Below are 55,958 nucleotides of genomic sequence, written 5' to 3'. Positions count from 1 at the left end.
TCGACCCGTTCCCAGAACGCGCCCGGCAGGGCCTGTCGGCTGACCGACAGGAAATCCTGCAATGTCATGTCCGCGAAGGACGCGTCGGGATCGACCCCGAGCATTTTCCGGCAGGCCAGGTTGCACAGGGTCACGATGTTGTCCGGGCCAAAGACCACCTTGGCCTGATCGCTGGCGTCCAGCACGGCCTCTCGCAGGGCGATCTGGCTGTGAAAGTGCCGCGCCAACGACACGTTGTCGGTGATATCCTCGAACAGGAATGCGATGGCGCCGTCCGGGTGCGGCCGCCCGGTGACGCGGTACGTCACGCTGTTGGGCAGGTGCCAGTCCTCGAGGTAGAGGCCCCCGGCGGCGGTGCTGATCATATCCTCGATCTGTTTTCGCCACGTGTCATAGTTTTTGGGTTTCGGAAGCACGCGGTTGTCGCGCAGGCTGTCGAAGAATTGCATCAGCGGGGGCTGCGACGACAGGAAAGGGGCTGGCAGCCCGGTCAGGTCCAGCAGCGCGGGGTTGAAAAGCGCCAGCTGGCGGTTCCGGTCAAAGACGGCAAGGCCGGTTGTCAGGTTCGCGAAGATCTTGGTCAGGGTCTGGATAAACTCGCGGCGCACGGTTTCGGCATTGGTGACCCGGGTGATGTCGGTGGCGAACACGGCGCGGATATCGCACGCCGTCACATGCTCGACCTCAAAGACACGGTCCTGCGCGTCAAGGTGGACCCGCGTCGGGCCACTTGCCCCGGTGGCAGCCGCGACGAGCTGCTCTGCCGCCGCGTCGGGATAATCGGCGAAAGCGGCATTCTGCCAGATCGTTTTGCCGTCGCCGCCCAGCATGCGCACGGCACAGGGTGCATGATCGAACACCGTCTGCACCTTGTCGAAGGCGGCGCCCGGTGGCGGGAGCGTGGCGGGCTCGTTTACCTCGACCCGCTCGGCACCGTCATGCCGCGAGAGGGTCAATGACGCATGATCGCCGCGCGTCGTCGCTTGCAGGTCGCGGATTTCGCCGTTTTCCAGCTCGCTCAGGGAGCCGGGAAGCGGGCCAAAGCGGTTGTCCAGCCAGTGCCGCAGGTCCGACCAGTGATCAATCTCGCCCCAGCCCGGGCCCGGCAGCGTAACGGGTCCGGTATCCTGCGATGTCAGGGTGTCGTCATGAAAAAGAAAGCTGATGGACCGCACGTCTTTGTCGGCATCACGGGACGTGGCCGGCTGCCACGACCGGCCCAGCACCCACAAGACCAGCAGCGAGACCACCGCGGACACTGCGAGTGCCAGTGCAAGCGAGAAAGGCGAGAGGCCGGCCATGCAACGTATCCTGATCCAGTTAGCGCCAGCATGAGCCCCCAAGGTTAATGTGTCGTTAACGAAGCCGCGCGTCAGGTCTCGATCAGCTGGTTGTCACCCAATGATTGCCGTCCCTGGCGGGTGTCTTCCTCCAGCCTTGCGCGTGGCCAGGACACCTCGACAAAGGCGCCGGTGCGGTCGGAAAAGCCTTCGCGCTTGCGAAACGAGTCGCTGCCATTGGCAAAGACCAGATCGGCGCCGGAGCGCTCCAGCAGCGTCTTGGCGATAAACAGCCCCAGCCCCATCCCCTCGTATCCCGGGCGCAGTGGATCGGGGCGCGTGAAACGGCGACGCATGAATGGCTCCCCGATGCGGCCAAGGAATTGCTGCGGATAGCCGCGGCCGTCATCCATGATCCGCACGGTGATGGCTGAATCGTTCCACTCACTGTCGATCCAGACACTGTTCCTGCTAAAATCGACCGCATTCTGGATGAGATTGCGCAAGCCGTGGATGACCTCGGGCCGGCGCAGGATGGTGGGCTGCGGCCCGGCATGGGCGATGTCGGCGACGATCTCGAAGCGGATGTCCTTGCCCCGGTCGAGATGCGGCTCGGCGGCCTCTTCCAGCACGGCCGAAAGCGGCGCGCGGCGCAGGTGCAGGTCGTCCTTGCCCGCGCGCCCCATGGACCGCAGGATGTCGCGGCAGCGGTCGGCCTGTTCACGGATCAGGAGCGCGTCGTCGCGCAGGTCGGGATGGTCGTCCAGTTCCTCGGCCAGTTCCGCGCTGGTCAGCTTGATCGTCGCCAGGGGCGTGCCCAACTCATGCGCCGCCGCAGCCACCACGCCGCCCAGGTCGGTCAGCTTCTGTTCGCGGGCCAGCGCCATTTGTGTCGCCTGCAACGCCTCGGACATCGCGTACATTTCCGAGACGATCCGGCGGGAATAGACACCCAGGAACACCACCGCGATCAGGATCGCGATCCAGTTCCCGAAAAGGAACAGGTCGGGAATGAACAGCCGTTCGCCCGTTTGCGTGGTCAAGGGCATGTAGAACCGCGTCAGCAGCGACGTGATGAGGATCGCCGCGCCGCCGAGGAAGATCGTCGACCCGGCCGTCAGCGCCGAGGCCGACACGGTCACCGGCCCCACGATCAGGATAGAGAACGGATTGTGCAGCCCGCCCGTCAGGTAGAGCAGCGCGCTGAGTTGCAGCATGTCGAACAGGACCACCAGCAGCGTCTCGCGCTGGCTGAGGCGCTTGTTTTCGGGAAAGATGAAATAGGCCGTGACGTTGGAGATGATCGACAGGCCGACGACGAAATAACACAGGCCGAAGGCGAGGCTGAGCCCCAGCACGTATTGCGCCACCAGGAGCGCGGCCAATTGCCCGGTCACCGCCCACCAGCGCAGCATCACCAATGTGCGCAGCGGAACCGATTGCCGGCCCGAGCTGAACTCCTGCGGGGTCACGTGGGTGTTTGCCATGCGTGATCTTGTCTCTCTTTCCTTCGGCGAAGGGTGGCTTTAGATGTGCCACAGGCAAGCGGATAATCCTAGCGAGGTGACAGGCATCATGACACGAGTTTACGCGATTCTTGCAGGTGTGGCCGTTATCGTGCTGCTGGGTGTGACCTATTTCGTCACGCAACGGGGCGGCGAAGGCGATGACCAGTTCGCCCAATGTCGCGGCGGTGCGGTAGCCGGTGGAGCCGGCGCCATCGGCGGGCCCTTCACGCTGGTCAGTGAAACCGGTGAGACGGTGACCGAAGAGGACGTGATCGACAAGCCGGCACTGATCTATTTCGGCTATACCTTCTGCCCCGATGTCTGCCCCATCGACAACGCACGCAACGTGGCCGCCGTGGAAATGCTGGAAGAGCGCGGCGAGGACGTGAAGCCGGTTTTCATCACCGTCGACCCCGAGCGTGACACGGTCGACGTGATGCGCGAGTTCACCGACGCCTTTCACCCCGATCTGCTTGGCCTGACGGGAAGCGAGGAGCAGGTGAAGACGGCGACCACTGCCTACCGCGCGTTTTCGTCCAAACAGGATAGCGACGACCCGGATTACTACCTCGTGGATCACTCGACCTTTACTTATCTCACCCTGCCCGAGCACGGATTTGTCGAGTTTTTTCGGCGGGATGACACCGCCGAGGCTATGGCGGACCGTGTCCAGTGCTACTTAGATGCCAGTTGACCCTGCGATAGTTTGACGCATGATCAGGGGCGCGCTACATCTGAAGTCGCGAGCGGGAGGAGACTTGCACAATGGCGGAACACGCGGAGCTCGGAGCCGACAGGACATTGCTGCTTGTCGATGACGACGAACCCTTTCTGAGACGCCTTGCAAAGGCGATGGAGAAGCGAGGCTTCGAAGTCGAGATGGCGGGCTCCGTTGCAGCGGGACAGGCGATTGCCACGGCGCGCCCACCGGCCTACGCGGTGTGCGATCTGCGGCTGGAGGATGGCAATGGCCTCGACGTGGTGGAAACCATTCGCGAAAAGCGTCCCGACAGCCGGGTCGTGGTGCTGACCGGCTATGGCGCGATTGCCACCGCCGTCGCGGCAGTCAAGATCGGGGCGACGGATTACCTGTCGAAACCGGCGGATGCGACGGACATCACCAACGCCTTGTTGGCCAGTGACGACGAAATGCCGCCGCCACCGGACAACCCGATGAGCGCGGATCGCGTGCGCTGGGAGCATATTCAGCGGGTCTATGAGCTGTGCGACCGGAATGTCAGCGAGACGGCGCGGCGGCTGAACATGCACCGCCGGACCTTGCAGCGGATCCTGGCGAAACGCTCACCGCGATAAGTCATACCGCTTGCAAATGCGGTCGACGGTCGTGCCGTCGGCCAGCACTGTGTCGGGCAGGCGCCTGCAATCCTCGAACCCCTTGCTTTGATAATAGGTCAGGCCACTGTCGTTGTCGGCGCGGATCGTGGCGTTGATCCATTTGTATCCGATGCGTCTGGCGCGCCGCTTGGTGGCCTCGAACAGTTTCGAGCCGATGCCGAGGCCGGTCTGGCCCAGCCGGACGAAGGTGGCGATATCGGCGGCCTCGGGCGGCAGGTCGGGATGCGGGCCGATATGCTGAAAGCCCAGCACCTGCGCCGCGTCGTCCTCGGCCAGGATCCATGCGTTCAGGCCGGGATAGAGCAGCATTTCGGCCTGCATCTCTTTTGGAGTGATGGACGTCGTCCGGGCCGTGGTGCCGCCCTTGGCGATGATCCGGTTCAGCAGTTCCGCCATCTGGCGGGCGTCGAGCGGATTGGCCTGACGAACTTGGATCATTCGGTCAGGCGCATCAGCTCTGCATGGCGGGCGGTGTAATCGGCGCGGGCCTCCATCGGCGGGCGCAGCACGATGTGCAGACCGTCGATGATATCAGCCGGGGGCGTGCCGAAGAAACGGGTCGCCTCGGCCTCTGAAAAGCCGGCGATTGTCGTGGCCTCCATCCAGGCGCTGATCTTGTCGGCCTTCTTGATCGTCTTCTTGACCTGCATCGGGATCGCCGCGGGCAGGCCAAACCGCAGATGCACCGCCGCCGCCAGTCGCTTGTCGAGTTCGTCATAGGCCGGCCCAACGGCATTTTTCACGGGCGAGATCATGTCACCGATCACGTATTCCGGTGCGTCATGCAGCAGCGCGGCCAGTTGCCATTTTGGGTCCGGACGCGGGTTCAGGCGGGAATAGAGCCTTTCCACCAGCAACGAATGCTCGGCCACCGAATAGGCAAAATCGCCGTTTGTCTGCCCGTTCCAACGCGCGACGAAGCTGAGCCCATGGGCGATATCCTCGATCTCGATATCGACGGGCGTCGGGTCCAGAAGGTCGAGACGACGACCGGACAGCATCTTTTGCCAGGCACGGGGAGGTGGCACGGGGGGGCTCCGTTACTACAGGGTTTGTTCATGGTTTATGCATCGGATGGCCGAATTGCAAAGCATTGCTGGCACGTCCGATGTGCCACATTCCTGCCACATTTCCGCCGCACACTGGCCGCATCGCATCACTGCTGCCAACGATGTCGGGCTTATGAGGCAAAAAACAATCGAGAACTGCCCCGCATCGACGTGATCGCGACCATAGACAGGGTATGTCCGAACTGCTGCGGCGTGCCCCTGATAGACCTGTAAAAGGAGCTTGAGATGATCAGGCAACTCTCAGCGGTCGGGGCAGCATTGGGCGCATTTGCCATCGGCACGCCCGCCATCGCCGCGCAATGTGCAGAGCGCGAGACGGTCGTGGAGCGGCTCGCCGTCCATTACGACGAACAGCCCACCGCCGCCGGCCTGCAGACCACGGATGACAGCCAGGCGCTGGTCGAGGTGTGGTCCTCGCGCGAAACCGGAACCTTCACCGTGATGATGACCAGGCCCGACGGCATGACATGCATCGTGGCCACCGGCACCGACTGGCACCAGCAGGGGCCAGACGCGCATATCCTGGGATCGGCCAGCTAAATCCGGTTCCGGTCGAACCGTTCCGAGCCTTGTGCAAAGGCTTCGTCTTCTCGTGGGTACGAAAGCCCTGCAACCGGCACATCTCGCTGGAAAGACTCCGTTTTCGGCAAAAAAGCGCCGCCCTGCGCCCCGCCGGGCGGCATTTTCGATTCCGCCGGGAACTATCCTGATGCGGGCTTGGTTGAGGCGGCATAACGCAAAGGAGGAAGATCCAATGTATAAGACACTGACAACTTCTGTTGCCGCCATCGCCCTGATGACCGGCGCAACGTTCGCCCAATCCGAAGCGGATGCCGAAGGCACGCTGACGACCGAGCAATCGGCCGAAGTCGAGAGCCAGGACACCTCGGAAGAGCTTGAACAGAGCGCCGAGCAGACCGGCGATGCTGTTGAAGACGCGGCGGAAGACACAGCACAAGCTGTTGAAAACACCGCAGAAGACGCAGCCGAGGGTGCCGAGGACATGGCCGAAGGCGCAGCCGACGCGACCGAAGAAGCAGCCGATGATGTTGCGGAATCGACCGATGAGGCCGCTGACGACATGACGGACAGCGACGTTGCTGCTGACACCGAGACCGATGCAGCTACCGAGTCGTCGGACAACATGGCTGCCGACACCGAGATGAATGCTGAAGAAGGCAACGACGTCACCAGCACCGAGGGTGGCATGGACAGCAGCTTCAGCGGCATGCTGGTCGGCGACATCCTTGGCCAGAACGTGACCACGCAAGCCGGCGAAGATGTGGGCGAGATCGACTACATCGTGCGCCAGGGTGAAGACCTTGCTGCCGTGATCGGCATCGGTGGCTTCCTTGGGCTGGGCGAATACACCGTCGCCATCCCGCTGGAAGAATTCTCGATGGCCCCCGAAGGCGAAGGCATGATGCTGAGCTCGTGGACCGAAGAAGAGCTGAAAGCACAGCCTGAATTCGACGAGACCGGCGTGGAAGGTCTGGAAGACGACGTGCCGCTCGACAGCGCGATGTAAATCGTACCCTGCAGCGTTACGCAGGACGCCGGGCGCCCCTTGACGGGGGCGCCCGTTGTCGTTTCCGGCATCGCCCCGGCGCATTCGTGCGCTCCGTGGAAAAGCCGCGAGAATTCCCTTTGTCGAGCAACGGTATGTGGCTATCCTGCGCGAGGCTTTTGCGCCGGAACTGAAAACACACCCCGGTGGAATGCCGGGACAGGTGGGAGAAGACTTTATGGGACGCCGTGATGAATTGATTGCAAAATACGCAGACGATTTGAAAACCAAATGCGGGATGACCCCGGACATGGACCTTTTGACCAAGGTCACGATCGGCTGCGGGCCGGCGATTTACGATGCCGATGCCGCGACCGTGGCCGCGGGGCAAGAGCACGAGTTGGAGACGGTGAAGGACAACTTCCTGATCAAGAAGCTGGGTCTGTCCGACGGGCCGCAACTGATGGATGCGATCAACCAGTGCATCGAGACCTACGGCAAGTCCGAGCGCAACAAGTACCGAGCGGTGATCTACTACATGCTGACCAAGCACTTCGGCAAAGAAGCGGTCTATCGCTGAGACCGGCAAGACCCGAATGAAACGCCCGCCCCCAGTGGTGGGCGTCTTGCGTTCAGGGCGACTTTTTGAAGAGGTCGGCCAAGGTTTTCAGCTGTCAGATCGCCCGCGTTGCGTGCCCGAAATGCTTTATCCGAGCGCGGATCTTCACCGCATCAAAGCCCCGGCGTTCTATTCGGGAACCGTCGGTTGAATCAGGACCGACAGGGGACCGCCGCGCGGGCGTTCCTTGTTGAAGTCGATCTCGGATTCGATGTGGCGCAGGTGCATGTCGACCATGGACTGCGCTGTCGCCTCGTCGCGGTTGACGATGCTTTCGACGATCCTGGAATGCTCGTCATCGTCACACAGGCTGGCGCGATTGGATCCGTATAGCCCGATGATCAGTGAGGTTCGCATGGTCAGTTCGGACAGATATTTTTCCAGCACGCCGTTGCGGCCGATCCGGCCCAGCAACATGTGAAAGGCGCGTGAGGCGCGAATCGCCCGGGACCTGTCGTTGGCGCTGCGCACGCGGTCTTCTTCCTCCAGATGGGCGCGCAGCGCGGTCAGGTCGGTGGCGTTGGCATTGCGCACGACGTTGCGGATGATCGTGGCCTCGATCGCGCGCCGGGCCTGGAATACGTCGCGCGCCTCGGCTTCGGACGGGGTGGCGACGAAAGCGCCGCGATTGGGGATCAGATCGACCACCTGATGCGCGGCAAGGGTCGCCAGCGCACGGCGTACATGCGCGCGATTGCAGGAAAAAAGATCGCAGAGCGCCTGTTCCCCCAGCTTGGTCCCCGCCTGAAGGCGCTGATCCGCGACCGCGTCCAAAACATGTTCGACGATCATCAATTCTGGATTTTCGGACATCGGATCACCGCAATTCAGCCTGTGTCGAAAGGTGCCATTATTCCCGACAAAATTCGACCGCAAAAATTATCTATTTAGATTGTTAACAATTTATGTTATCTAAAGTGCAGATCAAGTGGAGGAGCACATGAAAATCGCCGTCATCAACCCGAACGCCACGGTCAGCATGACAGACAAGATCGCAGCGACGGCGCGGTCGGTCTGCGCGCCGGGCGTGGAAATCGAGGCGCGCACCGGAATCGGCGCGCCGGTCAGTATCGAAGGCCATTACGACGAGGCGATGGCAATGCCCAAGCTTCTGGATCAGGTCCGCGACGCCGAAGCCGGACATGCCGATGCCATCGTCGTGGCCTGTTTCGACGACCCGGGCCTGGGGGCGTGCCGCGAGATCGCGACCGGCCCGGTGGTGGGGCTGTGCGAGGCGGCGGTGAAGGCCGCCAGCATGATCGCCACGTCTTTCAGCGTGATCACCACGCTGCCCCGTTCCGCCCCGATCATCGAGGAGTTGGTGCGGCGCTATGGGCTGGATCACCAGTGCCGCAAGGTGCGCTCGGCGGCGATTCCCGTGCTGGCACTGGAAGAGCCCGGATCGAATGCCCGCCTTCTGGTGCGCGACGAGATCCTGCGCGCGATCGAGGAGGATCGCTGCGAGGCCGTGGTGCTGGGCTGTGCCGGTATGTCCGATCTGGTGGAATGGCTGTCGGAGGAGACAGGCATTCCGGTGATCGACGGTGTCTCGGTGGCGACGAAATTCGCCGAGGCGCTGGTCGGCGCGGGGCTGAAAACAAGCAAGATCGGAGCCTACGCCACACCCAACCCGAAATAACAGACAACTGGGAGGAGACAGATGACAATTTCGGATACAAACGAGGGCGTTATGCCCCAGGAAGACCACGTACCCCATGCAATCGACAAGAAGGGCCTGGGCGAGGAATCGCTGGCCCCGCAGGAGACCCGGATCATGGATCCCTGGTCGTACCTGTTCGCGTGGCTGGGCGGCTGCGTGTCGATTGGCACCTTTACCATCGGGTCGGGCCTGGTGGGCACGCTGAACCTGCTTCAGGTTTTTCTGGCCATCGCCATCGGCTGCACCGTCATCGGCGTTGCGCTGATGATCAACGGGGCGGCAGGCCACAAGTACGGCATTCCGATGATGGTGCAGGTGCGCTCCGCCTTCGGGTTCACCGGCTCGCGCATTCCCGCGCTGGTGCGGTCGGTTCCGGCCATCGTCTGGTTCGGCTTTCAAAGCTGGATCGGTGCCGGGGCGCTGAACCTGGTGAGTGAAACGCTGTTTGGCTATTCCAACATCGTCGTGTTCTTCATCGGCTTCCAGTTCCTGCAGATATTCCTGTCGGTCCTCGGGTTCCATGGCATCAAGTGGCTGGAAAACATCGGCTCGGTCTTCATCATCGGATCGCTGATCTACATGTTCGTGTCGGTGATCGGCAAATACGGCGAGGAGATCAGCACGAACCTCGTGAATGTCGAAGGCACCTGGGGCGCGCCGTTCTGGGGGGCGACAATGCTGTTCCTCGGGATCTACGCGACGATGATGCTGAACGTGTCGGACTACTCGCGCGAATTGCGCCGTTCCGTCGGGCGCACGCGGCAGGTGGTGATCTATGCCAACTCGATCCTGCCCGCGACACTGTTCATGGGTCTGATCGGGCTGATGGTGTCGGGTGCGACCGGCGAGGTGGACCCGATCCGCGTGTTCTCGAACGCGGTGGACAACAAGCTGTTGCTGGTCATCACGTTGCTGTTCATCGCCTTTGCGCAGGTGACGACCAACATTCTCAACAACGTGGTGCCGCCGGCCTATGCGCTGATGGATGTGTTCAAGCTGAACTACAAGACGTCGGCTGTGCTGGTCGGGTTGCTGGCCTTCGCCACCTTCCCGTGGGAACTGGTCAAGGACGAGTCCGCCGCCGGTCTGAACCTGTTCATCCAGACCTACAGCGCCTTCCTCGGCCCGATCTTTGCGATCCTGGTGGTGGATTATTACGTGCTGCGCCGGCAGGTGCTGGACCTGGACAAGCTTTACGACGAGACCGGTGACTACAAGGGATTCAACCCGGCGGCGCTGATCGCGATGGCCGTGGGGATTGCCGCGGCTCTGACCTTTTCGTCGGTTTCGTGGTATGCAAGCCTCATCCCGGCGGGGCTGACCTATTACCTGCTGATGCGGCACATGCCCGCCGCGCGCCGGTTCCTCGACGGCTGAGGCACGCATATTGCCCGGAAGGGGCCGCGCGCCGGCCCCTTCCGCCCGTCCGCCGCTGACGCGTGCCCGGACAGATTTCAACAAAGGAGCAGACATGACCCGCTATCCCCGTGACATGCGCGGCTACGGCGCGACGCCGCCGGACCCGCGCTGGCCCGATGGTGCGAAGATCGCCGTTCAATTCGTGCTGAACTATGAGGAGGGCGGCGAGAACTGCGTTCTGCATGGCGACGCGGCCTCGGAGGCGTTCCTGTCGGATATTCCCGGCGCGGTGCCGTGGCCGGGCCAGCGTCACTGGAACATGGAGTCGATCTATGAATACGGCGCGCGGGCCGGGTTCTGGCGCTTGCACGACCTGTTCACAGGGGCGGGTATTCCGCTGACGATCTATGGCGTCGCGACCGCGCTGGCGCGCAGCCCCGAACAGGTGGCGGCGATGACCGGCGCCGGCTGGGAGATTGCCAGCCACGGCCTGAAGTGGATCGACCACAAGGACATGCCCGAACACGAGGAGCGCGCGGCAATCGCCGAAGCGGTGCGCTTGCATACCGAGGTGGTCGGCGAACGGCCGCGCGGCTGGTACACGGGCCGGTGCAGCGTCAACACCGTGCGCCTTGTCGCCGAGGAAGGCGGGTTCGACTATATCTCGGACTGCTATGACGACGATCTGCCCCACTGGCGCGAATTCTCCCGGCGCGATCAACTCATGATCCCCTATTCGCTGGAAACCAACGACATGCGCTTTGCCGCCACGCCTGGCTGGGTGACGGGCGGCGATTTCGAGACCTACCTGAAGGACACGTTCGACACGCTTTATGCCGAGGGCGCGGCGGGCGCGCCGAAGATGATGACGGTGGGGCTGCATTGCCGCCTGATCGGCCGCCCCGGCAAGATCGCCGGGTTGCGCCGTTTCATCGAGCATGTGCAGCGTCACGATGCCGTCTGGTGCCCGCGCCGCAGCGACATCGCGCGGCATTGGGCCGCCACCCACCCCCACCATCGCCAGGAACGCCCCAGCGCGATGAAAGAGGGACGTTTCATCCAGGTGTTCGGACCGACGCTTGGCGCGGGCAAGTGGCTGGCCCCGCGGGCCTGGGCACTGGAACTTGGGCCGGGCCATGACAGCGCCATCGGGTTGCACAATGCCTTTTGCCGCGCCTTGCGCAGCGCCTCTGACGCGGAGCGTGCGGCGTTGGCGCAAGAGCTTGCCGGGACGGCGCAGTCCGCGACGGTCGGCGCGGGCGGGGATGATCCCGGAGCGGCGACAGACGCGCGCGCCGTCGACCGTGCCTGCACGGCGTATGAAACCGCGCTTCTGCGGCGCCTGCGAGAGTTGCTGCCATGAGCGGCCCGCGCATTCAGGCCGCTCCATTGACGGCAGAGGCCTTTGCCCCGTTCGGCGACGTGATCGAGGCTCGGGGCGCGCCCGATATCATGATAAACCAGGGTCGCTGTGGCCGGTTCCACGACCGCGCGCGGCTCGATTTCGGAGACGAGGGCCGCGCCGGGCTGAGCCTGTTCGACGCCGAGGCGGAAACCCTGCCCGCCAGCCTCGGGATGATGGAGCGTCACCCGCTGGGAAGCCAGGCCTTCGTGCCGATGGATCCCGTGGCGATGCTGATCTGCGTGGCCCCGGATGCGTCGGGCCGCCCCGGCGAACCGCGCGCCTTTCTCAGCCAGCCCGGACAGGCGGTGAACCTGCTGCGCGGCGTCTGGCACGGCGTCCTGAACCCGATCGGCGGGCCGGGCCGGTTTTTGGTGATCGACCGGATCGGACCGGGCGACAACCTTGAAGAACACTGGTTCGAGCAACCTTTCACAGTCCAGGGAGACCTGTCATGAGCGACCGCACCTATGCCTATCCCGAGGGCGGGTTGCCGCCCCAGAGTCAGCTGCTGACCGGCCGCGCGGTGTTTACCGAGGCCTATGCGGTGATCCCGCACGGCACGATGAGCGATATCGTGACCAGCAAGCTGCCGTTCTGGGACAAGGCCCGGTTCTGGGTATTGGCGCGGCCCCTGTCGGGCTTTGCCGAGACATTCTCGCAATATATCGCCGAGGTGCAGCCCGGCGGCGGCAGCGACCGGCCCGAAACCGAAGCAGGGGTCGAGGCGGTGCTGTTCGTCGTCGACGGGACGCTGCGGCTGACGCTGGATGGCGTGGCGCACGAAATGGCTCCCGGCGGATACGCCTACATCCCGCCCGATACGGACTGGCAGCTGAGGGTACCGGGCGCGGCGCCGGCCCGGTTTCACTGGATACGCAAGGCGTATCAGGCGGTTGACGGGATCGACGCGCCCCCGGCGCTGGTTACCAACGAGGCAGATGTCGCACCGACCGCGATGCCCGACACCGACGGCCGGTGGGCCACCACCCGGTTCGTCGATCCCGACGACCTGCGCCACGACATGCATGTGACCATCGTCACCCTGCAGCCGGGCGCAGTGATCCCGTTTGCCGAAACCCATGTCATGGAACACGGGCTTTACGTGTTGCAGGGCAAGGGGGTCTATCGGCTGAACCAGGACTGGGTCGAGGTGGAGGCCGGCGATTTCATGTGGTTGCGCGCGTTCTGCCCGCAGGCCTGCTATGCCGGGGGGCCGGAGCCGTTCCGCTATCTTCTTTACAAGGACGTGAACCGGCACATGCCGCTCGCGCCCGGGGCCTTGGGTCACTTGCCGCGCTGAGCGGCGCATCCCGGCAGCGGTAGTCGACACGCCGCCGGGCCAATTCAAAAAACAATAATGATGTCGATGGACAGAGAGGACACCATGACTGCAATCGATAACAACCACGGCCATGCCGGGTCCACGCTGGACCCGGAAGGCAACACGCTTCAGCCGGTCAAGCCCGGGGAAAAGACCTGGGGATGGTTCGCGATCTTCAACGTCTGGGCCAACGACGTTCAGTCGTTGTTCGGCTATTCGCTGGTGGCGTCGCTGTTCATCTCCTACGGGGTCAGCGGCTGGACCGCCTTTGCCGCGCTGATCGCCGCGGGGCTGTTCACCATGTGGATGGTCAACCTGTCCGGTGCGCCGGGCGAGAAATACGGCATCCCCTATCCCGTGTTGGCCCGCGCCAGCCTTGGCACCGGCGGCGCGCGCCTGCCCGCGGTCCTGCGGGCGACGGTCGCGGTGTTCTGGTACGGTGTGCAGGTCTACTTTGCCTCGACCGCGGTTGCGTTGCTGATCCGGTCCCTGACCGGGATCGAGGCCGGGGGCGCGGAGGTTCTGGGCCTGACCGGAATCGACTGGCTGTCGTTTTTCATCGTCTGGGCGTTTCACATCGTGATTTTCTGGCGTGGCATGAACTGGGTCGAGACCTTCCTGAACATCGCCGGGCCCTTCGTCTATCTGGTGATGATCGGCCTGCTGATCGTGCTTTGGCAACGCGCCGACGGCAAGCTGCTGGACGCGACCGCCACGATCTTTGCCAATCCGGATGCGACCTTCTTGACCGAGTTCAACGGCTTCGTCGCGATCGTCGGCACGATGGTGGCCTATTTCGCCGCGGTGATGATCAACTTCAGCGATTTCTCGCGCTATTCGCGCGACAAGCGTTCGATGGTGCTGGGCAACCTGGTGGGGCTGCCGTTCAACATGATCCTGTTCTCGGCGCTGGCCCTGCTGACCACCGCGGGGGCGGCTGTCGTCTTTGGCGAGGAGATCACCAACCCCAGCGTTATCGTCGAGCGCACGGATAGCGTGCTGCTGGGGGTCATCGCCGCGCTGACCTTCTTTGCGGCCACGGTCGGGATCAACCTTGTCGCCAATTTCATCCCGGCGGTGAATGGCATCGCCAACCTTGCACCGGAAAAGATCAGCTTTCGCAAGGCGGGGCTGATCACCTCGTTCCTGGCGCTGATCATCGGCGGCTTCTGGACCAGCTTCATCAGCGAGGTCGGCATCAGCGGGTTCGTCAACACGCTGGGTGCGACGCTGGCCCCGGTGTTCGGGATCATGATCGTGGACTACTACCTGCATCGCGGGCAAATCCTGGACGTGGATGATCTCTATGACATGTCGGGGGGGCGCTATCATTACAGCAACGGTTGGAACCTCACGGCGGTCAAGGTCTTTGCCATCGCGGCGATCTTCTCGGTCGCGACGGTCTGGGTGCCGTGGTTCGGGTTCCTGTCGGGGTATAACTGGGTGATCGGGGCCTGCCTTGGCGGCGCGTTGTACTATGCGCTGGCCAAGACGTCCGCTACGACCTGACCCTGGCAAAAATGGCGGCCGGCGGCAGAGTGATGCTGCCGGCCTACCGCGGACCGGATCAGCCTTGTGGCGCGCGTCCGGGGCGACGACCTGAGGGTTTCAGGTTCGCCCGCTATCACAACATGACGATATGGTTGTCCCAGGCGACGTCGTGCCGGGCCAGCGCTTGCGGTCCGGCCTTGTCGATGGCGAACAGCCCGCCGAGCCCGTCGCTGGCCAGGTATCCCGACCCGAGTGGCGCCAGACCGCAGATATCCGCGCGGGTTACGCGGCCCAGGAACGTGCCGTCATCCGTGAACCGATGCAATCGCCCGCCTCGGGGCGAGGTGATGGCCAGGTCGGGGCCGTCCCCGTCCCCGCTGAAAGCGATGCTTCCGGCATAACCATCCATCGCAAGTTCATCGGCCAGGGGCGCGGAGGCAAGAACCGGCGCTTCGCCCATCCGGTGCAGACCCAGCAGCGGGGTCGCGGCCCCGGCCTCGCCCTGCCATTGCATCGCGAAACCGACCAGCCCGTCTGCCCGGACCGCAAGGTGCCGGATTGAATTCTGGTGCAGCTCTGGGGCCAATTCCACGCGATCCCGCTCGACGCCCTCCAATGACAGGTAGACGAGGCTGGGTCGCATGCTTTCCAGGTTCAACTTTCTGCGGTCCGTGGGATCGGTTGCAATGCCGCCATTGGCGACGACCAGGGTCGCGCGGTCGGGCATGAGCCGAATATCATGCGGGCCTATGCCGCCGGTGGGAAAGGCTCCGATCCGGGTGTAGCCCTGCGCTGCATCCCAGACACCGATCATGCCCATGCTGGTGTCGGCCCGCTGCTCGCTCGTCAGCAGCAGCGCGCCGTCGGAGGTAAAAACGCCGTGCCCATTCAGATGCTGCCCCTCGGGCGGGGTCAGCCGGTGGCGCACCGCACCCGTCGCGCAGTCGTTCACCAGCGCGAAACGGCCCGGTCGCCTTGCAAAGGCCACGGCTTCGGCGCGCCGCGGATGTCCCGCCCCGGCGTGACCCCGTGCCGGAAGCGGCACCCGAAAGGTCGTCGTGCCGTCCCGGGACACGCCATAGAGCGCAAAGACCCCGTCGGGGTCTTTCGCCGCGGCCAGGTAGTGTGGGTCGCCCACCGCCGCCCAGCCAAGGCGCGGGGCAGCGCCAGCCGCCATGAGCGATGCGAGAAAACTGCGCCGCGTGGCCATCGTTCAATCTCCATCCTGTGAATTGAAGCCCGGCGTGATCCCGTAGCGGGCGCCGATCTCTTGCTCAATGGCCTCGCGAAGGCTGTTGACGGCCTGTTGCAGGACCTCTGCGCGCAGCCGCGCCTGTGGATCAGTCACGTCCTGAAACGCGGGCGCCTCGATTCGCGCCGCTGCGGTTTGCACGGTCTCCAGAGCGGCGTCGGTTGTAGGCGTCGGCCAATCCGCCAGAGCCGTGGCCAGCCCATGCGCGGCTTCGGCTGCCAGTACAACGTTGCGGACGGACCGCCCTGATCGCCTCGCCTCGGCCAGCGCGGGACGCGGGCGGTCGAAGGTGCCCAAGGGCAAGCCCAGCCGCTTTTGCGCGGTGAAATCCAGCGATGACAGGATCTGCGTGTAGAGCGCGCGAAGGGCTTCGTCTTCGGTCAGGAAGGTGGCATTGCCCTCAGCGCCGGCGCTGCGCAGGTTGGCGGCGAACTCCCCCTCCCAACTTGCCTCCAGCGCCTTGGCCTGGTTGTGCAGGTCCGCGGCGATCGCGGTGACAAGATCGCAGGTATAGCTTCCGGGGGCATACTCCGCGAAGGCCGGGTCATGGATCAGCATTTCCAGCGCAAAGAAACCGCGCGCGGCGATCGAGACATCGGCATAGCCTTCCGGGTCACGGGCGATCGGGTCTTCCTCGGCGATGAAACGGGTCAGCGAGCGCTGGGTAAAGCCGCGCGGGTCGGGCCAGAAACCGATCGAAAGGGCCCCGGTCTCGGAGGGGCCAAGGCGCAGGTCCGCCACCGGCATCCAGGCGTCGAACGCGGCCTGATAGGCCGGCCCCACGGCTTTCGGACGGCAGTCCGCGGCCGCGGTTTCCGCCAGCACCGCGGCCCTTTCGGCGAAAGCGTCAAAGCCCGGCAGGATGTGCCGGTCCAAAGCGCTGTCCACGTCGGCCAGGGCTGGGGCGGCAAGGCAAAGCGTCGTGGCGAGGATGGGCAGTCTCATAGGCTCTCCAGGTAACGGATCAGGGCGTCGCGGTTGGCGGGGGGCATATCGACAACCCGGTCGCGGGCCGCCTGCGCCTCGCCACCATGCCACAGAATCGCCTCCAGCAGCGACCGGGCGCGGCCGTCATGTAGGAAATATGTGTGGCCGGACACGGTTTCGGTCATGCCGATCCCCCAGAGCGGGGCAGTGCGCCATTCCTGACCACTTGCGCGGCCTTCGGGGCGGTTGTCTGCCAGACCCGGCCCCATGTCATGCAGCAGCATGTCGGTGAATGGCCAGATCAACTGGAAACTGGCCGGGTTGTCACCTTTCAGCCGATGGGTCACGTAATTCGGACGATGACAATCGGCACAGCCGGTCTGAAAGAAGACTTCGCGCCCTAGCAGAACCCGGGCGTCCTCCACGTCGCGGCGCGCGGGAACGGCAAGCGTCCGACTGTAGAAGGTCACCAGATCGAGACCGACCTGATCGATCTCATGGCCGCCTTGTTCGGCGTCGCCACCATGCAGGGCCGCCGTGCAATCGGTCTGCGCATCGGTGCATTCGCCCGAGCCTGCCGGGTGGACCGGATTGGAGATACCGATATCGCCCGCAAAGGCGCTGGCGCTTTGTTCGAGCACGGTCGGGTTGCCGGCTTTCAGACCAAAACGGCCCAGCATCGGCTGCTCGTGCACGTCGGACCAGACGACCTGGGGCCGGCCCGAGATGCCATCGCCATCCATATCTTCGGGGTCAGCCCAAGCCAGGATATCCTGCGTGGGGATCGCTTCGAGCAGCCCCATGCCGATCATCTGGGGCGCGACGCGAGGGCTGATCATGGCAGCTTCGTGCAGCGGGCCATAGCCCAGATCGGCAGCTGTGTAGGCCGGATCGCGCAGGGTGACGACCTCGCCTCCCGAAAGCACGACCTCGATCTCCTCGTAGTCGATCTGAAGCCGATATTCAGGCGCATGGCCCGGCAGGCTGAAGTCCTGCAACTGGCTGCCATAGGTCGGTTCAGGCGCCACGGGATAGGTCCCCTCGATAAAGGAATGGATCGCCTCGGCCTCTGCCGCCGCGGCCGGAACCGATACGCGCAGAAACATCGACACGGCGCTGTCGTCGGGCCCTTCGGGCGGATGGCCCCGCCCGTCCTTGAGGTGACAGCGCTGACAGGAGCGCGCGTTATAGAGCGGCCCAAGCCCGTCCGACGCCAGCGCCGACGCGGGTGCCGAAACCCAGACACGTTCGAACATGCCATTGCCAAGCTTGAACTCCATTTCCTGTTCGAAGGTCAGGTTGGCGGCGGGTTGGGAAAAGGCGTCGGGCGTGTTGCGCGCCCGCACGGTCTGGCCGCCTGCGGGGTTCTGTTCGAATGCCCAGGCCGCAGAGAAATCGGTTGGACGCGCGGTCACCGCCGCAATGCGTGCACGCTCCGCCTCGGTGCGCGGGATGATGTCGAGATGTACATCCGCCAAGCCCGACCATGGCGCAGTCTCGGACAGGTGTGCGGCAACTGGAATGAACAAAGCCGCCGCAAGCGGCAGCAGGAAAATCAGCGGCTTTCGCATGGGTCTCACGTCGTGCGACAGGCCGGGGGCGCGAACACGCCGCACCCCCGCTTGAGTGTGGTTACTGGAAGACGGCGGAGGGATTGTCCAGGCTGTCGGAGCCCTCGATCTCGATCCCGCCCAGTTCTAGCTCGGCAACGACGCGTTCTATCGACCGGGTCTGGCCGACCAGTCCGTCAACGCCTCCCATGATCAGCGCCTCGCCACCTTCGTTGCCGCGGGCCAGCATCTCGTCATAGGCGAAACCCGCTTCGGCAGCGGTCTTGATCCGGCCCAGTGCCAGCACCGCGTCGGCGAGACGGCTGCGCATTTCCGTGTCCAGCTCGGGATTGCGGGCAGCGACAAGATCGGACAAGGACGGCCCGCTTACCGTGGTGCCATCCGTGCGCACGTAGCGTCCAAGATAGATGTTCCGGATGCCGACACCGTTGTAATAGTGATCATTATGGGTGTTGTCGGCAAAGCAGGAATGCTCTTCCTCGGGGTCATTCAGCATCAGGCCCAGCCGCATCCGCTCACCCGCGGTTTCACCGTAGGACAGGCTGCCCATACCGGTCAGGATGGCCGAGAGCCCGGCCTGTTCGTCGGCCATCAGGGTATCGCGGGCCTCGCCGCCTTCTGCCCATTGGGCGGTGATCCATTCCAGATCCGAAACCAGGAGATCGGTCGCCGCGGACAGGTAATCGGCCCGGCGGTCGCAATTGTCATTGGTACATGCATCGCCCTGCGCATAGTCGGTCCAGGGCCGGTTGCCCGCGCCGTCGTCATGGCCGTTGAGATCCTGACCCCACAGCAGGAACTCGACAGCGTGATAGCCGGTGGCGACGTTGGCCTCGATGCCATCCACCTCGTGCAAGGTGTTTTCCAGAAGGTCAGGTGTGATCTCGGTCGCGTCGATCTCCTGGCCCGACAGGGTGAAGGTCGGATTGGCGATGACGTTCAGCGCCGCCAGTTGGTTGGCATCGGTCGGACCACCATAGGCACCGTCGACATAGTCGATCAGCCCCTCATCCAAGGGCCATGCGTTCACCTTGCCCTCCCAGTCATCCACGATGGGGTTGCCGAAGCGGAAGACCTCGGTCTGTTGGTAGGGAACACGCGCCTCCAGCCAGGCTTCGCGGGCGGCGGCCATGGTGTCCGCCGACGGAGTCTCGATCAGGGCGCTCACAGCCTCTTGCAGCACACGCGCGGCCTCAAGGCTGTCGCCGTAGTTCGCCTCGGCGATATCGGCATAGGTGTCGAGCACTTCTGTGGCGGACTGCGCCAGGGCGGGTCCCGACATCGCGGTCGCGATGGCAGTGGTGGTCAATACGGTGCGGAGCATCTCTTTGTCCTCTATTGGGTTCCAAGGCGGCGCGGCGTGGCTTCATCGTCCGGGCGATCCGGGCTTGCCATGCGATCCAGAAGCCGCTCGACCGACAGACCCTGTCCGGCAATGCCATAGACTGCCAGCTGAAGCAGCGCGTTTCGGCAGATCTCACCGGGTTGCGAATCAACGTTGGTCATCCTGCATCTTTCGCTGGACCGATTGCGCTCTGCCAAATTCCTGACGGAATAAGTCGGACGATGCAATAGTCGAGTTTTTCAGTAGGGATTCAAAAAGGCGCATGATCCTCGTCCGGACATGACGCCGGATCACCCTTGCGCCGGGTCAGGTGCCAGGCAAGGCCACGACCAGCTTTGGTAATTCACCAATAAATTCAATGATTTCTGTGAATTCTGGGACGGCCGGATGCAAGGGTGACCCGGTCGTCCACAATGCGTCTCAGGTTAGAAAAGCCTGCCCATGGCCGGCGCCCTGGGCAGGCGCGGTATCATTCTACCTTGATCTTGACTTCGCCCAGACCGTCGGCAGCCATCAGCATTTCGTCGCCGCGATTGATCGGCCCCACGCCGGCGGGCGTGCCGGAGAGGATCACGTCGCCGGCAGCGAGCGTGAAGTAGTCGGACAGGTAGGAAATCATCTCGGGCACCTTCCAGATCATCTGGTTCAGGTCGCCCTCCTGATGAACCTCTCCGTTGACCGACAGCGTGATGCGACCTTCGTTCAGCAGGCCCGTCTCGCTAACCGGATGAATCGGACCGCAGGGCGCGGAACGCTCGAACGCCTTGCCGATTTCCCACGGCCGGCCCATTTTCTTCTGCTCTCCCTGCAGGTCACGACGAGTCATGTCGAGCGACAGTGCATAACCGAAGATATGGCTCTCCGCGTCCTTGATCGAGATTTTATCGCCGCCCGATTTGAGCATCACCGCCATCTCGACCTCGAAATGAACATCCGATGAGTGGTCCGGATACGGAAAAATGCCGGACGGGTCCAGGTTGTCAGGGTTCTTCTGGAAGAAGAAAGGCGGTTCGCGATCCGGGTCATGGCCCATCTCGATGGCGTGAGCGGCATAGTTCCGGCCGATGCAATAAACGCGTCGCACCGGAAACTTCGCCGCACTGCCCGCGACGGGCAGCGCAACGACGGGTGGCGTGGGGATCACATAGTCTGACATTCGATTCCTCCCGGAAAATTTGGATTGTGTCTTGTAATAGCGATATGGATTGGTAAGATCAATCGCAACCAATCTGGTTTTTTCGAAAGAAAGCAGTATAGGTTGCGGATAAAACTGGGAATCGATCAGGCATGAGATCAATTGGTGCACCAATTTCGCAAGACGACTTGCTCAGCAAGCCGGAACCGTCGGACCAGAATGATGCCGTGGCACGACTGCGGGCCTTCATCGCCGATGGTGGCTATGAGCCGGGTGACCGACTGCCCCCTGAACGGGAATTGACAGGCGCGCTGGCGATGGGCCGTTCGATGCTGCGGCGTGCGCTCGACCATCTGGAACGGGATGGGGTGATCTGGCGACATGTCGGCAAGGGCACCTTTGTGGCCAATGGCGCTGCTGCCTCGGGCGGCGCAGGTGGGCTTGTGCAGCTTGGCCGGCAGTTGACGCCGTTCCGCATGATGCGCGCGCGGCTTTGCATCGAGCCCGCCATCGCCCGAGAGGCCGCGATGAATGCATCGAGCGAGTCGATGACGCGGATGCGCCTTGCCATGAACCGCGCGGAGTCGGCGCCCAACTGGGACGATTACGAGGCGCAGGACGACCATTTCCACCGCACGATCGCGATGGCGGCCGATAACCTGCTGTTGTTGTCGCTGTTCGACCAGCTCAATCAGGTCCGCCGGGCGGTGGCCTGGGGCAGCGTCACGCGCGACACGGTTCGTCCGAACCGAGACCACCAAAGTTTCAGGGAGCATGAGGCGATTGCCGTCGCGATCGAGGCGCGTAATCCGGAGGGTGCGTACGACGCGATGCGCGTCCATCTCGGGTCGGTCTCGCGACGGCTCTTTGACGAAGGATAAGAGCAGATCAAGTCGCAGAGCCCGCCAACCGGGCATTCAACATCGAATTTGGGAGGAGACGATGAATATGCAAAGACGATCCATTCTGAAATCCGTGGCGGGCCTCGCCGCGGGGACGATAATGGCGATGGCCGGCCCGGTTTTCGCGCAGGACAAAGATCCGCTGCGCGTGGCCTTCGGTGACATCGCAAGTGTCGAAAGCCTGAACCTGCTGATCGCCATGGAGCGCACCAAGGAACGTGGTGTGCCAATGGAGATGACCTTCTTCAACTCCGAGGATGTCGCTTCTCAGGCGGTTCTGGGCGGTGAGGCGGATATCGGGGTGGGCGCGCCCTATGCCTTTATCCAGAACGCAAAGGCACCGATCCGGATGTTCTACCGGATGTCGAGCCTGCTTTTCTTCCCGGTGGTCAACAGCGAAGTCTATTCCGGATGGGAGGACCTGGACGGCGAAGAAGTTACGGTCCATTCGCGCGGTTCCGGCACCGAGGCACTGATGCGCCTGATGGAAAGCAAGCACGGCATCGAGTATTCCCGAATTTCCTATGTTCCGGGCTCGGAAGTGCGGGCGGGCGCCATGCTTCAGGGTACGATCAACGCCACGATCGTGGACGCGGCCAATTTCCGGCTGTTGCAGGAACAGGGCGGCGACAAGTTCGCGCGTCTTCCGCTGGAAGGCGTCGATGCGACGGACGAAGCGCTCTATGCCAATGCCGAGACCTTCGAGGAACGCGGCGACGACCTGGCGATCTTCGTCGAGGAGTTGCTGCGGACCTGGAAGGACATCGACGCCGACCCAAGCATCGTGGCGGACCTGCGCGAGGAATACGGCCTTCTGCCGGACCTGCCGGATGATGCCGTGGCCGACGCGGTGCCCTACTACACCGAGGCTGTCGAGGGCGGTGTCTATCCGCTCGACGGGGGTGAGCCGCAGAATGCGAAGGACGACATCGCGTTTCTCGCAGCGGCGGGCCAGGTCGAAGGCAACCCGGAAGAGATCGACCCTGCCGACTACTGGAACTTCGGCCCGCTCGAAGCGGCCAAGGCTGCCCAGTAAGACGTCACTGGTGCTCATCCCGGCACGTCCGGGGTGAGCCCTGACCCTGATGGATCTATAAATGACAACACAATCTCCAACCGCTGTTGCTGGCCCCATGACCGGTGCCCTTGGCGTGCTGGCGGACAACACGCCGGTTCTGTGGCGCCTTCTGTCGCTTGCTCTGTTCTTCGCGGCGTGGGAAATCGCCGGGCGGACCAATTTCAACTACGCCTTCCCGACCTTCTTCGAGACCATGACGGCGCTCTGGGAGATGACCGCCGATGGCTCGCTCTTTTCCGCCTACCTGCGGACACTCCAGCCCCTGGTGATCGGCCTGGTTTTCTCCCTTGCCGTGGGGGTAAGCGCAGGGGTTCTGATGGGCCTTCGGCGGGATGCGGAATGGATCACTCTGCCGGTCTTCATCACGATGCAAGCAGCACCGATGGCCGCATTGATCCCCCTGATCACCTTTGTCTACGGGATCGGGATGACATCAAAGGTATTGGCCGTGGTCATGCTGGCCATGCCGGTCATCGCGATCAACAGCTACAAGTCGGTCCGCAACGTATCACCTTCGTTGGTCGACATGTGCAAGTCGTTCCAGGGCTCGAGGCGACAGCAGGTTTTCCGGATCATACTGCCGGCGGCCAGCCCAATGATGTTCGCCGGGATACGGCTTGGCGTCGCGGAAGGCTTCTCCGGTGCGGTTCTGGCCGAACTTCTGATCACACCGACAGGTATCGGCGACCTGATCACCTACAGCAGGTCGGTCGCGCAATTCGACCACATGTACGCGGTCATCCTGTCAATCGTGGCGTTCGCGGTAATAACCGTTTCGCTCCTTCAATTGCTGGAAACCAAGCTGTTCCGGCCCGAGAAAAGAGGCACCTGATGCACATGACGCAACCAATCGTCGCGGAAACCGAGGCGGACCAGATCATCGAGGTCGCCGGAATTCACAAAGTCTACAACGAAACCGTGACCGCGCTGAAGGACATCAACCTTGGCTTCGGCCGCGGCGAACTGACCAGCCTGCTTGGCCCGTCGGGCTGTGGCAAGACCACGCTTCTGAAGATCATTTCAGGGCTCTTGAAACCCACCTCGGGCGAGATCCGCGTAAACGGCGAGACCGTGACCGGCCCCGGCCCCGAACGCGCCTTCGTCTTCCAGGACTTCGCGCTGATGCCCTGGGCCACCGTGCTCAAGAACGCGGCGTTCGGGTTGGAACTGAAAGGCGTTGGTCAGAAAGCACGGGAAGACAAGGCGCGCCATTACATCAACGAGGTCGGCCTTGCCGGTTTCGAGGACAAGTATCCGCATGAGCTGTCCGGTGGGATGCGCCAGCGCGTCGGGCTTGCACGTGCGCTGGCGGTCGAGGCAGAGGTCCTGCTGATGGACGAGCCGTTCTCGGCCGTGGACGAACAGACCCGCCGCAAGTTCCAGGAGGACCTGATCCGCCTGCGCGAGACCGAGAACAAGACATTCATTCTCGTGACCCACTCAATCGAGGAGGCGGTCTACCTGTCCGACCGGATCGTTCTTCTGTCACCGCGTCCCGGCCGTCTGAAACAGGTTGTGACGCCCGAGATCGACCGCTCCGGCAATCCCGAAGCCATCCGGCGCAACCCGGAGTATCTCGACTTGATCGACGATATCTGGGCCGGTCTGCGCGACTACGTGGAGTAACGCACATGGAACTCTACGGATACAAGGTCCCCAAGATGGCAGCTTTGCTGGTCTGGGTCGTCATCTGGGAAATCATCGGCCAGTTCGAACTCGTCATGTTGTTCCCGCCATTCAGCGACGTCCTGTTGGCGATCCCGGACGTCATCACGACGCCCAGCTTCCTTGAGGCAGCGCGCATCACCGTGCTGAGCTATCTCGGCGGCCTGGCGCTGGCGCTCGTCGTCGGCGTCTCGCTGGGTCTTCTCATGGGGTTGGTCAAGCCCGCGGACAGACTTCTGAACATGTGGGTGAACGTATTCCTGTCGGCGCCGCTTTCGGCGCTCGTGCCGGTCATCATGATCCTTTTCGGAATGGGCATGCCAACGGTAATCGTAACCGTCTTCATGTTCGCCGTCTGGATCATCGCCCTGGATACACGGGCGGGAGTCCTGCATGTGTCGCCATCCCTGATGGAGATGTCCTCGTCCTTCGGGGCCTCGCGCTGGCACCGGATGAAAATCATCCTGCTTTCGGCTCTGCCGGAGATCCTTGCCGGCTTCAGGCTGGGCGTGATCCGGGGCGTCAAGGGCGTCGTCATCGGCCAGCTGCTTGTCTCGATCATCGGAGTCGGAGCGCTCTTTGCACTCTACTCGCAGAACTTTCTCATGGCCCATTTCTGGGCTCTGATCCTGATCCTTTTCGCCTTTGCTCTCGGCCTCGCCGAGATGATCGGGCGGCTGGAACAGCGTGTTGAATATTATGCTGGTGCACGAAGCTAAGGGCGACCTGAAGTTCCGGCACCCTTAAGGCCACGACACTCCCCTCCAAGCCGGACTACCATCCGTAGACCGGCTTGGAGCATCTCGCTACGGCTCCGGCACTCGGTTTCACCTCGACGGCGCCGAGTTGGGGCCGGAAAAATCTGGCGCAGGCCGATGCGACAAATGTTTCCTGCGGGCCCTGATTTTACTGGTCGGATTGAGAAGATTTCGAACCTCCGGCCCCTGCCTCCCGTAGACAGTTCAGGAATTCGTACGCAAACAAATCTAGGGTTTGCATTCAATAAAACCGCCAAAAACCCCCGAAACCGCGAAAATACCTGGGACGGCACCAGAAACGTAATTTCGACACGATCATCAATGTCGACATTGCCGGCCGGACTTTAGACTTGCGATTGCCACGCGTGGTCGTGATACTATCCAAGCCGTTCCAAAGCTTGTTCACCTCGTTACATCAGTGATTGTTTTCCTTGCAACACGCCAAGACAGGGGGGCAACGGTATGTATCAGACAGGTCTCGACACCAATGTGCTTACGCACGGTGTGGCGGAGAAGAATACGACTTCCGGTGATATTGAAAGATGTATCGAAGAGTTGCGGATCAATGGATATGCGCTTGCGCAGAGCGGACTAGGCGACAGTGAACTTGCCCAGGCCCGGGACGTATTGGACCAGGTCTATTACCAGCAAGCTGAAGAGGTCGGTGGCGAGGATAATTTGCGCCTCATGAAGGATGCGAATATCGCACGTGCGGTCTGCGCCTATGATCCGCTTATGCTGAAAATTGCCACATTGCCTGTCATCATGGACGTCGCTGCCGCATTCCTGAGGCAGTATTACGTTTTGATGTCTCACAATGGCATCCTTAACCAGCCAGGACGCGACCACTACCAATTCACTTGGCATCGTGACCTGAACTACCAGCACTACACGTCTTCCCGGCCCCTGGCCCTGAGCGCATTGCTGGCAGTTGATCCGTTCGATGAAGTGACCGGTGGAACCTATGTGCTGCCCGGGACGCATCTCTTCGAGACGTTCCCGTCGGACGAATTCGTCCGCGTCCACCAGAAGGTCGTGAAATGCCCGCCCGGGACAATCATTTTCTTCGACGCCATGCTGTACCATCGCACGGGCAAGAACAGCTCGAACGGGGTTCGCCGCGCGGTCAATCACATCATCACGCCGCCAATGCTTCGCCAGCAGTACAATTTCAAGGAGATATTCGAGCAGCGAGGCGTCGAAGTCGAGGATCCGAAGGTGCGAGACTACCTCGGATTCGAATACGAGATCCCAAAGAGCGTCAAGGAATGGCGTGAAGGCAAGATCGAAGCAGCCCGGGCGGCCGAGGGACGCCAATAGTGGCCCTGTCGCGAGCGATGCAGACCGATCTGAACGCCATCCTGTCCGAAACACCGGATGAGGCCCGGGCACGATGCGGTCGCAGGCTTGACGCGGCGCTGCCAGACATGGGCAACATCGCCCTCTTCGGGGCGGGCAACACCGGGCGCGAGGTCTTGAAACGCCTGCGCCGCGCCGGTGTCGAGCCGGTTGCGTTCATCGACGACACGCCCGCCAAGCAGGGCACCACGATTGACGGGCTGCGGGTCCTTGGCCGGCAGCAGGCCGCGGAAGCGCTCGAACCCGACGCGACCGTGCTGGTTACGGTTCTCAATCCCAAGCTGACTTTCGTGCAGGCACAGGCCCTTCTGGCAGAGACCGGACTGAAGGCCGAGAGTTTCATGCTGTTGAGCTGGCTCTTTCCCGAGGAATTTTCGGGTCTTTGCAATGTAATGGCACCCGAGAATGTCCTGCACGAAAAAGACAGTATTCTGGAATGCGATGCGCTCTGGGCCGACGATATCTCGCGCGATACGTTTGCCATGCAGGTCGCTTGGCGCATGTCCCTCGACTTCACCCGGCTTCCCGCTCCACGACTGGACGATATATACTTCCCGAAGGACCTTGATATCAGCCTGAACCCGGATGTCGTCTTTATCGACGCAGGTGCGTATGACGGCGACACATTGGGACACTTTTTTGACCACACCGGAGGTCTTTTCGGCCGGGCAGTCTGTATCGAGCCGGACCCGCAGAACCTTGCGCGGTTGGAACAGAGCATCAAGGATCAGAGCCTCGGCCATCGCGTAACTGCGCTGAATTGCGGCCTTGGCGCGAGGGCGGGTATTTTGTCCTTCAATGCCACGGCTGACATGAGCGCGTCCTTCGATACAGGCGGCGCTGTCTCTATGCCGGTAAAGAGGCTGGCCGACGTGATGCCCGCCGGGCAGCCAGTCTATGCAAAATTCGATATCGAAGGTGCCGAGTGGGACGCGCTCAGCGGCTCGGCAGAGCATGTGACGGACAATAACCCCAAGCTGGCCGTCAGCGTTTACCACGCCCCCGAGGATTTATGGCGACTGCCTCTCCTGATGGCACGGCTGTTGCCGAACAGGCGCATCTACCTGCGGGCGCATGGCGTTGATGGGACGGACGTCATCTGCTACGCGCTCTGAGCAGACGACCCAATTCCAAGGCAGGCCGCCCGATGCCAAGCCCCCCGAAGGCCACGTGTCTTCTTCTGACCTATCAGCAGCAGGATCATGTTGCCGAAACGGTGCAAAGCGCGCTGCAGCAGGACTGCGCACCGATGCAGATCGTTCTTTCGGACGATGCCTCGCGCGACGATACGTTCCTGCGCATGAAAGAGGTGGTCGATCGGTACGACGGGCCGCACGAGGTCGTTCTGAACCGCAACGAGACCAACCTTGGCGTCAACGAACATCTCAAGAAAGCCCTTGGAATGTGTCGGGAGGATATCATCATCGCCGCCGCCGGTGACGACCTCTATTACCCGCATCGCAACCGGCGGATCCTGGAGGCGTTCGACGCAACTGACCCGCTTCTGGTTTTCTCACATGCCGACGTGACGACGCTGGACGGGGCCCCTACGCCGGCGCTGTATCGCAAGGCGACGTTCTACAGGACGACGGACCGGATGGCCGCCGCGAAATCGCTGTCGCTCTACCTCGGTGCCACCTGCGCGTGGCATCGCTCGCTTTACCGCAAGTACGGGCCGATGATGTTCGACAATACCTTCGAGGACCTGATCCTCGGGTTTCGGGCCGCTCTCGAGGACCGGGTGCATTTCATTGACGAGGCGTTGCTGACCTACCGGGTTGGATCGGGGCTGACCAATACGAAACCCGAAAGGTTCACGCCGGACAGTTACCGGGCGCAACGCCTGCGCGAGATCGAAAGCAACACCTGTGTCTATCGTCAACGCGCCGCCGACGCGAAGACCTTTGGCCTGGGCCCTGCGCATGAGGTCTCGAAGCTACTGGCCGACCGCGTGGCCGATGGCGAAGTGCGCGCGGCCTTTATCGAGAAAGGCTGGGCCGGACTGGCGCCGTTTCTCGGGCGTCATCCGTTGCGGGCCATTTCGCGCGGCGTGTCCGAGGCCCGGCGGCGCAAAAAGCGCATCGGTGCGACGTAGCGACATCGATCGCGCCTCAGCCGAGATCCCAGAGGTACTGCGGAATCGCGAGGCTGCGCGCGCCGAACATTTCTTTTTGACGGGACAGCCCGACATTGAGCTCTCGGCCTTCGGCTGTGGTCGAGATGCCGAAGCTGAACCAGTCGCGGTCCGCGAATGTGTCGTTGACGAGCGACTGAACCACGAGATCCAACGCGCCCAGGTCACGCCCATCGCCTGATGAGGCCATGTACTGGCAATGCACGCTACGCCCGAAATCGAACAGCACGACGCCGGCCAGCATACGTTCATCCTCGAAGGACGCGAACAGACGGATCCGCTTGGGAAACGCCGCGTTAAGACGCGTGATCTCGTCCAGCGAATGGGTCGGCCGCGCGTCGTGGCGCTGGTCCAGCACCTCTGCAAGGATATCCCAGAAGGCGGCGAAATCGGTGGTCTCGGCTGTTGTCAGCCCTGCCTTGGCCGCCTTCTTGGCTCCGTATTTGCGGCCACTGCTGAACGACAGCTTGCGGTGCAGGGGAATGGCGGCGCTCAGGTCGATGCGGACCTGGCGAGCGCCGGCGTTGAACAGCGCATAGATGTCGGCCTCGGCCGGCTGAGTGTGAAAAATATGCGGCACGGGCTTGTAGTGCAGCGCCCCGATCCCCTGACTGACAAGGTCGTCACGCAGGCTGTCGAAGATCTCGACCACCTGCGCGGCGGAGGTCGAGGGCTTGATCAGCAGACCGCCAAAGGTCAGGCCGCCATGGGACTGCAAGGTATCGCCCACCCGGTTCGCGGGCAGGCACGCGATTATCTTGCCGTCGCTTTCGAAGATCAGCGAGTGATCGTCGAAGCGGTCGGAATGGTACTCCATGAAACGACGGTCATGCAGGAACGTGCCGTTTGTGGAGGCGGCGACGAAGTCGTTCCACGAAGTCGAAAGAGCGGGCGTGTAGCGCTTGATTTCGATGTCACCGCTCATGCTGCCTGCCACTTCGCCAAGCCGACACCTGTCCGCCCCATGTCGTTGCCGTTGTAGAACAGGTACCGGCCACCATCCGGCGCCACGAAATGCGCGGGATAACAGGTCATGTCACTGTCCCAGCTTTCAGGCGCCCCCAGCGGCAGTTCGACATCATCCGTACGGGTGAACTCCACACCGTCCGGAGAGGTGAAGCGAAAGGCGGCATATTGCTTGGCGCGGGTGTCGGAGGTTGCGCGCAATTCCCACGTGCCGTCATCCAACCGCGTTGCCCGGGGGCGGCCGATGCGGTACTCGTCGCCCGTGGGCGTGATGATGCGCTGCGCGGCCGCGTTGTCGAAGGTGACACCGTCGTCGCTGGTCAGCGTCCAGCAATCATAGCGGGGATAAAGCCTTTCGCCGATCTCCTCCCACCCGTTGCCACGGGAAATCCACGCGCGAAAGCTGCCATCCGGCAGGCGGGCGATCGAGTGCAGCGCACCGATGAAGGGCCCGTCGGGGCAGCGGTCGAGCACCGGGGTCGAACCAACCCGCTGAAAGCTGTCGCCGCGATCCCGGCTGATGGCGAGGCCGGTGAAGGCCAGGAATTTCGCTTTCTCCACCAGCTGGAACCCCACGTAGTAAAGCCGCAGTTCGTCGGGCGCGACTTCGACCACATCGCCCAGGATAAGGCCGTTGTCATCGAACATGCCCGGTGCACCGAGATCCAGCACCGGGGCCGTGGAGCTGGCCTTGACCCGGGTCGGGTCGTCAGCGGCGACATCGACCCAGCCGATGCGGCTGATGCCATGTGCGTCGCGCATCCCGCCGAAGATCCGTATCGTGTCTTCGTCGCGCAACCACGGGCACGGCGTCATGAAGGAATGCTGCGCCCACTCCAGGCTTCCGTCAGGGCTGAAGATATGGCCCTGTTTCACCCAGGCCATGTCAGGGCTTGATCCGGTAATAGCGGTAGGAGGACACCTTGGCGGCCTCGGCCGGGTTGCCGTTCAGGATCAGGCCGGGGGTGTCGAAGCTCTTGGTGACGGCCGCCGCCATGCCGACGAGACAATCCTCGGCCAGGTGCACATTGTCGGCCAGGGCGGCGTTCACGCCCAGAAAGCTGCGCGCGCCGATATCGCAATAGCCCGACACCACGATATGCGAGGACAAAAAGCAGTTTTCCCGGATGCGGGTCTGATGGCCGATATGGTTGCCGGACCACAGCACGCATCCGTCGTCTATCTGTACGCCATGCTGCACCACGTTGTTCTCGAAGATAAAGACATTCTCGCCCAGTTCGGCGGTCCGCCAGACCATAGCGCGCGGGCTGACGAAATTGGCAAGGTGATATCCGTGCTCCTTCGTCAGCGCGATCAGACGCGCGCGGATCCGGTTGAGCTTGGTCGAGGTCACCGCGACATGCGCGTCAGTCTTGCCAGGATCGAAATGCGACGGGGCGTCCTCGAGCGGGACCACGGGCAGGTCGAACTTGACGGTTTCGTCCAGATAGTCCCGTTCGACCGCGAACCCGACAACCCTGTAATCGCTGTCGACGGTGAAATACTCGTAGGCGATATCCGCGAACTCGCCGGCTCCCACGATCAGGAAATCTTTTGACATTCCAAACCTTTCTGTGCCCGGTGTTCCGGGCCGTCTCTCTTCGATGCCCGGCTATTTCAAATCGTCGTTGCGCGGTTTATAAACATGGACCAATGCAGAAGCGAGTCGTAATCCCTTGCCGCTAAGTGACTGTCGCCTAATAGATTTACCCAAGATCTCGGACGCACGGGGCAATCTTACCTTCATCGAGGGAAACAACCACATCCCGTTCGAGGTCAAGCGGGTCTACTATCTTTACGACGTTCCCGGCGGCGCCGACCGGGGCGAGCATGCGCACAAGGACCTGCACCAGTTCGTGATCTCGATGTCCGGCAGTTTCGATCTGCTGCTGGATGACGGCTTCGAGAAAAAGCGGTTCCAGCTCAACCGGCCCTATTACGGCATATACGTCTGCCCGATGATGTGGCGCTACCTGGACAATTTCTCATCCGGGTCGGTGTGCATGGTTCTCGCGTCGGCCCCCTATGACGAGACGGATTACATCCGCGACCGAGGCGAATTCCTCAAAGCGGTGGGGGCGGCGTGAACGTCCCCTTCCTGGATCTTGCGGCGGCCCGGGCCGGCATACAGGCCGAGCTGGACCACGAGCTTCTGCGTGTCGCGCATTCCGGCAGCTATGTCATGGGCCCCGAGCTGGAGCGTTTCGAAGGCGCCTTTGCGGCCTACGTCCAAGCCGGCGCCTGCATCGGGACGGCAAACGGGCTGGATGCGCTTCACCTGGGACTTCGCGCGCTGGGCATCGGCCCGGGCGACGAGGTCATCGTGCCGTCGAACACCTATATCGCGACCTGGCTTGCTGTCAGTCAATGCGGTGCGGTGCCGGTGCCCGTCGAACCCCTCGAGGACACGCACAACATCGAGCCCGAGGGCACCGCCGCGGCAGTCACCGGGCGCACCAAGGCCATCCTGCCGGTGCACCTTTATGGGCAGCCTGCCGACATGGACGCGCTGAACGCAGTGGCCCAACAGAACGGGCTGAAGGTTCTGGAGGACGCCGCACAGGCGCATGGCGCACGCTACAAGTCGCGCAGGATCGGCAGCGTCGGCACTGCGGCCTGGAGCTTTTATCCTACGAAGAACTTGGGTGCGCTGGGCGATGCAGGGGCTTTGACGACATCGGATGCCGATGTCGCGCAGACCGTCAGGCTGCTGCGAAACTACGGGTCCGAGCGGAAGTACGAGAACGAGATCCGCGGCATCAACAGCCGTCTGGATCCTCTTCAGGCCGCCCTGCTATCGGTGAAACTACGGGTTCTGGACAGTTGGACCGAGCACCGCCGCGCCATCGCGCGCGCGTACACCAACGCCTTTGCCCGCGCCGGGCTGTGCGTTCCTTACGTGCCCGACTGGGCCGAGCCGGTCTGGCACCTTTACGTGCTGCGACACCCCGACCGGGACCGCTTTCAGGCGCGCCTGTCGGAGGCCGGCGTCGGGACCGTGATCCACTATCCCATCCCGCCCCACCTGCAGAAAGCCTATGCCGACCTTGGCCATACGCAAGGCGCCTTTCCGGTTGCAGAGCGGCTGGCGAACGAGGTCGTCAGCTTGCCCATGTGCCCCGGACAGACGGCAGCGCAGACCGAGTACGTGATCGAAAAGGTGTTGGAACTCGCCTGAGGACCTGCACCTATTCAGCTATCGTTCTGGCGCAGCGCCGCGATCATCCCCGAGAAACGCGCAAAGTACTTCTGTCGGCGCCGGGACGAAAAGATCGTTGCAGGTGACAGGGCGCGTATCCCGGTCTTGAGGATTGCAGCATAGCAGTTGCCGCGCATGCCGTGCTTGCGCGTGGTGTAGATCTGGGAATATCCCCAATGCCAATTCTTGATGCGCTCGCTTTTCAACGACCCGCCTGATGACGCGCCTCCGGCATGGTGGACCACTGCGTCTGCCACGTAAACCAGGTGGCCCCGGGATCTGGACAGGCGAAGGCTGAGATCGTCATCCTCGAAGAACAGAAAAATCTCGGAGTCGAATCCGCCCACCGCCTCGAAGGCGCGCCGACGAACGAAGAGCGCGGCGCCGGAGAGGACCGGAACGACCGTGTCCTTGGTCAGTTCGTGCTTTGGCAACCACAGTGAGCGATCGACGAGGTCACTGCGGCGCTTCACGACCGCCCTGCCCGCCTCGTCCAGAATTCGTGGGTTGAAGGCTGACGCATCCGAATGCCGTTCCGCCGCATCGATCAGCTTTTGCAACGTGTCAGGGCCAAGCGCCGTGTCAGGATTGAGGAACAGGAGAAATTCCGTGTTCGCCTGTTCCGCACCTTTGTTGCACCCGGCGCCAAAGCCAAGGTTGCGCTCATTCTCGACCAGGCGTGTCGTGTCCTGCCGTGCGGCGACGATCCGTTGCAGCCGGTCGCGATCGTCCGAGGCGTTGTCGACGATCACCACGGGTGTGCCTTGCGGCACCGAGGCCAGCATGTCGGGCAACACACCCGTGCTGTTATACGCGACCGTGACGATCGTCACGCGGTCTTCGGCGCTACTTCGAGGCATTCAGATGCTGCCTTGCCATTGCACGAATTTTGCGCCGGTAGAGGGGGCGCAGGATCTCGCGGCGCAGTTTTTGCCAAAGGCCTTCTTTCCGCCCGATCATGCTGCCACCGAGTTCGGCAGACACTTCGCGCACACCGGACGGCCAAACCGTCAGCACGCGGACGCCGTGGACCCATTGCATCTGGAGGAAATTATCGACGGGCCTGTCGAACTGTTCGGACGCGGCAAGCAGCGCGCGTGCCGCATCACGGGTGACCAGCTGCGCGACCATGCCAAGTGCGATCCGGTCATAGCGATGCAACCCGATTCCACCCGATGTATCGATCTCCTCCGTCTTCTCCTCGCGCAGCTTGATGGGAAAGCGTATGAAATCCCCCGGTTGGATGTTCGAGAGCGCCAGGGTCAGAGCCTTGGGGAAAACATCCTCCTGAAAATGCAGGTCGTCTTCCAGGACGAGGGCCGCGTCCAGATCGTCACCGAGGATTTTCTGCCAGCAGGCGCGGTGACTGTGAAAGGCCGCGATTTCAGAGGACCGCATGGTGAAAGGATAGGTCGGGCGCATCAACTTCCGGCGATAGGCGTCGGCGTGGGCCTCGCTCATTTGCTGCCCGTCCACGGCTCTGACAACATGAGAGTCAAGCGGCACGGCCTTTTTCGTGGCTTCAACCTGCGGCAGACGGGCCTCCGCACGTTCAAGGTGGATAATCATACACTCCGCTTTCAAAACAGCCGCCTTTCTACGAGCTGACATCGGTTCCTTACAAGTATTGGCTTTCGGAACGAGATGCCACTCCAGGTCATGCTTCAATTCAGAAAACGGCATGGCGTACCGCAAAATGTCTGGCGCGGACGAGTTTCGCATCCAGGGTTTTCTGCTCCAAGGCTTGCAGTCTACACTGGCGACAGCCTTACCGAACAACTCATGCCGCCTTTGCCGAACCGAATGAGGCTTGTGGCGTAGCCTGATGCGGGCTCAGCGATCGCCGTTAGAAACGGCATTTGGCGGTCCGTCGGGATATTGTCGGCGATGATCAGCGCGCCTTTTGCCAGGCGCGGTTCAAGCAAGCGCAGGATAGGAAGGTAAAGGTCTTTAGCGCCATCCAAAAACAGCAGGTCGATATTTGCACCGGGTCCGGAAAGAGTTTCGCGGGCGTCGCCGACGCGTATGTCTGCGTCGAGACCTGCATCTGACAATGTGGCGCGGGCTCTTTCGGCCTTGGCCTCGTGGTATTCTGTGCCGATGACGTGCCCGCCTGTCTGGGCGGCGGCTGCGGCCAGGTACAGCGTCGAGATGCCAAAGGACGAACCGAACTCGACTATGGTTCTTGCCTCACATGCAACCACCTGCCCGTAGAGGAAACGCCCCTGGTCCGGTCCGATGGCCAGATAGGCGGTCTTCATTCGGTCCGAAAAGCGGAAATCCGGATTATCTGCCCGGGCGTCGGGGGTATCAGAGGCCGCTCGCCGGGCCGCACGTTCTGCATCCGCGGCCTCGTGCTCGCGCTTCAGGACGGCGTTGAGCGTCGGATCTGTCAGAGCTGTCATAGGTGGGTGTCCTTCCGTTATTTTGTGAGAACGACGGGGCAGTCGCGCTCGGGGTGTGCCATGACGCATACCGGCTGGCGGTACACATCGGAGATGAGCGGCTCGGTCAGGACGTCCCATGGCGGGCCGTTTGCCACGATGCCGCCGTTTCGCATCAGAACGATCTGGTCGGCATAGGCGGCAGCAAGGTTGAGATCGTGCAGGACCGCGAGGACCGTTCCGCCCGAAGCGGCAAGCCCGCGGGCGCGCTCGAGCAGGCGTTCCTGGTGACGCAGGTCGAGTGCGGCGGTGGGCTCGTCCAACAGGACGACCGGAGCCTCCTGTACAAGCACCCTGGCAAAGGTGGTGCGGGCCTGTTCGCCGCCTGACAATGTCTGTGCGTTGCGGTCCCGGAGGTGATCGACCTCGGAGTCCGCCAAGGCGGCAGCTATCGCGGCGCGGTCCTCATCGGGGGGAAGATCTCGAAAGGCGCGCCCCATTCCCACCACATCCTCGACATTGTACCCAAAGCGGATTTCAGACCCCTGCGGAAAGACCGAGCGCAATTGTGCCAATTCACGGATGCGCATCCTGTGGACCGGCTGATGGTCCAGCAGGACGGTCCCCGCCTCTGGTGTCACGTCACCGGCGATGGCGGAAAGCAGCGTGGATTTCCCGGCGCCGTTCGGCCCGACAAGCGCGGTCAGCGTGCCCGACGCGCAGGCGATTGACACGCCATGCAGGAGGGTCTTCCCTCCGATCCCGACGACGAGGTCCGACACCTTGATCATGCCGCCCTGCCATTTGCACCGCCGCGCCAGATCATCCAAAGGAAGAACGGTCCGCCAATCGAGCCCATGATGACCCCGATCGGGATTTCGTTGGGGGGATCGAGAGTGCGTGCGGCAAGGTCGGCCAGCATCAACAGAAGCCCGCCGCCTGCCGCTGCAAACGGCAGCAAGAGCCGATGGCCCGGTCCGATAATGAGACGGACCAGGTGCGGGACCACCAACCCGACGAAACCTATGGTGCCATTGAAGGACACTGCGGCGGCCACCAGCAACGCTGTGATGACGATGAGCTTGCGCCGCAGCGCGCGCACATCGACGCCGAGGTGCCGTGCCTGCCGTTCGCCAAGGGCAAGCAAATCGAGCTGACGTGCCCACATAAGCAGGAAGGCGGTACCGATTAGGGCCGGGACCACGGTGATGGACACGGTCAGCCAGCGCGCCGAAGACAGAGATCCCATTGACCAGAAGGTCAACGTCATCAGCTGCTCTGTCGTTGCAAGATAGGTGAGGAAGCCTGCGATGGAGCCGCCAATCGCATTGATGGCGATACCGACCAGCAGCAGGCGCGAACTGTCAGCGCCTTCCCGTCCCGGACGAGCGAGGACGTAGATTAGGAAGGTCGTACCGACACCGGCAACGAACGCGCCGAGCGGGAGTGTCCAGATCCCGAAAACCGATATCTGAAGAACGACCACCGCAATGGCGCCCAGAGATGCGCCCGCCGACACCCCGACGATGCCCGGATCGGCCAGCGGATTGCCGAACAGACCCTGCATCGCCGCTCCGCAGGTGGCAAGGCAGGCGCCGACGATGATTGCCGTGACGGACCGCGCGAGGCGCAGGTCCCATACCACGGCCATGTTCAGCTCTTGCGTGTCGGAGATCGGGCTGGAGGTGAACCGTGCACCGATCGCACCCAGCACGTCGGAAACCGAAAGCATCATCGGCCCCATCGCCACCGAAGCGACGAGCACGCCGCAGAACGCGATGCCGACAAGGGTGGCCAGGACCGGGGTTCGGCTGGCACGTCTTTGCTGCGGAGCTACGTTTTCGACGCTGCTCATGGCTCCTCGAACATCTGTGCCAGACCTTCGCTCAATGCGCGCGTCGCGATACCGCTGGAAGCGGCGTCGGCTCGAACGTGCATGTCTCGCATTATGATGATGCGCTTGTTGCGGCCTGCGGGCGTCAGCGCAATGCCCGGATATTCCGTCCAGAAACGATCCAGGTTGCCGAAAACATCCATCTCCTCGGCCGAGATCAGTACCACGTCCGGCTTCATCAGCAGAATGCCCTCGGGCGTGACGCCTCTGTAGCGGTCCTTGCCGATCTCGGCCGCCGGGTTGATCCCGCCGACCCGTTGGATCAGGTTGTGCACCGCTGTTCCCGACCCGCCGACCGAGAAGTTACCGCCTGCGCCCGCCTTGGACGCATGCATGATCCGGAGCTTTTCGCCATCGGGCGCGGTGACAGTCGAGGCATTTGCGTATTCCTGCTCGATCGCGGCGACAAGCGCCTCGCCGCGGTCCTCGGCGCCGAGATGCGCGGCGAGGCGGCGCACCTTTTGGGTGGCAGGAAGTGTTCGGTCAATCAGCGCGGTCTGGATTCCTATCTGTTCCAGCCCGTTGCGCAGCGAGTCGAACCGAATGTTTGACGCGATCACGGTGCCCGGCCGCATGGCCGCGATGCCTTCGATGCCCGGACGCTCGCGGAAGACGTGGGGTATGTCGTCAACACCGGTCAGCCCCGGTGCAAGATGGCGGGCCAGGACACGGTCGGACGCGCCAAGTGCGATGGCGATCTCAACCAGGTCCGCCCCCAGCAGCACGATGTCGCGGGAGCCAGTTACGCTTTCGGTTGTGACGGTGATTTCCGGATAGGCCGGAGCATCACTCAAATCCACCACCTCGGCGCTGGCCGATCCTGCGGGGTGCAACATGGCCATCAGTCCCAACCCGAGTGCGACCGGCAAAAACCTTTTCATTTTCATGACTCCTGCGAGGTGCGGTTCGGTCCGCAATCAAAACGTTTTGGTGACGCCGAAATAGTAGTGACGGCCGTCGAGAGTCTTGTTGTAGGTCGCGTCTTGGATAGTCTTGTCGAAGGCGTTGTAGACGGTCAGGTGACCTCGCACGCTGTCAGTGAAATCATAGTTCGCCCCGATATCGACCAGGGTGTAAGGCGGCGTGCGGGTGCCCGCCCCGCGACTGAAACCGTTGGTGAACGCTTCGCTGCGATAGGTTGCATCGGCCCAGAGGGCCAGATCCTGCGTCGCCTGCCAGTCGAGCCCGACGTTGAAGATATGCTTCGGCACGTCACTGAAGGGTTGGCCCGCCGCCGTCCCCGATGTGATCTCGGTGTCCGAATAGGTGTAGTTCATGCCGACATCGACCGCGCCCACCGGAAAATCGAGCGTGGCCTCGATGCCGCGCAGCTCGGCCTTGTCACGGTTCACGTATTGCTGGATCCACTCGCGCGTCTGGCCATTGTAGGAACAGGCCAGTGTGCCCGGGGGCGACTGGCAGATGAATTCGCGGTCGATCTTGTCCCGGAACTCGGTATGGAAGGCGACCACACTGGCCTGAATGCCGCCGGCGCCGTCATAGACGAAGCCAAGCTCGTAGTTGAGGCTTTCCTCGGGTTGCAGGTCGGTGTTACCCCGATCCCAGCCGGCGCCGCGTCCGGCCGGTTCAACGATATTGGAATCGGCCTGCTTGAGCTCGGGCACGAGGTAGCCGCCGCTGACACCGCCCTTGAGCGTTAGGTTGTCGTTCAGCGAATACACCCCGTAAAGGCGGGGGGTGAGCGCATCGCCGTAATTCTCGTTCCGGTCCCAGCGCAGGCCCAGCGTAAGGTTGAAATCGGGCGTAAGGCTCCATTCGTCCTCGGCGAAGACCGCGTAGTGCCAGCGGTCGAGATCGGTGTCGATCGATCCCGCGAACCGGCCCGCGTCATGCCGCGTGCGCTCGTCCTTGTAGTCGAAACCGAAGGTCAGCATGTGGCTTTGCAGCGGCACCACCGTATTGGTGTTGAAGTTGGTCTGCTCGTAACGCGAGCCGAGGTTTCCATTGGTGATGTCGACGATTTCTCGGGTCAGGAAGCTTGTCGTCTGGATGCCCTGGCCCCAACGCAGTTCATGAGTAACGGCGCCGTATTGGCGTTCGTTCTGGACGGAGCCAACATTGCCGGGTGCATTCTCTGTCGTGTTCTCGAAGTCCTGCCAAGTGTAGTTGTACTCGAATTGCAGGTCCTGATTTTCCGTGACGCCCCAGTCCAGCTTGACCCCGTGGGTGTCCCGGGTGCCGCCCGGGTAGCCGCCAGCAAAGCTGTCGCGGTACCGTTCGAAGCGCTGACCGTAAAAGGTGAGCCCCAGCTTGTCGGACAGGATCGGTCCGCTGACATAGTAGCGTCCGGCATACCCGTCGCCGCTCGCACTGTCTTCCTGCGCGGTGTAACCCAACGTGACACTGCCCCCCCATTTGTCGGGCACGTTCTTGGTGATGACGTTGATCACCCCGCCCGAGGCTGCCGAGCCATAGAGCGACGACATCGGGCCACGGATGACCTCGATCCGTTCGATGGCCGAGGCGGGCGGCAGGTAACCGCTGCGCTGGCCCGTGCCCCACCCGTTGTAGAAAGCATCCTGGGAGGCCCCGATGGGCTTGCCGTCGATCAGCATGAGGACGTAATCCTCGCCAAGGCCGCGAATGGTGATGTTGTCCCCACCGAGTTTGCCGCCCTTTTCGACCGAGACACCGGCGGTGTCGCGCAGAAGATCGGCGATGGTCTCGACCGAGCGACCCTCGAAGTCTTCGGCGTCGATCACGGTGATCGAGGCGGGCGCGTCGGTCAGCAACTGCTCGAACCCGGCGGCGGTCAAGACCAGCGTGCCGAGGTCATGCGCGCCGTCGTCCTGCGCAAGTGCCATACCGGGCAGGGCGACGCTGGAAAGAGCAAGGGCGCGGGTGAGATGCGGTATCGGACGGAGGAAGGAAAGTTTCTTGTGGTTCATGTGCTGTCCCATGCGTTCGGCGCACGTGCTTCACTCGCGAAGGCGCGCGCATCATTTCATTGGATAGCTGGGGAGAACCTTGCTTTGGTTTTCGGTGGCTCTGCTCTGATCTCACGCCATCGCAGACGCGCGCCAAGAGTTCGACCGGAATATAATCGCGTTCTCTCCTATGGATTGCGTTTGGAGTCAAGCGGATGGCAATGCCGAACACCCAACACACCAAAATTGATCGGCTACCCGGGCGCGGATGTGTCGTAGATATGCCGTTACGCGCGGGACATTTTCTCTAATCTCCCAAGTTTGGGAAGAAGGAGATGTTCATGGCTAAAGATCAACGCGAGATTCAGCGCAAATTGCGGATACTGCGACATCTGGAGGAGACCGGTCACGTCGCGAGGACTTGCCGCTATTTCGGGACAGGTCGATCCAGCTTCTACCGTTGGCGTCAAGCCTATGCGGAGTGCGGCGAAGCTGGCCTGATCAATGCACCGCCCATTCCCAAGTGGCATGCCAATCGGACGCCGCCTGAGCGTGAGGACAAGGTGCTTTATCGACGACGCAAGTATCATCTCGGCCCGATACGGATCGTCTGGTACCTGGAGCGCTATCACGGCATCCAAAAACATCCGGATGCGGACCGTTCCGGCGTCTCGACCAACGACCCATTGACCAGCACATTGGCGCAAAGAATCCTCTTGATGAAGAAGATAACGATACTCCGACCTTCAAAAGCGTGACTGGGTTTGCCCCATTGCGCTCGCTTCTGAAGGCCATACGCGAGCACAAGATCGCCGAGTTTCCGGCGCCCTCCATTCCATCATTGTCATCCAAGCATCGCCGAGACATTTGACCCGCTCGCGGACGATCGCGGACAGCGGCATCCCGCTGAAACCTGCCCTGATCCGATTTTCGGCGTGGCACTCGATGACCAACCCTATAGCCAGAGCAAAAATGGAGCGAGTCGAGTCGCTAGCTGATAAGAGCAGGAGCAGAGCAGTACCGTGTCTTCCCACCACCCCAGGGGCCGGCCCGAAGGCGTGCCGGCGATTGTCAAGCCATTCCAGATTCGCGGTCGGTTCCTGACCGCACTCGCCATCCGGCTCGAAGGTGCTCCGCCTGACGACACCTTTTACCAGGCACTGGACGAACAGTTGCAGCAGACGCCGCAGTTCTTTTCCGAGGCTCCGGTGGTGCTCGATTTCGCCAAGGCCCCCGGCATCGCCACGACCGACAAGATACGCGGGCTCACGAAGGCGCTGCGCGAACGCAACCTGCTGGTTCTCGGTGTTCAGAACGCGGGACCCGTGGATCAACCGGCCCTGCAGGCCATGGGGCTCATTCCGATCGTCGCCGCCGGACGGGACGCACCGGGTCCGAATGATGGCGCTCGCCGCAAGCGTGGGATCGAGAAGTTGCTACCGCCTGACAACAAGATCGTTACCGTCCCGGTCCGATCCGGCCAAACGGTCGTCGCCGAACGCGGTGACTTGACCATCGTCGGCTCCGTGGCATCGGGCGCGGAACTGGTCGCCAGTGGCAATATTCATGTTTACGGCACCTTGAGGGGCCGGGCCATGGCAGGCGCGCATTGCGACGCGAAAGCGCGCATCTTCTGCCAGAAACTCGACGCTGAACTGGTGGCTGTCGCCGGTCTCTACCAGACCAGCGAGACGCTCGCTCCCGAGGCACTCGGGCGTTGCGCGCAAATTTTCCTCGAAGACGAGAAACTATGCATGGAGGCGATCACATGACGGAGCAATTGAAGGAAGATCCGCCCTTCGGCCGGGTCGTCGTTATCACGTCGGGCAAGGGCGGTGTTGGCAAGACAACCTCGGCCGCGGCCATCTCGGCCGGCCTGGCCAAGATGGGTTACAAGACCGTCGTGATCGACTTCGACGTCGGCCTTCGTAACCTCGACATGACCATGGGTTGCGAACGCCGCGTGGTGTTCGACTTCATCAACGTCATCCAGGGTGATGCGCGGCTCAAGCAGGCGCTGATCCGTGACAAGCGGTTGGAAAATCTCTCCATCCTGCCCACCTCGCAGACGCGCGACAAGGACGCCCTGACGAAGGAGGGGGTCGAGACAGTGTTAAACGAACTGAAGCAGGAGTTCGACTACATCATCTGCGACAGCCCTGCCGGAATCGAACGCGGTGCGCAGCTCGCGATGTATTTCGCCGACGAGGCCGTGGTCGTGACCAATCCCGAGGTCTCTTCCGTGCGAGACAGTGATCGCGTACTTGGCCTGCTGAGCAGCCAGACGCGGCGCGCGGAAACCGAAGGCTCCGAACCCGTCAAGGCACAGGTCCTGCTGACACGCCACGACCGGACGCGGATAGAGAACGGCGAGATGATGACGGTCGAGGACGTGCTGGAAATCTTGGCAGTGCCCTTGCTGGGCATCATTCCCGAAAGTCAGGCTGTTCTGCGCGCGTCGAATATCGGCACGCCCGTCATACTGGACGAACCATCGGCTGCGTCCCGTTCCTACGAGGACGCGGTTGCGCGGCTAACCGGCCAGGAGGTGGAGATGCGGATCGCGGGCGAGCGTCGCCCGGGGATCTTTCACCGGCTGTTTGGACGGTCGGCATGAACCTTTTCGGCCTCAATCTCGGATCGCGCCGTGCGAAGTCGGCACAGACGGCCAAGGATCGCCTTCAGATCCTGCTTGCGCATGAACGCAGCCGTGGCTCCGGCACACCGGACTACCTGCCGGACCTTCAGCGGGACATCGTGCAGGCGGTCCGGAAATACGTCGATATCGAGATCGAAGATGTCGACGTCCGGATGGACCGGAGCAGGGACATCTCAAGCCTCGAGATCAATGTCGAGATTCCCGCTGACAAAAAGCCCGGATCGGACTCGAAGACCTGAGGGCACGGCTCCGTCCAGGCCTTACACGCCCGTTGCTCCAGCGCCGGCCATGCACCAACGATCAGACGGAAACGCTCGCAGTGAACAGCCCAAGGCGAATGTCGGTTGTGTATCGATGTCGCTTCAGGTCTCATCGCGGGGCCGCTCGGAGTGCACCGCCCCGCCGATACGCGCTGCGCTCCGAGCAAGCGCAGCAATCAGATCCGTTCTTGTGACAATGCCGATTATCCGGCCGTATTCGATGACGGGCACAGCATCCGTCCCTCCGTCGGCCATCATCGGCAGCAACGCCCCGATGGGAGTATCGGCCATCGCACGGGGACCGGCGACACTCATGATATCCCCGGCCTTTGTCGGATTTTCGCGGCTTCGGTCCAGCAGGCGTCGCAAGGCGGCTGCGTATCCGCGGTCAAGACGCAAGGCATCCTCTCTTGCCTGGCGGATCAAGTGGATCTGGAAGATGACTCCAAGGAACTTCTCGCCCTGCTCGACGACAGGAAGGGACGTGAAACGATGCTGCCGGAACAGGTCCGCGACATCGCTCAGCGGCGTTTCGGGGCGGATCGTGACAAGGTCCCGAGACATGATGTCCTGCGCCGTCACCGGAACGGAGTGATGTGCCGCGGCCTGCATCTCCGCTGCCCCGATCAGGCGCGCCAGGTCCTCGACCCCTAGGTTGAAGGACTGGCTGTAGCGCTCCAGGATGTTTGTCAGTTCTTCCTCGGACAGCCCTAGCCGTTCAGTCGGATTTCGGTCGCCAGTCCCGTGCTGGCTTGGGTCATCGAACTGCCGAAACGGGTAGTGCCGCCCCGTCAATCGCGCATAGATCGTCGCAAGAACCACAAGCGCCACGGTACCCACGCCAATCGGCGCAATCGCGAACCAGAACCCCAGATGCGCGATGGCATCGGGCGACAGGACCGCCGTCATGGCCACCGCACCCGCTGGCGGGTGGACGGCGCGACACAGCATCGTCGCGGTTACGGCCAGTCCCACGGCAAGGCCGACCCTCAGGGCGGGATCGTCGACCCATAGGCAAACGGCGACTCCGACCAGTGCTGCTATCGTATTGCCGACAATCGCGGACCAGGGTTGCGCGAGCGGGCTGTTCGGGATCGCGAACAACAGAACGGACGTGGCGCCGAAGGGGGCGACAAGGTACAGCCCCAGTTCCAGGTCGACAGTCGGCGACAGCACGAACAGTCCGGTCAGCCCGAGCCCGATCAGGGCACCAAGCCCTGCCCGTAAGGCCTCGACGCCGGAAACACGCGCAACCGCAGGGCCAAGTGATTTCAGAATGTGCAACGACACGCCTCCCGGCAAGATATGCACAAACTTTCATCACAGTGCCGCAGATTCAACAACGCAACTGACCGAACCGTCAATCCGGCCTTCATATCATCTGAACGCACGAACCTGCTCGAGGATCGGGTCGATCACGTCAAAGTCGCGCTCCTCGCGGATAAGCACCCAGGCGGGAAGGTCGAAACCCGGCGCGCGCGCCACCGTTTGCAAGTCGCCCGTCCGGATGTGTCGCTCGATCAGCCTCTCCGGGAAATAGCCGCAGCCACGGCGCACCAGCAAATGCTGCAACCCCAGCCAGCCGATATTGACCGTCAGGAACGGACTGGGAAAACCCGGGAACCCCGGTTCCGGCTCGAACCCGATCTCCGCGCGTAAGGACAGATCCGGTCGGGCCACGCTGATATCCGCAAGCTCGATGCGGTGAAAGCCGCCTGCGCTGATGGCGCCGGTCTTGGTATCATCGCGGTAAAACAACAGGACAAAGCCCTTGGCAATCCACCCGCGGAAACTGCGCCTCTGGCAGGAGTCTAGCAGACAAGTTGTAACAAACCCCAAATGAATGACCATCGTCTTCCGTTTGAGCAGGTTCAAAAAAATTTAATACGCAAAACATATTTTAATCAACAACCTGCACTTTTGTATTTCGCATGTTGAAAAGAAAATTTCATATATCGATCAAATTTGACTCGACAGCGAGGTGTGACATCACGACATTCCCAGCAGATTCCCTGTCTCACGACGGGATCTTCTGGGAGGGAGACACAATTGACTGGAACGGGCCAGGATACCGAACAAGACACGGGCCAAACTGCGGGTCACAAGCCGGACCGCGTCGCGGAGACCTCGCTTGCCAAGGCGATCCGCCTGTTGCCCATCGTGGCGGAACGCAACGAGAGCGGCGTCACCCTGTCGGCGGTGGCACGGAAGGCGAACCTGACGACGGCGACGGCGCGCAGGCTTCTGCAAGGGCTCGTGGACGGCGGACTTCTGAGCTTCGACCCCTACTCCAAGATTTACACGCTGGGCATCGGCATCTTCAATCTCGCCGGCGCCCCCGGCTCCCCGCGCCAGTTTGACCCCGTTCGCATGGAGTTACGTCCGGCATTGAACGAGATCGCGACCGTTACGGGCGAGACCACCTTTCTCTCCGTACCCTTCAACGACGAGGCGCTCTGCATCGACGCGTCGGGTGATACCTATGCGCTCTGTGCCAACACCTTGCGCGTCGGGGCCCGGCGTCCGCTTGGCGTGGGTGCCGGCAGCGCCGCGATCCTCGCCGCCCTGCCAGAAAAACAGTGCGACCGGCTGATCGCCGCCAGCAGCGACACCTTCAGCCGCTATGGCGAGCTCAACGCGGCCGAAGTGAGGCGCATGGTGCAGCACTGGCGCGAACACCGCTGGCTGATCAACGGATCAATTATCATCCCAGATGTCGGGGCCATCGCGGTGGCAGTCTTCGACCAGACGGGACAGCTCAGGGCAGCGATATCGGTCGCGGCACTGAAGTCCCATCTCGGCCCCAAGCATCGCAAGGAAATCGTAGCTGTAATGAAGCGTGCCATCGAGCGCGTGGGTTTCAAGACTTAAGGCAGACCAAGCATGTATCCCATCCACTTCTTCAACCGCGCAGCCAAGCTCTGGCCCGATCACATCGCCATCGAACACGGCAACGAGCAGCTCAGCTATCGGAATCTGCACGCCCGCGTGCAGGCGCTGGCAACCGGGTTGCAAAAGCTCGATCCCGAGTTCGGCAGCCGTGTCGGCATTTGCAGCTACAACACGATCGACCACCTCGTCTGCTGGTTGGCCGTTCTGGCCGCGGGCAAGATCTGGGTGCCGTTGCAACCGATGAACGCCGCAGCCGAACTGGTCCGCGCCGTTTCCTTCACTCGCACAAGCATCGTCATCGTCCAGAAGGACACGGCAGCGAAACTCGCCGGTGCCGAGGCCATGTTCCTATATTCCGATCCCGAGGGCGGCGATGGCACCACGGGTGCGCTCTGCCGCGACCATGCCGGCCAGACCCCGGCAGAGGCCGACCTGCCTCTCTCGGCAACGCAGGCGATCAAGTTCACCGGTGGCACCACCGGCCTGCCCAAGGGCGTGATGCAGCCCTACCGCGCCTGGAACACCAACATCGCCACGCAGGTCGCCGCCTGGTCGCTGGACGAGGGCCAGCGCTACCTCGCCGCCGCGCCCATCACCCACGGCACCTCGACCTATATCCTGCCGACGCTGGCAACCGGCGGCACGCTCGTGCTGCTCGACCGGCCCCGCCCCGAGCAGACGCTGGACTTCCTGCAGAACGCCCGGATCACCACGACCTTCGTGCCGCCCACCGTGCTTTACATGCTGATGGAGCTCGAAAACGTCCGCGATGCCGATTACGCGCACCTCAAGAACCTGATCTACGGCGCAGGCCCAATGCGCCCCGACGCGATCGGCCGCGCGCAGGAAATATTCGGCCCCTGCCTTGCCTCGACCTATGGCCAGACAGAGGCGCCCCAGATCGCCACGATGATCTCGGCCGAGGAACTCAAGGACCCGGCCAAGCGCGCCTCGGTAGGCCGCGAGACCTTTCTCAGCCGGGTCGAGATCATGAACGACGCGGGCAAGATCTTGTCCGTGGGCGAAACCGGCGAGATCGTCATTCGCGGCGACCTTTTGATGACCGGCTACTGGGACCAGCCGGAGGTCACCGCGAAGACGCTGGCCGATGGCTGGCTCCACACCGGCGACCTCGGCCAGAAGGACGAGGACGGCTATCTCTTCATCCGGGGCCGCGCCAAGGAGATGATCATCACCGGCGGCTTCAATGTCTACCCGGCGGATGTGGAAACCGTCATGGGCGAACACCCCGAGATCATTGACTGCGCCGTCTACGGCGTGCCTGACGACAAGTGGGGCGAGGCGGTTCATGCGGCCGTTCAGGTGCGGGATGCCAAGGCCGTCACCGGAGACGAGATCATCGCCTTCATCCGCGAGCGTCTCGGCCCCGTCCAGACGCCCAAATCCGTCAATTTCCGTGACAGCCTGCCGCGCAACGCAATCGGTAAGCTTCAGAAAAACCAACTTGCGGAAGAGCACGCCACCGCGCACGCCGACGCATTTCAGAAAGGCTGACCCATGTCCAAACCAGCGCCCACGACATCCCTGTGCCGTTACACCGACACCGAGATTTTCTATCGCAACAGCAACTTGGTGGACGAACTGCTGACCGATGACAGCGATTTCGTCACCGTGATGATGCAGCACATCCTGAACCGCCCGGTCAGCCCCAGCCAGAAACGCGTGATGAACGCGATCCTGATCGTGATGATGGAACACGGGCTGACCCCCAGCGCCATCACCACCCGGTCGATCTACATGTCCGCGCCCGAAAATTTGCAGGGCGCCGTCGCGGCCGGGCTTCTGGCCGTCGGCAGCCAGTTTGTCGGCACAATCGAGAACAACGCCCGCCTGCTCTCGGAACTGGTCGATCTCGACGCCGACGCACAGGCCACCCGCGCGTCCGAAATTGTGCGCGAACACCGCGCCCGCAAGGCTCACCTGCCCGGCTTCGGTCACCATCTTCACCGCCCGGATGATCCCCGCGCGTTGAAGCTGCTGGAGATCGGCGAGACCGCATCCGAAAACCCGCGCTACCTGCGCGCGCTGAAAACCCTGTCCGCCGCCGTCGACGCCGAGTTCGACCGCCACATCACCATCAACGCCACCGGCGCCACCGCCGCGCTTCTGGGCGACATGGACATCCCCGTGGAACTGATGCGCGGTTTCGCCATCATCTCCCGCGCCGCGGGCCTCGTGGCGCATATCGCCGAAGAGCAGCAGAAACCCTCCGGTCGCTTCATCTGGGAAACAATCGACAAGGCCATGCCGTTCGAGGACGACGCATGAGCGACTTCGCTATCGTCACCGGCGGCGCGCGCGGCATCGGCGCGGCGATTGCAGAGCGGCTCAAGGCCGACGGGCTGCGCATCGCCGTCGTGGACCGCATCGCGCCTGAGCATGACCACGCCGACGAGGTGCTCGAACTCGACCTGTCGGATGTCGAGGCCACCCGCACCGCGCTGGAGAAATTCTGCGACGGGCGGCGCGTGACGCGGTTGGTGAACAATGCCGGCATCGTAGAACCTGCGGATGTCGCCTCGACCGATCCCTATTCCCTCGACAAGGTGGCTGCGGTCAACTTGCGCGCGCCTCTCGTGTGCCTGCAGGCCGCCCTGCCATCGATGAAGGAGGCACGGCTGGGCCGGGTCGTCAACATCTCGAGCCGCGTTGCGCTGGGCAAGGAGCTGCGCACTGCCTATTCGGCCACCAAGGCCGGTCTGCACGGCATGACCAAGACATGGGCGCTCGAACTGGGCCAGCACGGCATCACCGTCAACGCGCTCGGCCCCGGCCCCATCGCCACCGAGCTGTTCAACAAGGTGAACCCTCCGGGCGACCCGCGCACCGAAAAGATCATCGCGACGGTGCCCATGAAACGCACCGGAACCCCCGAGGACGTGGCCGACGCCGTGTCGTTCTTCTGTTCGGAGAGGGCGGGGTTCGTGACCGGACAGGTCCTTTACGTCTGCGGAGGCATGACCATCGGATCCGTCTGAAGAAGAATCCGGACCAGACTGAAAGAAAAGGCATTTCATCAAAGGAGGAGACCAAGATGAAACTCAACCGTAGAACCATGATCGGCGCCGTCAGCGCCACTGCCATGCTGGCCTTCGGCGGCTCTGCCATGGCGCAGGACTACCCGACCAAGCGCATCACGCTGATCGTGCCCTACAGCGCCGGCGGCGCAACCGATGTTCTGGCCCGCCAGGTCGCCGACGGCCTCAGCAAGGTGCTGGACGAGACGGTGACGGTCGAAAACCGCCCCGGTGCCGGCGCCACTCTGGGCACCACCCAGGCGGCCAACGCCCGACCCGATGGCTACACGCTCTTCATGGGGCAGGTGTCGTCGCACGGCATCGCGCCCGCTGTCTACAAGAACCTGCAATATGATCCGGTCGAGGATTTCGCACCGATCAAGTTGATCATGTCGATCCCCAACGTCATGGTGGTCAACGAGGACAGCCCCTACCAGTCGGCCGAAGAATTCCTCGAAGCCGCGAAATCCGAGAACATGACCTTCGGGTCCTCGGGCGTGGGCAGCTCGATCCACCTCTCGGGCGAGATGTTCAAGGCCAGCACCGGCGCCGACATGACTCACGTGCCGTTCCGCGGCAGTGGCGAGGCCGTGCCGGCTCTGCTGTCAGGCGACGTGGACGTGATGTTCGACAACCTGCCCTCGGCCATGCCGCATATCGAGTCGGGCGCCCTGCGCGCGCTGGCAGTCACTACGCCGGAGCGTTCCGAGCACCTCGAGGATGTGCCGACCCTGGACGAGCTGGGCATTGAAGAGCTTGAAGGGTTCGCCGCGCGTTCATGGTTCGGCCTGATGGCCCCTGCGGGCACCGATGACGCGGTCGTCGCCACCTTGAACGACGCGATGGGCGAAGTCCTTGCAAGCGACAGCTTCAAGAAATTCGCCGACACCCGCGGCGGCCAGATCGAGGGCGGCAGCCCCGACGATTTCGCCGCCTACATCGAGGGCGAGCTTTCCAGCTGGAAGGCGGTCGTCGACGAGGCCGGCGTAACAGTCGAGTAATCTTTCGACAATTACCAGGTGGCGGCCCGCCGGGGCCGCCACCCGTCAAGGGCGGCATGGAGGAGGGCCAGCCATGAGCGAAACAGATACCGACACCGACGCCCGCAGGGGCCGCCGCCGCGAAATCATCTTCGCGGTGCTCACGATCCTGGCCGCCTTGGTTTTCGCCTTCGTCGTCATCCCGAACGGCGTCACCAGACCGGCGTCGGTCAAACACCTGCCGCTGTCACCCGTCTTCCTGCCTTACGTTCTGACGATCAGCGTGGGCCTCTTCGCCCTGATCCACTTTCTGGAAGCGATCTTTGCCGCGCATATCCCCGGCGAGGACGACGCCTCGCTCGGGACACATCCGCGCTGGAAATCCCGCTTGCTGCTGCTTGTCGGCCTGCTGGCGCTCTACCTTCTGATGCCCGAGCGGCTGGGAATGCCGCTCACCGCCATCATTGTGACCATCGCATTGATGGCCATCGGCGGCGAGCGCCGCCCGCTTATCCTCTTAGGCGTCGGCATCGCCGTGCCGGTGCTGGTCTATCTGTTTTTCGCCCACATCGCGCAGGTGCCCCTGCCCATGGGCCTTTTCGAAGACTGGATGTGATCCATGATAGAGAATATTGCCACCGGCTTCGAGATGTTCTTCACGCTGGCCAACCTGCTGGCGATCACCGCCGGCGTGTGCCTCGGTGTAACCGTGGGCGCAATCCCCGGCCTGACCGCGACCATGGCCGTGGCGCTCGCCCTGCCCTTCACCTTCAATCTCGATCCCGTCACCGGCATCCTGCTGCTGGTCGGAGTCTACAAGGGCGGCGTCTTCGGCGGCTCGATCACCGCGATCCTCATTCGCGCGCCCGGCACGCCCGCGGCCGCCTGCACCCTGCTGGATGGCTATCCGCTAGCCCAGCAGGGCCAGGCGGGCAAGGCGCTCAACATGGCGCTCTACGCTTCGTGCATCGCCGACTTCCTGTCCAATCTGTCGCTTATCTTCTTCGCCAGCCTGATCGCCGGCCTTGCCCTTGCCTTCGGCCCGCCTGAATATTTCTGGCTGATCTGCTTCTCGCTGACCGTAGTGATCTCGATCTCGGGGTCGTCCCTGACCAAGGGGCTGATTTCCGGCCTGTTGGGCCTTCTCACATCCACCATCGGGCTGGACCTCGTCTATGGCACGCAACGCTTCACCTTCGACAACTTCAACCTGATGGGCGGGGTCAGCTACATCCCCCTGCTGATCGGCCTCTTCGCCCTGCCCGAGGTGATCGACTTCTACATGCGCAAGGTCGCGCCTTTCACGGTCAAGACCGCCGACAAGAGCCGCGTCAGCCTGGCCGAGCTGAAATCCAGCCTCGTCACCATCGTGCGAGGCAGCTTCATCGGCGTCATCATCGGCACCATCCCCGGTGCCGGGGCCACCGCCGCCGCTTTCCTCTCCTACGGCGAGGCACGCCGCACCTCGAAGTCTCCCGAAACCTTCGGAAAGGGCAATATCGAAGGCGTCGCCGCATCGGAGGCGGGCAATAACGGTGTCGCTGGCGCCACGCTCATTCCCCTGCTTGCGCTCGGCATTCCCGGTGACGTGGTGACGGCGGTGATCCTCGGCGCCTTCATGCTTCAGGGCCTCACCCCGGGGCCCCTGATGTTCCAGGACAACATCAGCATCATCTATGCCATCTTCATCGGCATCATGCTCAGCTCGGTCGTCCTTCTGGGATCGGGCAAACTCGCGATCCGCTATTTCTCGCGCATCGCCGACATTCCCCGCCACATCCTTCTGCCCATCGTGCTCATGTTCTGCGTGTTCGGCAGCTATGCCGTGCAAAGCCAGATGTTCGACGTGGGCGTGATGCTGGCCTTCGGCGTGCTGGGCTATATCATGATGAAGATCGACATGGCCGCGGCGCCCTTCCTCATGGGCTTTATCCTCGGCCCGCTCTTCGAGGACAACCTGCGCCGGTCGTTCCTCATTTCCGAGGACGTGACGATCTTCTTCCGCAGTCCGATCTGCTGGATCTTCATCGTCATCACCGTCCTGTCGGCCTATGTCGGCGTCCGTCGCGAGCTGCGCGCCACCCGCGCCAAGCGCAGCGCGCTGCGCAAATCGGGTGCGGCATGAGCGAGGGCGCAGACAAAGGTCTTGAGGGCCGCATCGCGCTGGTGATCGGCGCGGGGTCCATCGCGTCGGGCATCGGCATCGGCCGGGCCATCGCGATCAGCCTCGCCCGCGAGGGTGCCAATGTCATCGCCGCCGACAACGATCTTGCGTCGGCCGAGGAAACCGTGGGCCTGATCGCCGACGAGAGCGGTCGCGCCGAGGCGGCCCGCGTCGATGTCCTTGACGACGACAGCGTCACCGGCTTGATCTCTGGCATCGAGGCCAAACATGGCCGTCTGGACATCCTGAACTGCAACGTGGGCCTGGGCAAAAGCGGCCCGTCCGAGGCCACCACCCCCGCAGACTGGCGCCGCATCAGCGACGCCAATCTGACCTCGCTGCACGTGGCCGCACAGGCGGCGATCCCGATGATGCGCGCGCAGGGCGGCGGGGTCATAACGGTCACGTCCTCCATCGCCTCGATCCGGCACGTGGGCTATCCCCACCTTGCCTATTCCGCCACCAAGGCCGGCGCGAACCAGTTCGTGCGGTCCCTCGCGGTCGAGCTTGCGCCCAATGGCATCCGCGTCAATTCCATCATCGCGGGGCTGATCGACACGCCCCGCATCGGCGTGACACTGGCCAACAGCTATGGGGACCGGACCGAAGCTCAGATGCGCGCTACCCGCGCCGCGCAATGCCCCATGGGCCGCATGGGCAGCGCCTGGGACATCGCCGAGGCCGCAACTTTCCTCGCCTCCGACAAGGCGGGCTACATCACCGGCACCCAGCTGGTGGTCGACGGCGGCCTGTCGGCCAGCATCCGGCAGGCGATGGATGCCTGACCGCCCACCCCCGTCGGGCCGGTCGCGGTTCGTCCTCAATGCGGGGCTGGCCCTGTACCTGTTGGGCACGGGGACTGCGGCCATCTTCGCACCGGTGCCTGAAATCCCAGCAGTGGCGGCGCTCATGGCGCTGGCCCTGCTCAATCGGCAGGCCCTCAACCGGCCAGCATGGATCATCGGCAGCCTCGTCGTCATGCTGGTCATCTGGGGCCTTGTCGCGGGCTGGCTGGACGAGGCCGGGGCACTATCGCGCGTCACCTTCCTGTCGGCCTTCCTGGTCGCGCTCGGCATGCTCAGCCGCGCCGCCTCGCGCGCGCCCGACATCCGCAGTGCCGCCGTCGTGGTCGCCAGCCGTCCGCGCGGCGCGCGCTATCTCTTCGTTTCACTGGGCACGCATATCTTCGCGATCTTTCTGAATTTCGGCGCGGCCAGCCTGATGGCCACGCTGCTGGCCCAGACCCGTGACAAGCTGGAACGCCAGAACGCGGTCGAGGATGTGACCCTGTCGATGCTGCGCGGCTTCGGCGCCATGCCGATGTGGTCGCCGCTCGCGCTCTCGACCATCGTCACTCTGTCGATCCTGCCCGAGATCAACTATTTCGAGGTCCTGCCCTACGGTCTGGCCGCCGCCGCGCTTTACCTTGCCGCCGGCTACATGACGCGCAAAGGTCCCGTTCCCGCGTCCGGGCCGGCGACGGCCACGCCGGTCATGCCCACGCGCTCCGAACAGCTGATTCTTCTGCGGGTGGTGGCACGTGTCGCCCTTCTCGTGGCGGTGGCCTTCGCCCTGAACCGGTTCGCGGATCTGTCAATGCCCGCGTCCGTTCTGCTGGCCGTGTTGATCTTTTCGCTGGCCTGGTGGATGATCCAGGTCACTTCAGGCAGCGCTCCCGGCCTGCACGACGAACTTGCCGCCACCGCGTCAAGCGGCGCCAACGAGATCGTCATCGTGTCCTGCGCGGGCTTTCTCGGCGCCGTTATCGCGTGGTTCGTCTCCAGCTTCGACGGCGACCTGCCCGTTCCGCCCGATGCTCTAGCGCCGGTCCTCATCGCGCTCGTGCCCATGGGTATGGTGCTGGGCGGCGTATCGGCGCTGAACCCGATCGTCTCGGCAAGCATCCTCCTTGGCCTTCTGCACCCGCTGGTGCCCGAAGCGGCCCTGCTGTGGCTGGCGCTGGCGGCGATCATCGGCTGGGGCATCACCGCCGCCTCCACGCCGTTCACTGCCAACGTGCTCATCACCACCCGCATTATGCAGGTGGCTCCCGGCCCGCTTCTGCGCCGGCACAACATCCGGCTGACGGTCCTGTCACTGGCGGTGCTGGGCCTGTTCTGCGCCGCCGGTTCCTACATATCCCTGCAAGGTTAGGACGTACATATGACCCAGAACATGCAAGCTGTCTTCGCAACCCGCCCGGGCGGTCCGGACGTACTCGAGCCCCGCGATGTCCCCATACCGGCGCCGGGGCCGGGCGAAGTGCTGATCCGTGTCGAGGCCGCGGGCTTCAACCGCCCCGACCTGCGCCAGCGCCAGGGCGGCTATCCCCCGCCCCCCGGCGTGACCGAGGTGCTGGGGCTCGAAGTGGCGGGCGAAGTCGTGTCCTGCGGCGACGACGTGCTGTCCTTTGCCGAGGGCGACAAGGTCGTCGCGCTGGTCGCAGGCGGCGGCTATGCCGAATACTGCGTCGCGCCCGCCCCCCAGGTCCTGCCGTGGCCTGCCGGTCTTTCGGCGGTCGAGGCTGCAGCCCTGCCCGAAACCTATTTCACCGTCTGGACCAATCTCTTCCGCATCGGGCGCCTCGCCGAGGGCGAGACTGTCCTGATCCACGGCGGCGCCAGCGGTATCGGCACCACGGCGATCCAGATCGCGCGCGCCATAGGCGCCACCGTCTATACCACCGCCGGCACGGACGAGAAATGCCAGGCCTGCCGCGACCTCGGCGCTACAGAAGCCATCAACTATCGTTCCGCACGGTTCGAGGAAGAGATCGCCCATCTCACCGACGGGCGCGGCGTCGATGTCATCCTCGACATGATTTGCGCCGATTACCTCAACCGCAATCTCGCCTCGCTCGCCGTGGCAGGGCGACTGGTCATCATCGCCTTCCTTGGTGGCGGCAAGACCCAGATCGACATCGAAGGCATGATCCGCAAGCGCCAGACCCTGTGCGGCAGCACACTGCGCCCACAATCCCCACAGGAAAAGGGCCTGATCGCCGCCGACCTTCTGGCCCGGGTCTGGCCCCTCCTGGAACAGGGCAAGATCAAACCGGTCATCAACTCCGTCCATCCTCTGGCCCGCGCCGCCGACGCCCATGCCGAACTCGAGGACGGCGGTCATGTGGGCAAGATCGTCCTGTCGGTGCGCTGACGGTCAGGCACCGTCCTGCGGCGGGCCGCTGGTGCGGCGGATCATCAGGTCGGGCGGGATCAGGGCCGCGGGCATTACCAACTTGTTTGCTCGTTGGCTTTCGCAAAAGCATCAGGTAGGAAAACTCCTTGCACAATGCCCGGGCTGAAAGGCCACCGTTTTCCACGCGAGATCTTCGCCTATAAGGTCTGGACGTACCATCGTTTTGCGCTCAGCACGGCGGATGACAAGGATCTTCTTGCCGAACGCGGCGTGATGGTCAGCCGGGAAACCGTCCGGAACTGGATGAACCGGTTTGGCCCTCATTTTGCCGATTGTATCAAGCGCGACAGGCCTGGCATTTGCGACAAATGGCACTTGGATGAAGTCGTTGTTCCGATCAATGACGTGAAGTTCTGGCTCTGGCGGGCAGTTGACGCGAATGGGAACATACTCGATCTTGCGTCCGCGCCGCCGTCGTCTCACCGCCAAATCCTATCGCCACAGCAGAGCTGATGCCCTCGATCTTTGGAGCGCCTACACACTTGAAATGACCACCTGGCGGGCGTGGGTCAGGCCGCATTCGGGCAGATCCAAATAAGTTGGCAAGGCCGCTCATACCAATCACTGTGTTCTGGCAGAGAGCATTGCCAACAATCTGATGATTTCGCGACCGGTCTTCAAACACTTGAATGAATCCAGGCAGCGGCGTCTTCACTTTTCTAGCATCCATTCACCACTTGCATCGCTCGCGACCCGCGGCACCAATGCACGGACGAGGTCGCGCATGTGGAGTA

At 62.9% G+C, this 55,958-nt stretch carries 57 protein-coding genes and 2 pseudogenes (1 of these 59 running past the window's edge); 36 read left to right on the top strand and 23 right to left on the bottom strand.

What is annotated here, in order from left to right; genetic code table 11:
- Positions 1-1,301, bottom strand: the 5' portion of a protein-coding gene (locus tag PVV74_RS07280) for a PAS-domain containing protein (protein ID WP_274592753.1). 160 nt of this gene lie to the left of the window's left edge; the window shows 1,301 of its 1,461 coding nt (coding positions 1-1,301); its start codon is at positions 1,299-1,301; the stop codon falls past the left edge of the window.
- 71 nt (positions 1,302-1,372) lie between these two features.
- Positions 1,373-2,767 (bottom strand): sensor histidine kinase RegB, encoded by a 1,395-nt coding sequence (gene regB, locus PVV74_RS07275; RefSeq protein WP_274592752.1) that lies wholly within the window; start codon positions 2,765-2,767, stop codon positions 1,373-1,375.
- 88 nt (positions 2,768-2,855) lie between these two features.
- On the opposite strand from regB, the gene PVV74_RS07270 reads away from it, so the two are divergent.
- Together PVV74_RS07270 and PVV74_RS07265 are read left to right on the top strand one after the other, a co-directional pair.
- Positions 2,856-3,482, top strand: a complete 627-nt coding sequence (locus PVV74_RS07270; RefSeq protein WP_103762578.1) for an SCO family protein — start codon at positions 2,856-2,858, stop codon at positions 3,480-3,482.
- Positions 3,483-3,553: 71 nt separating this feature from the next.
- A complete protein-coding gene (locus PVV74_RS07265; protein WP_103762577.1) occupies positions 3,554-4,102 on the top strand; it encodes an ActR/PrrA/RegA family redox response regulator transcription factor in 549 nt (182 codons plus the stop codon).
- Here the strand turns inward: PVV74_RS07265 and PVV74_RS07260 are convergent.
- Both PVV74_RS07260 and PVV74_RS07255 read right to left on the bottom strand, forming a co-directional pair.
- Positions 4,091-4,582, bottom strand: coding sequence for a GNAT family N-acetyltransferase (locus PVV74_RS07260; RefSeq protein WP_274592751.1), 492 nt, complete (start codon positions 4,580-4,582; stop codon positions 4,091-4,093). The genes PVV74_RS07265 and PVV74_RS07260 overlap by 12 nt on opposite strands.
- Positions 4,579-5,145 (bottom strand): YfbR-like 5'-deoxynucleotidase, encoded by a 567-nt coding sequence (locus PVV74_RS07255; RefSeq protein WP_103762576.1) that lies wholly within the window; start codon positions 5,143-5,145, stop codon positions 4,579-4,581. Before PVV74_RS07255 ends, PVV74_RS07260 begins: the two co-directional genes overlap by 4 nt.
- Positions 5,146-5,439: 294 nt before the next feature.
- Here PVV74_RS07255 and PVV74_RS07250 point away from each other — a divergent pair, with 294 nt between their 5' ends.
- From PVV74_RS07250 to PVV74_RS07240, 3 genes are all read left to right on the top strand, one after another.
- The gene (locus tag PVV74_RS07250; RefSeq protein ID WP_146049989.1) at positions 5,440-5,754 is read left to right on the top strand and encodes a hypothetical protein; all 315 of its coding nucleotides are present in this window, start codon (positions 5,440-5,442) and stop codon (positions 5,752-5,754) included.
- Positions 5,755-5,968: 214 nt separating this feature from the next.
- The gene (locus PVV74_RS07245; protein ID WP_103762574.1) at positions 5,969-6,742 is read left to right on the top strand and encodes a PRC-barrel domain-containing protein; all 774 of its coding nucleotides are present in this window, start codon (positions 5,969-5,971) and stop codon (positions 6,740-6,742) included.
- Between the two features lie 217 nt (positions 6,743-6,959).
- Positions 6,960-7,301: a DUF2853 family protein gene (locus tag PVV74_RS07240; protein ID WP_103762980.1), complete on the top strand. Its 342-nt coding sequence runs from the start codon at positions 6,960-6,962 to the stop codon at positions 7,299-7,301.
- 168 nt (positions 7,302-7,469) lie between these two features.
- Here the strand turns inward: PVV74_RS07240 and PVV74_RS07235 are convergent, their stop codons facing one another.
- Complete coding sequence (locus PVV74_RS07235; protein WP_103762573.1) at positions 7,470-8,153, bottom strand: GntR family transcriptional regulator; 684 nt, start codon at positions 8,151-8,153, stop codon at positions 7,470-7,472.
- Positions 8,154-8,280: 127 nt separating this feature from the next.
- Here PVV74_RS07235 and PVV74_RS07230 point away from each other — a divergent pair, with 127 nt between their 5' ends.
- From PVV74_RS07230 to PVV74_RS07205, 6 genes are all read left to right on the top strand, one after another.
- The gene (locus PVV74_RS07230) at positions 8,281-8,979 is read left to right on the top strand and encodes an aspartate/glutamate racemase family protein (RefSeq protein ID WP_103762572.1); all 699 of its coding nucleotides are present in this window, start codon (positions 8,281-8,283) and stop codon (positions 8,977-8,979) included.
- 21 nt (positions 8,980-9,000) lie between these two features.
- The gene (locus tag PVV74_RS07225) at positions 9,001-10,377 is read left to right on the top strand and encodes an NCS1 family transporter (RefSeq protein ID WP_274592750.1); all 1,377 of its coding nucleotides are present in this window, start codon (positions 9,001-9,003) and stop codon (positions 10,375-10,377) included.
- A gap of 94 nt (positions 10,378-10,471) precedes the next feature.
- Positions 10,472-11,722 (top strand): allantoinase PuuE, encoded by a 1,251-nt coding sequence (gene puuE, locus PVV74_RS07220; protein ID WP_274592749.1) that lies wholly within the window; start codon positions 10,472-10,474, stop codon positions 11,720-11,722.
- On the top strand, positions 11,719-12,219 hold the full coding sequence (locus PVV74_RS07215) for an ureidoglycolate lyase (RefSeq protein ID WP_103762569.1): 501 nt from the start codon (positions 11,719-11,721) through the stop codon (positions 12,217-12,219). The genes puuE and PVV74_RS07215 overlap by 4 nt, the downstream gene beginning before the upstream one ends.
- Positions 12,216-13,064 carry a bifunctional allantoicase/(S)-ureidoglycine aminohydrolase gene (locus PVV74_RS07210; protein WP_103762568.1) on the top strand — a complete coding sequence of 283 codons (849 nt, stop codon included), beginning with the start codon at positions 12,216-12,218 and terminating at the stop codon, positions 13,062-13,064. Before PVV74_RS07215 ends, PVV74_RS07210 begins: the two co-directional genes overlap by 4 nt.
- Positions 13,065-13,148: 84 nt before the next feature.
- A complete protein-coding gene (locus PVV74_RS07205) occupies positions 13,149-14,594 on the top strand; it encodes an NCS1 family nucleobase:cation symporter-1 (RefSeq protein WP_103762979.1) in 1,446 nt (481 codons plus the stop codon).
- Positions 14,595-14,709: 115 nt separating this feature from the next.
- Here the strand turns inward: PVV74_RS07205 and PVV74_RS07200 are convergent, their stop codons facing one another.
- From PVV74_RS07200 to PVV74_RS07175, 6 genes are all read right to left on the bottom strand, one after another.
- Positions 14,710-15,786, bottom strand: a complete 1,077-nt coding sequence (locus PVV74_RS07200; protein ID WP_274592748.1) for a DUF1513 domain-containing protein — start codon at positions 15,784-15,786, stop codon at positions 14,710-14,712.
- Between the two features lie 3 nt (positions 15,787-15,789).
- Positions 15,790-16,773: an imelysin family protein gene (locus tag PVV74_RS07195; protein ID WP_274592747.1), complete on the bottom strand. Its 984-nt coding sequence runs from the start codon at positions 16,771-16,773 to the stop codon at positions 15,790-15,792.
- The gene (locus tag PVV74_RS07190; RefSeq protein WP_274592746.1) at positions 16,770-18,326 is read right to left on the bottom strand and encodes a di-heme oxidoreductase family protein; all 1,557 of its coding nucleotides are present in this window, start codon (positions 18,324-18,326) and stop codon (positions 16,770-16,772) included. The genes PVV74_RS07195 and PVV74_RS07190 overlap by 4 nt, the downstream gene beginning before the upstream one ends.
- Before the next feature lie 61 nt (positions 18,327-18,387).
- A complete protein-coding gene (locus PVV74_RS07185; protein WP_274592745.1) occupies positions 18,388-19,650 on the bottom strand; it encodes an imelysin family protein in 1,263 nt (420 codons plus the stop codon).
- An 11-nt stretch (positions 19,651-19,661) separates the two neighbouring features.
- Positions 19,662-19,832 carry a hypothetical protein gene (locus tag PVV74_RS07180; protein WP_274592744.1) on the bottom strand — a complete coding sequence of 57 codons (171 nt, stop codon included), beginning with the start codon at positions 19,830-19,832 and terminating at the stop codon, positions 19,662-19,664.
- 308 nt (positions 19,833-20,140) lie between these two features.
- Positions 20,141-20,827: a fumarylacetoacetate hydrolase family protein gene (locus PVV74_RS07175; protein ID WP_274592956.1), complete on the bottom strand. Its 687-nt coding sequence runs from the start codon at positions 20,825-20,827 to the stop codon at positions 20,141-20,143.
- Between the two features lie 131 nt (positions 20,828-20,958).
- Between PVV74_RS07175 and PVV74_RS07170 the strand changes: the two genes are divergently transcribed.
- The 8 genes from PVV74_RS07170 to PVV74_RS07135 all read left to right on the top strand — a co-directional run bounded on the left by PVV74_RS07170 (position 20,959) and on the right by PVV74_RS07135 (position 28,663).
- Positions 20,959-21,687: a FadR/GntR family transcriptional regulator gene (locus PVV74_RS07170; RefSeq protein WP_274592743.1), complete on the top strand. Its 729-nt coding sequence runs from the start codon at positions 20,959-20,961 to the stop codon at positions 21,685-21,687.
- A gap of 67 nt (positions 21,688-21,754) precedes the next feature.
- On the top strand, positions 21,755-22,744 hold the full coding sequence (locus PVV74_RS07165; protein WP_274592742.1) for an ABC transporter substrate-binding protein: 990 nt from the start codon (positions 21,755-21,757) through the stop codon (positions 22,742-22,744).
- 61 nt (positions 22,745-22,805) lie between these two features.
- A complete protein-coding gene (locus tag PVV74_RS07160; protein ID WP_103762561.1) occupies positions 22,806-23,618 on the top strand; it encodes an ABC transporter permease in 813 nt (270 codons plus the stop codon).
- On the top strand, positions 23,618-24,412 hold the full coding sequence (locus PVV74_RS07155) for an ABC transporter ATP-binding protein (protein WP_211286126.1): 795 nt from the start codon (positions 23,618-23,620) through the stop codon (positions 24,410-24,412). The genes PVV74_RS07160 and PVV74_RS07155 overlap by 1 nt, the downstream gene beginning before the upstream one ends.
- 5 nt (positions 24,413-24,417) lie before the next feature.
- Complete coding sequence (locus tag PVV74_RS07150; protein WP_103762560.1) at positions 24,418-25,170, top strand: ABC transporter permease; 753 nt, start codon at positions 24,418-24,420, stop codon at positions 25,168-25,170.
- Between the two features lie 501 nt (positions 25,171-25,671).
- Positions 25,672-26,529 carry a phytanoyl-CoA dioxygenase family protein gene (locus PVV74_RS07145; RefSeq protein WP_103762559.1) on the top strand — a complete coding sequence of 286 codons (858 nt, stop codon included), beginning with the start codon at positions 25,672-25,674 and terminating at the stop codon, positions 26,527-26,529.
- Complete coding sequence (locus PVV74_RS07140) at positions 26,529-27,683, top strand: FkbM family methyltransferase (protein WP_274592741.1); 1,155 nt, start codon at positions 26,529-26,531, stop codon at positions 27,681-27,683. The genes PVV74_RS07145 and PVV74_RS07140 overlap by 1 nt, the downstream gene beginning before the upstream one ends.
- A gap of 32 nt (positions 27,684-27,715) precedes the next feature.
- Positions 27,716-28,663 carry a glycosyltransferase gene (locus PVV74_RS07135; protein ID WP_274592740.1) on the top strand — a complete coding sequence of 316 codons (948 nt, stop codon included), beginning with the start codon at positions 27,716-27,718 and terminating at the stop codon, positions 28,661-28,663.
- A gap of 16 nt (positions 28,664-28,679) precedes the next feature.
- Here PVV74_RS07135 and PVV74_RS07130 read toward each other — a convergent pair whose 3' ends face one another.
- Genes PVV74_RS07130 through PVV74_RS07120 form a run of 3 tightly spaced genes read right to left on the bottom strand, consistent with a single transcriptional unit; the run spans position 28,680 to position 31,229 of the window.
- Positions 28,680-29,627: a GNAT family N-acetyltransferase gene (locus tag PVV74_RS07130; RefSeq protein ID WP_274592739.1), complete on the bottom strand. Its 948-nt coding sequence runs from the start codon at positions 29,625-29,627 to the stop codon at positions 28,680-28,682.
- A complete protein-coding gene (locus tag PVV74_RS07125; protein ID WP_274592738.1) occupies positions 29,624-30,553 on the bottom strand; it encodes a hypothetical protein in 930 nt (309 codons plus the stop codon). Before PVV74_RS07125 ends, PVV74_RS07130 begins: the two co-directional genes overlap by 4 nt.
- A gap of 1 nt (position 30,554) precedes the next feature.
- Positions 30,555-31,229, bottom strand: coding sequence for an acetyltransferase (locus PVV74_RS07120; RefSeq protein ID WP_274592737.1), 675 nt, complete (start codon positions 31,227-31,229; stop codon positions 30,555-30,557).
- A gap of 115 nt (positions 31,230-31,344) precedes the next feature.
- Here PVV74_RS07120 and PVV74_RS07115 point away from each other — a divergent pair, with 115 nt between their 5' ends.
- Together PVV74_RS07115 and PVV74_RS07110 are read left to right on the top strand one after the other, a co-directional pair.
- The gene (locus tag PVV74_RS07115; protein WP_103762553.1) at positions 31,345-31,755 is read left to right on the top strand and encodes a sugar 3,4-ketoisomerase; all 411 of its coding nucleotides are present in this window, start codon (positions 31,345-31,347) and stop codon (positions 31,753-31,755) included.
- Positions 31,752-32,846, top strand: a complete 1,095-nt coding sequence (locus tag PVV74_RS07110; protein WP_274592736.1) for a DegT/DnrJ/EryC1/StrS family aminotransferase — start codon at positions 31,752-31,754, stop codon at positions 32,844-32,846. The genes PVV74_RS07115 and PVV74_RS07110 overlap by 4 nt, the downstream gene beginning before the upstream one ends.
- 14 nt (positions 32,847-32,860) lie before the next feature.
- On the opposite strand, the gene PVV74_RS07105 is transcribed toward PVV74_RS07110, so the two are convergent.
- From PVV74_RS07105 to PVV74_RS07075, 7 genes are all read right to left on the bottom strand, one after another.
- Entirely contained in the window at positions 32,861-33,727 is an 867-nt protein-coding gene (locus PVV74_RS07105; RefSeq protein ID WP_274592735.1) for a glycosyltransferase family 2 protein, read from the bottom strand.
- Complete coding sequence (locus tag PVV74_RS07100; RefSeq protein WP_274592734.1) at positions 33,714-34,550, bottom strand: glycosyltransferase family 25 protein; 837 nt, start codon at positions 34,548-34,550, stop codon at positions 33,714-33,716. Before PVV74_RS07100 ends, PVV74_RS07105 begins: the two co-directional genes overlap by 14 nt.
- Positions 34,551-34,618: 68 nt before the next feature.
- Positions 34,619-35,128, bottom strand: a complete 510-nt coding sequence (locus tag PVV74_RS07095) for an O-methyltransferase (protein WP_274592733.1) — start codon at positions 35,126-35,128, stop codon at positions 34,619-34,621.
- Positions 35,129-35,289: 161 nt separating this feature from the next.
- Complete coding sequence (locus PVV74_RS07090) at positions 35,290-36,042, bottom strand: heme ABC transporter ATP-binding protein (protein WP_103762548.1); 753 nt, start codon at positions 36,040-36,042, stop codon at positions 35,290-35,292.
- A complete protein-coding gene (locus tag PVV74_RS07085; protein ID WP_274592732.1) occupies positions 36,039-37,106 on the bottom strand; it encodes a FecCD family ABC transporter permease in 1,068 nt (355 codons plus the stop codon). The genes PVV74_RS07090 and PVV74_RS07085 overlap by 4 nt, the downstream gene beginning before the upstream one ends.
- Complete coding sequence (locus PVV74_RS07080) at positions 37,103-38,026, bottom strand: ABC transporter substrate-binding protein (RefSeq protein WP_274592731.1); 924 nt, start codon at positions 38,024-38,026, stop codon at positions 37,103-37,105. Before PVV74_RS07080 ends, PVV74_RS07085 begins: the two co-directional genes overlap by 4 nt.
- Before the next feature lie 36 nt (positions 38,027-38,062).
- On the bottom strand, positions 38,063-40,054 hold the full coding sequence (locus tag PVV74_RS07075) for a TonB-dependent receptor domain-containing protein (protein WP_274592730.1): 1,992 nt from the start codon (positions 40,052-40,054) through the stop codon (positions 38,063-38,065).
- Between the two features lie 320 nt (positions 40,055-40,374).
- Here PVV74_RS07075 and PVV74_RS07070 point away from each other — a divergent pair.
- The 4 genes and pseudogenes from PVV74_RS07070 to minE all read left to right on the top strand — a co-directional run.
- Positions 40,375-40,674, top strand: a pseudogene (locus tag PVV74_RS07070) (helix-turn-helix domain-containing protein); the annotation flags it as partial.
- A gap of 381 nt (positions 40,675-41,055) precedes the next feature.
- On the top strand, positions 41,056-41,805 hold the full coding sequence (gene minC / locus PVV74_RS07065; RefSeq protein WP_274592729.1) for a septum site-determining protein MinC: 750 nt from the start codon (positions 41,056-41,058) through the stop codon (positions 41,803-41,805).
- Positions 41,802-42,650 (top strand): septum site-determining protein MinD, encoded by an 849-nt coding sequence (gene minD, locus PVV74_RS07060; RefSeq protein ID WP_103762543.1) that lies wholly within the window; start codon positions 41,802-41,804, stop codon positions 42,648-42,650. The genes minC and minD overlap by 4 nt, the downstream gene beginning before the upstream one ends.
- Positions 42,647-42,931 carry a cell division topological specificity factor MinE gene (minE, locus tag PVV74_RS07055; RefSeq protein WP_103762542.1) on the top strand — a complete coding sequence of 95 codons (285 nt, stop codon included), beginning with the start codon at positions 42,647-42,649 and terminating at the stop codon, positions 42,929-42,931. The genes minD and minE overlap by 4 nt, the downstream gene beginning before the upstream one ends.
- Before the next feature lie 123 nt (positions 42,932-43,054).
- On the opposite strand, the gene PVV74_RS07050 is transcribed toward minE, so the two are convergent.
- Positions 43,055-44,236 (bottom strand): HPP family protein, encoded by a 1,182-nt coding sequence (locus PVV74_RS07050; protein ID WP_274592728.1) that lies wholly within the window; start codon positions 44,234-44,236, stop codon positions 43,055-43,057.
- A gap of 93 nt (positions 44,237-44,329) precedes the next feature.
- Positions 44,330-44,827 (bottom strand): hypothetical protein, encoded by a 498-nt coding sequence (locus PVV74_RS07045; protein ID WP_274592727.1) that lies wholly within the window; start codon positions 44,825-44,827, stop codon positions 44,330-44,332.
- Positions 44,828-45,001: 174 nt separating this feature from the next.
- Between PVV74_RS07045 and PVV74_RS07040 the strand changes: the two genes are divergently transcribed.
- The 11 genes and pseudogenes from PVV74_RS07040 to PVV74_RS06990 form a co-directional block, all read left to right on the top strand.
- Complete coding sequence (locus PVV74_RS07040) at positions 45,002-45,823, top strand: IclR family transcriptional regulator (protein WP_103763670.1); 822 nt, start codon at positions 45,002-45,004, stop codon at positions 45,821-45,823.
- Between the two features lie 12 nt (positions 45,824-45,835).
- Positions 45,836-47,359: a class I adenylate-forming enzyme family protein gene (locus PVV74_RS07035; protein WP_274592726.1), complete on the top strand. Its 1,524-nt coding sequence runs from the start codon at positions 45,836-45,838 to the stop codon at positions 47,357-47,359.
- A gap of 3 nt (positions 47,360-47,362) precedes the next feature.
- Positions 47,363-48,133: a citryl-CoA lyase gene (locus tag PVV74_RS07030; protein WP_103763668.1), complete on the top strand. Its 771-nt coding sequence runs from the start codon at positions 47,363-47,365 to the stop codon at positions 48,131-48,133.
- Positions 48,130-48,843: an SDR family NAD(P)-dependent oxidoreductase gene (locus PVV74_RS07025; protein ID WP_274592725.1), complete on the top strand. Its 714-nt coding sequence runs from the start codon at positions 48,130-48,132 to the stop codon at positions 48,841-48,843. Before PVV74_RS07030 ends, PVV74_RS07025 begins: the two co-directional genes overlap by 4 nt.
- Before the next feature lie 56 nt (positions 48,844-48,899).
- Positions 48,900-49,883 (top strand): Bug family tripartite tricarboxylate transporter substrate binding protein, encoded by a 984-nt coding sequence (locus PVV74_RS07020; RefSeq protein WP_274592724.1) that lies wholly within the window; start codon positions 48,900-48,902, stop codon positions 49,881-49,883.
- Between the two features lie 73 nt (positions 49,884-49,956).
- On the top strand, positions 49,957-50,478 hold the full coding sequence (locus tag PVV74_RS07015) for a tripartite tricarboxylate transporter TctB family protein (RefSeq protein WP_103763665.1): 522 nt from the start codon (positions 49,957-49,959) through the stop codon (positions 50,476-50,478).
- A gap of 3 nt (positions 50,479-50,481) precedes the next feature.
- Positions 50,482-51,987: a tripartite tricarboxylate transporter permease gene (locus PVV74_RS07010; RefSeq protein ID WP_274592723.1), complete on the top strand. Its 1,506-nt coding sequence runs from the start codon at positions 50,482-50,484 to the stop codon at positions 51,985-51,987.
- A complete protein-coding gene (locus tag PVV74_RS07005; RefSeq protein WP_274592722.1) occupies positions 51,984-52,811 on the top strand; it encodes an SDR family NAD(P)-dependent oxidoreductase in 828 nt (275 codons plus the stop codon). The genes PVV74_RS07010 and PVV74_RS07005 overlap by 4 nt, the downstream gene beginning before the upstream one ends.
- Complete coding sequence (locus PVV74_RS07000) at positions 52,804-54,180, top strand: hypothetical protein (protein ID WP_274592721.1); 1,377 nt, start codon at positions 52,804-52,806, stop codon at positions 54,178-54,180. Before PVV74_RS07005 ends, PVV74_RS07000 begins: the two co-directional genes overlap by 8 nt.
- A gap of 9 nt (positions 54,181-54,189) precedes the next feature.
- Positions 54,190-55,182: an NAD(P)H-quinone oxidoreductase gene (locus PVV74_RS06995; RefSeq protein ID WP_274592720.1), complete on the top strand. Its 993-nt coding sequence runs from the start codon at positions 54,190-54,192 to the stop codon at positions 55,180-55,182.
- Between the two features lie 135 nt (positions 55,183-55,317).
- A pseudogene (locus tag PVV74_RS06990) lies at positions 55,318-55,623 on the top strand (IS6 family transposase); the annotation flags it as partial.
- Between the last annotated feature and the right edge of the window lie 335 nt (positions 55,624-55,958).

Source organism: Roseovarius sp. SK2 (genome assembly GCF_028807495.1).
Lineage (GTDB): Bacteria > Pseudomonadota > Alphaproteobacteria > Rhodobacterales > Rhodobacteraceae > Roseovarius > Roseovarius confluentis.
This window is presented reverse-complemented; position numbering and strand designations above follow the sequence as displayed.

Excerpts from the sequence above, each read along its gene's own strand:
- PVV74_RS07120 (WP_274592737.1), bottom strand. The coding sequence starts at position 31,229 with ATGTCAAAAGATTTCCTGATCGTGGGAGCCGGCGAGTTCGCGGATATC.
- PVV74_RS07030 (WP_103763668.1), top strand. The coding sequence starts at position 47,363 with ATGTCCAAACCAGCGCCCACGACATCCCTGTGCCGTTACACCGACACC.
- PVV74_RS07240 (WP_103762980.1), top strand. The coding sequence starts at position 6,960 with ATGGGACGCCGTGATGAATTGATTGCAAAATACGCAGACGATTTGAAA.
- PVV74_RS07245 (WP_103762574.1), top strand. The coding sequence starts at position 5,969 with ATGTATAAGACACTGACAACTTCTGTTGCCGCCATCGCCCTGATGACC.
- PVV74_RS07025 (WP_274592725.1), top strand. The coding sequence starts at position 48,130 with ATGAGCGACTTCGCTATCGTCACCGGCGGCGCGCGCGGCATCGGCGCG.
- PVV74_RS07020 (WP_274592724.1), top strand. The coding sequence starts at position 48,900 with ATGAAACTCAACCGTAGAACCATGATCGGCGCCGTCAGCGCCACTGCC.
- PVV74_RS07000 (WP_274592721.1), top strand. The coding sequence starts at position 52,804 with ATGCCTGACCGCCCACCCCCGTCGGGCCGGTCGCGGTTCGTCCTCAAT.
- PVV74_RS07100 (WP_274592734.1), bottom strand. The coding sequence starts at position 34,550 with ATGCCGTTTTCTGAATTGAAGCATGACCTGGAGTGGCATCTCGTTCCG.
- PVV74_RS07225 (WP_274592750.1), top strand. The coding sequence starts at position 9,001 with ATGACAATTTCGGATACAAACGAGGGCGTTATGCCCCAGGAAGACCAC.
- PVV74_RS06995 (WP_274592720.1), top strand. The coding sequence starts at position 54,190 with ATGACCCAGAACATGCAAGCTGTCTTCGCAACCCGCCCGGGCGGTCCG.
- PVV74_RS07145 (WP_103762559.1), top strand. The coding sequence starts at position 25,672 with ATGTATCAGACAGGTCTCGACACCAATGTGCTTACGCACGGTGTGGCG.
- PVV74_RS07080 (WP_274592731.1), bottom strand. The coding sequence starts at position 38,026 with ATGAAAAGGTTTTTGCCGGTCGCACTCGGGTTGGGACTGATGGCCATG.
- PVV74_RS07185 (WP_274592745.1), bottom strand. The coding sequence starts at position 19,650 with ATGCTCCGCACCGTATTGACCACCACTGCCATCGCGACCGCGATGTCG.
- PVV74_RS07270 (WP_103762578.1), top strand. The coding sequence starts at position 2,856 with ATGACACGAGTTTACGCGATTCTTGCAGGTGTGGCCGTTATCGTGCTG.
- PVV74_RS07085 (WP_274592732.1), bottom strand. The coding sequence starts at position 37,106 with ATGAGCAGCGTCGAAAACGTAGCTCCGCAGCAAAGACGTGCCAGCCGA.
- PVV74_RS07105 (WP_274592735.1), bottom strand. The coding sequence starts at position 33,727 with ATGCCTCGAAGTAGCGCCGAAGACCGCGTGACGATCGTCACGGTCGCG.
- PVV74_RS07195 (WP_274592747.1), bottom strand. The coding sequence starts at position 16,773 with ATGAGACTGCCCATCCTCGCCACGACGCTTTGCCTTGCCGCCCCAGCC.
- PVV74_RS07170 (WP_274592743.1), top strand. The coding sequence starts at position 20,959 with ATGAGATCAATTGGTGCACCAATTTCGCAAGACGACTTGCTCAGCAAG.
- PVV74_RS07215 (WP_103762569.1), top strand. The coding sequence starts at position 11,719 with ATGAGCGGCCCGCGCATTCAGGCCGCTCCATTGACGGCAGAGGCCTTT.
- minD (WP_103762543.1), top strand. The coding sequence starts at position 41,802 with ATGACGGAGCAATTGAAGGAAGATCCGCCCTTCGGCCGGGTCGTCGTT.
- PVV74_RS07180 (WP_274592744.1), bottom strand. The coding sequence starts at position 19,832 with ATGACCAACGTTGATTCGCAACCCGGTGAGATCTGCCGAAACGCGCTG.
- PVV74_RS07090 (WP_103762548.1), bottom strand. The coding sequence starts at position 36,042 with ATGATCAAGGTGTCGGACCTCGTCGTCGGGATCGGAGGGAAGACCCTC.
- minE (WP_103762542.1), top strand. The coding sequence starts at position 42,647 with ATGAACCTTTTCGGCCTCAATCTCGGATCGCGCCGTGCGAAGTCGGCA.
- PVV74_RS07200 (WP_274592748.1), bottom strand. The coding sequence starts at position 15,786 with ATGGCCACGCGGCGCAGTTTTCTCGCATCGCTCATGGCGGCTGGCGCT.
- regB (WP_274592752.1), bottom strand. The coding sequence starts at position 2,767 with ATGGCAAACACCCACGTGACCCCGCAGGAGTTCAGCTCGGGCCGGCAA.
- PVV74_RS07005 (WP_274592722.1), top strand. The coding sequence starts at position 51,984 with ATGAGCGAGGGCGCAGACAAAGGTCTTGAGGGCCGCATCGCGCTGGTG.
- PVV74_RS07135 (WP_274592740.1), top strand. The coding sequence starts at position 27,716 with ATGCCAAGCCCCCCGAAGGCCACGTGTCTTCTTCTGACCTATCAGCAG.
- PVV74_RS07250 (WP_146049989.1), top strand. The coding sequence starts at position 5,440 with ATGATCAGGCAACTCTCAGCGGTCGGGGCAGCATTGGGCGCATTTGCC.
- PVV74_RS07095 (WP_274592733.1), bottom strand. The coding sequence starts at position 35,128 with ATGAAGACCGCCTATCTGGCCATCGGACCGGACCAGGGGCGTTTCCTC.
- PVV74_RS07255 (WP_103762576.1), bottom strand. The coding sequence starts at position 5,145 with ATGCTGTCCGGTCGTCGTCTCGACCTTCTGGACCCGACGCCCGTCGAT.
- puuE (WP_274592749.1), top strand. The coding sequence starts at position 10,472 with ATGACCCGCTATCCCCGTGACATGCGCGGCTACGGCGCGACGCCGCCG.
- PVV74_RS07075 (WP_274592730.1), bottom strand. The coding sequence starts at position 40,054 with ATGAACCACAAGAAACTTTCCTTCCTCCGTCCGATACCGCATCTCACC.
- PVV74_RS07035 (WP_274592726.1), top strand. The coding sequence starts at position 45,836 with ATGTATCCCATCCACTTCTTCAACCGCGCAGCCAAGCTCTGGCCCGAT.
- PVV74_RS07015 (WP_103763665.1), top strand. The coding sequence starts at position 49,957 with ATGAGCGAAACAGATACCGACACCGACGCCCGCAGGGGCCGCCGCCGC.
- PVV74_RS07010 (WP_274592723.1), top strand. The coding sequence starts at position 50,482 with ATGATAGAGAATATTGCCACCGGCTTCGAGATGTTCTTCACGCTGGCC.
- PVV74_RS07235 (WP_103762573.1), bottom strand. The coding sequence starts at position 8,153 with ATGTCCGAAAATCCAGAATTGATGATCGTCGAACATGTTTTGGACGCG.
- PVV74_RS07205 (WP_103762979.1), top strand. The coding sequence starts at position 13,149 with ATGACTGCAATCGATAACAACCACGGCCATGCCGGGTCCACGCTGGAC.
- PVV74_RS07165 (WP_274592742.1), top strand. The coding sequence starts at position 21,755 with ATGCAAAGACGATCCATTCTGAAATCCGTGGCGGGCCTCGCCGCGGGG.
- PVV74_RS07230 (WP_103762572.1), top strand. The coding sequence starts at position 8,281 with ATGAAAATCGCCGTCATCAACCCGAACGCCACGGTCAGCATGACAGAC.
- PVV74_RS07175 (WP_274592956.1), bottom strand. The coding sequence starts at position 20,827 with ATGTCAGACTATGTGATCCCCACGCCACCCGTCGTTGCGCTGCCCGTC.
- PVV74_RS07265 (WP_103762577.1), top strand. The coding sequence starts at position 3,554 with ATGGCGGAACACGCGGAGCTCGGAGCCGACAGGACATTGCTGCTTGTC.
- PVV74_RS07260 (WP_274592751.1), bottom strand. The coding sequence starts at position 4,582 with ATGATCCAAGTTCGTCAGGCCAATCCGCTCGACGCCCGCCAGATGGCG.
- PVV74_RS07130 (WP_274592739.1), bottom strand. The coding sequence starts at position 29,627 with ATGAGCGGTGACATCGAAATCAAGCGCTACACGCCCGCTCTTTCGACT.
- PVV74_RS07125 (WP_274592738.1), bottom strand. The coding sequence starts at position 30,553 with ATGGCCTGGGTGAAACAGGGCCATATCTTCAGCCCTGACGGAAGCCTG.
- PVV74_RS07210 (WP_103762568.1), top strand. The coding sequence starts at position 12,216 with ATGAGCGACCGCACCTATGCCTATCCCGAGGGCGGGTTGCCGCCCCAG.
- PVV74_RS07190 (WP_274592746.1), bottom strand. The coding sequence starts at position 18,326 with ATGCGAAAGCCGCTGATTTTCCTGCTGCCGCTTGCGGCGGCTTTGTTC.
- PVV74_RS07155 (WP_211286126.1), top strand. The coding sequence starts at position 23,618 with ATGCACATGACGCAACCAATCGTCGCGGAAACCGAGGCGGACCAGATC.
- PVV74_RS07150 (WP_103762560.1), top strand. The coding sequence starts at position 24,418 with ATGGAACTCTACGGATACAAGGTCCCCAAGATGGCAGCTTTGCTGGTC.
- PVV74_RS07160 (WP_103762561.1), top strand. The coding sequence starts at position 22,806 with ATGACAACACAATCTCCAACCGCTGTTGCTGGCCCCATGACCGGTGCC.